Source organism: Mycolicibacterium xanthum (assembly GCF_019710635.1).
GTDB classification, from domain to species: Bacteria; Actinomycetota; Actinomycetes; order Mycobacteriales; family Mycobacteriaceae; genus Mycobacterium; species Mycobacterium xanthum.
On record NZ_JAIFZS010000008.1, the window covers coordinates 285,168 to 341,951 of the forward strand.

A 56,784-nucleotide genomic window follows, 5' to 3' on the forward strand; every position below is an offset into this window, starting at 1 on the left:
TCAGCGCATACCGCGGATTGGCGGAGATCCGCTCGCCGGTGAGGTGATCGGCGCCGGCGGTCGGCAGCATGCCGACCGAGATGATCCGCGCCCCCAGCGGCGCGATCCGGCCCGCGGATTCGGTCAGCACATCGGTGAGCACCCGCTCGCTGTCGCGCAGCACGTGACCGCTCAGCAGCGCCGGGGCCAGGTTGTACTCGATGTTGAACTGTCCGAGTTCGTGTTTCATGTCTGCCCGGTGCAGCCGGGCCAGCACCGCATCGTTGATCAGCCGGGGTCGTCCCAGTGGGTCGATGAGGTCGAGCTCGACCTCCATACCCATGGTGTCCCGGTGTCCGGTGAACGCGCCGGTGGCGAGCATCTGCCGTAGTGCCGCCACGGAACGCTCGAGCCGGTGGTGGACCTCGTCGGCGTGTCCGAGGACCAAGGCCGATTCATCTACCCGGTCACCCACAGCGCATCTCCTCACGCGATAGGTACAGGTGAAACGATATTCGGTGCGGCGCGGCGGCGCATGCCGGTGCGGTGCGTCCGTGTCCCGGATCCGTGCCGCTGCCGGACGCGTCACGGGTGGGCGGCGTGCACCTCTGGGCGGCCCTTGAATAGACAACTACCAGGGTATTTGCCCGCTCCGAAGCCTTGTGGGCGTCCGGTTTCAGAGGATCATTGTTGGTTGGGGGCCGATGAAAGAAGGTAGAAAATGGCTGAAGCTGGAATGTTCGTAGGGTGGGGCCAGCCGACCCGTGGGCGCGAAAAGCAAGCGCTCGACATCTTCAACGAGTCCATGCAGTACTGGGGAGACCTGCAACGAGACGGCGCCATCGAGGGCTTCGACGTGGCCGTCCTGACCCCGCACGGCGCCGAGCTCGGCGGCTACTGCACGTTGAAGGGGACAGAACGACAGATCGACGCGCTGCGTCGTGACGAGCAGTTCCGTCGCTGGGTCAACCGGGTGCAGCTGGTGGCCGACCAGGTGACGGTGGTGGACGCCTACGTCGACGAGGGCCTTGCTCGAGCGCTCGGCGACTACCAGCACGAGCTCGGACATCTGGGGGTCTGAACCGGCTCCCGCGGAAGGAGCGCGCCGGGCGCGCCGATGTGCCCGCAATCATTTAGCTGATGGTGCTCGTCGGCGACCAGTTTCGGTGTGACGGGCGATCTTCGGGGCGGCGATGGCCGCTCCGAAGGTCGCCTGACCCCGAACCCCTGCAGTTCAGGGCCGTCGGCCCGTTCCGTCCGCTAGGCGAGGGGCCGCTCGACCATCGGGATCACCCTGGAGTCTTCCAGCATGGCGATCCGGTGCGGCAGACCCGCCTGAAGCTCGTCGCCGGCGGACAGCGACAGGAACGCATCCAGGGATGGATACCGAACCACTTGCATGACGTCCCACCGCTCGCCGGGAGGACCGATCAGACAGGTTCCGGCGTCGGCCAGGAACACCCGCTTGGCGCCGACCCGGGCCAACAGCGGCTCCATCCCCGCGGCGTAGCGATCGAACAGTGCGCGCCCGCTGACCGGGATCTCCGGTGCAAGCTCCGGATTGGCCGAGTAGTCGGCGATCTCCCGAAGGCGATACAGGTTCAGCATGGTGAACGGGCCGGGGGGAAGTCGGCTCACCATCGCCTCGACGGATTCCTGTGTCGGAACGATGAACATGGTCGGCCTCCATCCGGTCCGGCCATCCTGTCATGTCGGCGGCGCGGCGTCGTACGACGCATTCAGTACCGGTTTCGGCGCCGAACCAGTACCGTGGTGGGGCGGATGAGTCGGCCGGGCGGCCGCGGACCACGTTCCGGCCAGATGGGGGATGACGGTCGGAGCCGGTTCGAGGAAAGTCCGGACTTCGCAGAGCAGGGTGATTGCTAACCGCAATCCGAGGCGACTCGCGGGAAAGTGCCACAGAAAACAGACCGCCACCGCTGAGCCTTCGGGCGATGGGATGGCAAGGGTGAAACGGTGCGGTAAGAGCGCACCAGCGCCCCGGGTGACCGGGGTGGCTCGGCAAACCCCACCCGAAGCAAGGCCAAGAATGCCGCGTGGGGGCGCGCGGCAGCGCAGACACCCGAGGGCTGCTCGCCCGAGTCTGCGGGTAGGCCGCTCGAGGCACCCGGCGACGGTGTGTCCAGATGGATGGTCGCCGCCTCGCCGCCGTGGTTTTGCGCGGCGTCGGGGAACAGAATCCGGCTTACAGGCCGACTCATCCGCCCCTCGGGGCGGTCCGCGGGCTCAGGACCGGCGGACCGACTTGGCCAGCTTCTTCAGCGCCGTCTCGATCTGGGCTTCGCAGCGCACCGCGAGGTCGTGCTCCTGCTGGTACAGCAGGCCGTAGGTGAAGGTGTCTTCGCCTGCAGCGTAAGCCAACTCGGCCTGCCGGCTCAGGTGTGAGCGGCTCACCACACTGTCCTGGTGGTCGCCCAGCAGCGTCTGGATCGTCTTGGCGCTGTCGGCGATCTTGGCCTCCCCGGTGGCCGCGGCGGTGTAGCGAAGCTGCTTGGCACGCTTGCGGATGCGGTGCAACGCTTCGTCGGAGTTGGCGTCGGGATCGGCGGCGGCGGCACGGGCAGCCTTGGCGGCCTTGCGGACTCGTCGGTATGCGGCATCGACCGTCAGTTCGGCGGTCTCCTGGCCGGCGGGCTGCGGTGGCGGCGCCGCCGCGGCGAGCGCTTCGAGTGCGTCCAGCAGCCGGAAGTACCGGTGCGAGCGCATCGCCGTCAGTGACCGCCGCCAGCCGGTCTCGTAGCGCTTCTGGGCGCCCTCGACCAGCCGCTCGCGCACCGGGCCGCGCACGTTGGACTCCGGCAGTGCATCCAGCGCACGCTGGTAGCGCTCGGCCAGCACCTCGGCGTCCCGGGCCAGCCCGAGGACGGCGGCGAGCTCGCGTAGCTCCTCGAGTATCTGCTCGTCGTCGGTGATCCCGAACGAGCCCTCCGAGGACTGAAGCAGGCTGCGGATCTTGCGGGTGGTGACGCGCATCTGGTGCACCGAGTCGTAGACGTCGGAGCGGACTGCGCGATCCCACTCGATCAGCTCCGCGATGTGCTCCGTCACGGCCCGGTGCAGCGGGTCGGTGGGTGCCGCGGGGACGTCCTGCTGGTCCGGGGCGCTGGAGGCGAGCACCCGCGCCAGCTTCGAGCCGTGCCCGGCCGGCAGGGCCCCCGCGTCGAACAGCCGGTTGCTCAGCCGGTCCAGCAGTGTGCCGTCGGCGCCCTCGACCAGCTCCAGTTCCCACTCCCGCCAGTGCTGTTCCTCGCCGCCGACGGCGCTGGCGGTGACCTCGTCGTCGCAGAACTCGGCGACGGCCGACCCGTCGGGGCCGTAGAGCATCTGGACGTTCCTGGTGGTGCTGATCCGGGCCACCGGAGCCAGCGGTCGGTCCCGGACGATCGCCAGCACCACGTCGAGCAGAGCGTCGGGGACCACCGGCGTGTCGGCGTCGTCCAGCGGCGCGCGCACCTCGGTGCGGGTGTCGGGTCCGGCAGGCAACTTCAGGTGCCATCCGGCGTCGGGTCCGCCGGTGCGGCGGCGCAGCGTGATCCGGTGGTGGGCCAGATCCCGACCCGGTGTGTCGAAATAGACAGCGTCGAGCGACTGTGACGGGGACCCCTCGGCGCGGGTGATGGACGCCAAACCGTCGAATGAGGGTGCGACGGTGGACTCGACCACCTCGAACTTGCGCTCGGTCTCCGTGTACCTGGAGGTTTCGGGCGTTTTGGCGGCCATGGTCACCTTTGTCTCGGCGCAGTGGGAGCAACCAAGCGTGCCACACCGAGGTGAACCGGGTGCCACTGCGGCGACGTGACCAGCGTCGACACCACGGAAGACAATCACTCGAGTTACCCGTATTCCGCCGAAAAGCTCTTAGAATCGTCTTATGAACCGGGAGATGAGGCTCGGGGACTATCTCGACCCCGAGGGCAATATCGCGATCCCCGCGGGGGTGACGCTGACGGCGTTCCTGGACCGCAACGTCGCCCAGCTCGGTGACGCCCCTGCCTACCGATATATCGACTACGAGCAGGACCGCACCGTCGAGCTGACCTGGTCGCAGCTGGGTGCCCGGTTGCGCGCCGTCGGCGCCCGGCTGCAGCAGGTCACCCGGCCCGGCGACCGGGTCGCGATCCTCACCCCGCAGGGGGTCGACTACGTGGTGGGGTTCTTCGCCGCGATCCGGGCCGGCGCCATCGCGGTGCCGCTGTTCGCCCCCGAGTTGCCCGGGCACGCCGAACGGCTGGATGCGGTCCTGGCCGACGCGCTCCCGACCGCGGTGCTCACCACGACCGCCGCCGCGCAGTCGGTCGGGGAGTTCCTGAGGACCCTGCCGCGCGATCGGCGACCCCGGATGATCGCCGTCGATGCGTTGCCCGACGCCGTCGGGTCCGGTTTCCAGCCGGCTTCGCTGGACGCCGAGGCGATCGCCTACCTGCAGTACACGTCGGGCTCCACCCGGACCCCGGCAGGCGTGGAGATCACGCACCGGTCGGCGTGCACCAACGTCGTGCAGATGATCCTGTCGGTGGGCCTGGACTGGAACATCCGCAGCGTCAGCTGGCTTCCGCTGTTCCACGACATGGGTCTGCTGATGATCATGTTCCCGGCGCTGCTCGGCGGCCACATCACGCTGATGTCGCCGGTCGCCTTCGTCCGCCGCCCGTACCGCTGGATCAAGGAGCTGGGCGCGTCGGACACGCCCACGTTCGCCGCGGCACCGAACTTCGCGTTCGAGTTGGCGGCCCAGCGCGGCTTGCCGCCCGCCGGTGAGGCGCTGGACCTCGGCAACGTCGCCGGGCTGATCAACGGATCGGAGCCGGTGAGCATCGCCTCGATCGAGAAGTTCAACGCGGCGTTCGCGCCGTACGGTCTCGACCCCGCGGCGATCAAGCCGTCCTACGGTATGGCCGAGGCGACGTTGTTCGTCTCCACCACCGAGCCGGGCGCCCGGCCGGAGGCCGTTTACCTGGATCGCGACGAACTCGGCGCGGGCCGCGCGGTCCCGGTCGGCGCCGACCATCCCCGCGCCGTGCCGCAGGTGTCCTGCGGCAGCGTCGCACGCAGCCAGTGGGTGGTCATCGTCGACGCGCGCACCGAGACCGAGCTGCCCGACGGCCGGGTGGGCGAGATCTGGCTGCACGGCGACAACATCGGGCACGGGTACTGGGGCCGGGCCGGCGAGACCGAGCTGACCTTCCAGAACAAGCTGCAGTCCCGGCTGCTGCGGCACAGCCACGCCGAGGGAGCCGCCGAGGGCGCGCACTGGCTGCGCACCGGCGACCTGGGTGTCTATCTCGACGGCCGGCTGTACATCACCGGGCGGATCAAGGACCTGGTGATCGTCGACGGACGCAACCACTACCCGCAGGACATCGAGGCCACCGTCGCCGCGGCGTCCCCCGCGGTGCGCGCCGGTTTCGTGGCCGCGTTCTCGGTGCCCGGCGCGAGCGACGGCCGCGAGCAGGTGGTGATCGTGGCCGAACGCGCCGCCGGTGCCGGGCGGGCCGATGCCGCACCGGTCCAGGAGGCCATCCGTGCTTCGGTGTCGCGGCGGCACGCCGTTCCCGTCGCCGACGTCAGGCTGGTGTCCGCGGGCGTGATTCCGCGCACCACGAGTGGCAAACTGGCCCGCCGGGCGTGCCGCGCGCACTACCTCGACGGCGCGCTCTGACGGTGGCGCCGCGGGGGTGTCCGGCCGGCGCCGATACAGTCCCGGTGTGACCGATTACCAGACCATCACCTTCACGCAGACCGGACCGATCGCCCGGATCACGCTGAACCGTCCCGAGGCCGCCAACGGCATGAGCGCGGCGCTGACCGCCGAGCTGGCCGACGCGGCGGCGCGCTGCGACACCGCCGCCACCAAGGTCGTGGTCCTCACCGGTGCGGGCCGCTTCTTCTGCGCCGGAGGGGATCTGAAGGACTTCGCGTCGGCGCCCAGCCGCGGCAGGCATCTCAAGGGGGTGGCCGACGATCTGCACCGGGCGATCTCGACGTTCGCCAGGATGAACGCGGTCGTCATCACCGCGGTCAACGGTACGGCGGCGGGCGCCGGCTTCTCGTTGGCGGTCGCCGGTGACCTGGTGCTGGCCGCCGAGTCGGCGTCGTTCACGATGGCCTACACCCGGGTCGGGCTCAGCCCGGACGGCAGCTCGTCGTATCACCTGCCCCGGCTGATCGGCATCGTGAGAACCAAGCAGCTGATGCTCACCAACCCCACGCTGACCGCATCACAGGCCGCCGACTGGGGCTTGGTCACCGAGGTCGTCGCCGACGATCAGCTGGCCGCGCGCGCCGACGAACTGGCGGCCCAGATGGCCACCACCGCAAGCGGATCCAACGGCGGGGTGAAGGCGCTGCTGCTCGGCACGTTCGGCAACGGCCTGGAAGAACAGATGGAACTCGAGGGCCGACTGATCGCCGAGCGTGCGGAATCGGCCGACGGACGTGAAGGTGTCGACGCGTTCCTGGCCAAGCGCAAGCCGGAGTTCTCCTGACGGGCGCCAGAAGATTTCCGGACGGGCGTCAGAAGGAGTGCTCCTCGGCGGGGAAGGCGCCGGTGGCGACCTCCTCGGCGTACTCGGTGGCGGCACGGCGCAGCTCGTCGCCGACGGCGCCGAAACGCTTGACGAACTTCGCCGTTTTGCCGGTGGTCATGCCGGCCATGTCCTGCCAGACCAGCACCTGCGCGTCGCAGTTGGGCCCTGCGCCGATCCCGACCGTGGGGATCGTCAGCTTGCCGGTGATCTGGGTGGCCAGTTCGGCGGGCACCATCTCCATCACGACGGCGAACGCCCCGGCCTCCTGGACCGCGATCGCGTCGTGGACGGTCTGCTCGGCGGCGTCACCACGGCCCTGGACACGGAACCCGCCCAGGCCGTTGACGCTCTGCGGGGTGAAGCCGATGTGGGCCATCACCGGAATGCCGGCCGACGTCAGCGCGGCGATCTGATCGGCCACCCGCTCGCCGCCCTCGAGCTTCACCGCGTGCGCACCGGTCTCCTTGAGGAACCGGGTCGCCGTCGCCAGTGCCTGCGCGGGGCCGCCCTCGTAGCTGCCGAACGGCAGGTCGGCGACGACCAGCGCGTGCGGAGCGCCGCGCACCACACCGCGCACCAGCGGGATCAGCTCATCGATGGTCACCGGGACGGTGGTGTCGTAGCCGTACACCACGTTGGCGGCCGAGTCGCCGACCAGCAGCACCGGGATGCGGGCCTGGTCGAACACCGCGGCCGTCGAGTAGTCGTAGGCAGTCAGCATCGCCCACTTGTGGCCTTCGGCCTTCCACTTCTGCAGGTGGTGCGTGCGAATCTTGACCTGCTTCGGCGAATCGGCGACAGCACCGTATACGGCCTGTTCAGACATCGTTGTCCCCTCATCGGGTGAGTCGTTTCGAATCCTCGTGGCCGGACGCCGGTCCCCGGGTTTCGCTGACAGCTCAAGTCTGCCACCACATCACCAGAAGTTGAACGCCACGTTAAGTGGATTTGCTCACACCCGCTCTGGAGCCGCCTACCATCGGCGGCATGCAACGGCTCAGCGGACTCGACGCCAGCTTCCTGTATCTCGAAACCGCCGCGCAGCCGATGCACGTGTGCTCGATCCTGGAACTGGACACCTCGACGATGCCGGGTGGCTACACCTTCGACCGGCTGCGTGACGGCCTGGCCGAGCGGATCAAGGCGATGCCCGAGTTCCGGGAGAAGATCGCCGACAGCCGTTTCAACCTCGATCATCCGGTGTGGATGGAGGACAAGGACTTCGACGTCGACCGCCACGTGCACCGGATCGGGCTGCCGTCGCCGGGTGGCCGCAACGAGCTCGCGGAGATCTGCGGTCACATCGCGTCGCTGCCGCTGGACCGGACCCGTCCGCTGTGGGAGATGTGGGTGATCGAGAACATCGGCGGCACCGACGCGCACGACGGCGGGCGCATCGCGCTGATGACCAAGGTGCACCACGCCGCGGTCGACGGCGTGACGGGTGCGAACCTGATGTCGAGGTTGTGCACCACCGAACCCGACGCGCCGGCGCCCGAGCCGGTCGACGGAGCCGGCGGCGGCAGCGACCTGGAGATCGCGCTCAGCGGTGCCGCCCGGTTTGCCGTACGCCCGTTGAAGCTGGTCAACGTCGTGCCCAACACGGTGTCGACGGTCATCGACACCGTCAAGCGGGCCCGCAGCGGGATGGCGATGGCAGCGCCGTTCGCCGCGCCCAAGACGGCGTTCAACGCCAATATCAGCGGCCGGCGCAACGTCGCGTTCGCCCAGCTCGACCTCGAGGACATCAAGACCGTCAAGAACCACTTCGGGGTCAAGGTCAACGACGTGGTGATGGCGCTGGTGTCGGGCGTGCTGCGCACCTACCTGCTGCATCGGGGTGAGCTTCCGGACAACAGCCTGGTCGCGATGGTCCCGGTCTCGGTGCACGGCCGCTCCGACCGGCCGGGCCGCAACCAGGTGTCGGGCATGTTCTCCCGGCTGGAGACCGGCATCGAGGATCCCGTCGAGCGGCTCAAGGCCATAGCGGAGGCGAATTCTGTTGCCAAGCAACATAGTTCGGCGATCTCGGCGACGTTGTTGCAGGATTGGACGCAGTTCGCCGCGCCCGCGGTCTTCGGGGCGGCGATGCGGGTGTACGCCAGCAGCCGGCTCAGCGGCGCCCGCCCGGTGCACAACCTGGTGATCTCCAACGTCCCCGGGCCGCAGGAGTCGCTGTACCTGCTCGGCTGCAAGGTCACCGCGATGTACCCGCTCGGGCCGATCTTCCACGGCTCGGGGCTGAACATGACGGTGATGTCGCTGGCCGGCAACCTGGACGTCGGGATCCTGTCGTGTCCGGAGCTGCTGGCCGACCTGTGGGACATGGCGGATGCCTTCGACGTGGCGCTCAAGGAGCTGCTCGACGCGACCCGGTGACGCGCCGGTGGGGGACCGCCGCAGGTGGCCTCGCCAGCGCAGATGTCGACTCATGGCAGCATGTGGAGCCATGACGTTCACGACCCGGGTCATCCGGCCCGGCCTCGCGCTGGCCGTGTCGGCGTTGCTGGTCGCCGGCTGCAGCAGCGTGGTTCAGGGCCGAGCGGTGATCGCGGTGCCCCGGCCCGGCTCGCCCATCCAGTGGGCGCCCTGCCAGATCGAGGCTGCCGGGCAGTTGCGCATTCCGCCCGGCGCCGAATGCGGGATGCTGTCGGTGCCCGTCAACTGGGACCGGGTCGACGACCCCGACGCCGACGTCGCCCAGATCGCGCTGCTGCGGTTCAAGGCCACTGGTGACAAGATCGGCTCCCTGGTCGTCAACCCGGGTGGGCCGGGTGAGTCGGGCGTCGAGGCAGCCGCGACGATGGCCGCCACACTGCCCGAGTCCATTCGTGAGCGCTTCGACCTGGTCGGCTTCGATCCCCGGGGGGTCGCGAACTCGACGCCGGCGCTGTGGTGCAACAGCGACGCCGACAACGACCGGCTGCGTGCCGACCCCACCGTGGAGTACACCCCGGAGGGAGTGGCCCATCTCGAGGGCGAGACCAAGGCGTTCGTGCAGCGGTGCGTGGACAAGATGGGCAAGGAGTTCCTGGCCAACGTCGGAACCGTCAGCGTGATCAAGGATCTGGACGCGATCCGGGCCGCGCTGGGCGACGAGAAGCTCACCTACCTGGGGTACTCGTACGGCACCCGGATCGGCGCGGGCTACGCCGAGGCCTACCCGGACCGGGTGCGCGCGATGATCCTCGACGGTGCCGTCGATCCCAACGCCGATCCGATCGAAGCCGATGTCCGCCAGGCCGCGGCCTTCCAGACCGCGTTCGACGACTATGCCGCCGACTGCGCGAAGAGCCCGGACTGCCCGCTGGGTACCGACCCGGACAAGGCGGTCGACGTGTACCGGGCGATGGTGCAGCCGCTGGCCGACAAACCCGCCCGTACCACCGATCCGCGCGGCCTGAGCTACAACGACGCGATCGTCGGCACCATCCTGCCGCTGTACTCGCCGGGCCTGTGGCGGCACCTCACCCAGGGCCTCGCCGAGCTGAACGACGGCAGGGGCGACACCATGCTCACGCTCGCCGATCTGTACATGGGGCGTGACGCGGAGGGGCATTACAACAACTCCACCGATGCCCGGGTCGCCGTCAACTGCGTCGACAAGCCCGCGATCACCGACCGGGCGACCGTCGTCGAGCAGGACCGCCGGCTCCGCGAGGCGGCGCCGTTCATGAGCTACGGCGACTTCACCGGCTTCGCGCCGATGTCGACCTGCGCGTTCTGGCCGGTGCCACCGACCAGCAAACCTCATGAGATCGAGGTGAGCGGGCTGCCGCCGATCCTGGTGGTGTCGACCACCAACGACCCGGCGACGCCGTACGAGGCCGGGGTGGACCTGGCCAGGCAGCTCGGCGGCACGCTGGTCACCTACGAGGGCACCCAGCACACCGTGGTGCTGCAGGGCGACGGCTGCATCGATGACATCGCGGCGCACTACCTCATCGACGTCGAGGTCCCGAAACCGGACATCCGGTGCTGACGATCACGGTGGTCGGGGAGTCCGACCTGCCCGATCTGGCTCCGATGCTGCGCGGCTACTGCGACTTCTACGAGGTCGACCCGTCCGACGAGAAGCTGGCCGCGATGTGCCGGGCCCTGATCGCCGACCCCCGCGAGGGCCTTCAGCTGCTCGCGCGCGACGCCGCTGGAACGCCGACGGGGTTCGCGACGATCTTCTGGACATGGCAGACCTTGTACGCCGCGCGCGTCGGCGTGCTCAACGACCTCTACGTCGCCCCGCAGGCCCGCGGCTCCGGCACCGGCCGGGCGTTGATCGCGCGGTGCCTGCAGCACTGCCACGACCACGGGGCCGAGAAGCTGGTGTGGGAGACGGCACCGGACAACGCGACGGCACAACGGCTTTACGACGGGATCGGCGCCGAGAAGTCGACCTGGTTGAGCTACGAGCTCGACGCCTGATAACGGCCCGGTCACCGTTGAGTTCCAAGGGCAGCCGAGGGTTCCGGTTGCGTGTCACCATGGCTGCCATGTCTCGATTGGCACGGCTGGTCGCGTCATGCGTGGCCGTGTCGGTGCCGTTGTGCCCGACGGCCGCCGCGGCGCCGGACACAGACGCCGGGGAAGCCCCGTACGCGACGACGCCGGTGTGGACGTCGTGCGCCGACATGCTCACCGATCCCTCGCGGATCCCGACCGCGCAGTGCGGGACCGTGTCGGTGCCCATCGACTACGCAGAACCGCAAGGCGCGCAGGCGCAATTGGCCGTGATCAGGATTCCGGCCGACGGTCCGCGGATCGGGGTGCTGCTCGTCAACCCCGGCGGTCCCGGAGCCTCGGCGGTCGACACCGTGGCCGGGATGGGGGCGGCGCTCACCGGCTCCCCGATCACGAACGGTTTCGATCTGGTCGGGATCGATCCGAGGGGAGTGGGTCACTCCACGCCGCAGCTGCGCTGCCGCACCGACGAGGAGTTCGACGCGGACCGCGCCGAGCCGATGGCCGATTACAGCCCCGCGGGTGTGGCCCACATCGACGAGATCAACCGGACCTTCGCAGCGCGGTGCCTGGACCGGATGGGTGCGGACTTCCTGGCCAACGTCGGCACGGCCGCGGCGGTGGCGGACATGGACGTGGTGCGCGCCGCCCTCGGCGAGGAGCAGATCAACTACCTCGGCTTCTCCTACGGCACGCAGCTCGGGGCTCTCTACGCCGAGCGCTATCCGGACCGGGTGCGTGCGATGGTGCTGGACGGGGCGGTGGATCCCAGCCTGGATCCGATCTCCAAGAGCCTCAACCAGATGACGAGTTTCCAGCGGGCTTTCGACAAGTACGCGGCCGACTGCGCCCAGTCCAGCGACTGTCCGCTGGGGACGGACCCGGCGCAGTTCGTCGCCCGCTACCACCAGCTGGTCGATCCGCTGGTGGGCCGGCCGGCGGCGACGTCGGACCCGCGCGGGCTGGGCTATCAGGACGCGGTGACCGGAACGGTCAGCGGGCTGTACTCGCCGCGGTACTGGGGTTATCTGACCAGCGGGTTGCTCGGGCTGCAGCGCGGCACCGACCCGAGTGATCTGCTGCTGCTGGCCGACGACTATCAGCAGCGCGACGCCGCCGGGCACTACAGCAACCGCCAGGACGCGTTCACCGCCATCCGGTGCGTCGACGCGGTCTACCCGACCGATCCCGCGGTCTGGGCCGAGGCCGACCGGCGGACCCGGGAGGTGGCGCCGTTCAGCGCCTACGGTGCGTTCACCGGGTACGCCCCGTCGGACGTGTGCGCGATGTGGCCGGTGCCGCCGACCCCGGTGGTGCACCCGGCGACCTCGCCGGGGCCGGGCAAGGTGGTGGTGGTTTCCACGACCGGTGATCCGGCGACGCCGTACGAGTCCGGCGCCGCGCTGGCCCGGCAGATGGACGCCGCACTGATCAGCTTCGACGGCACCCAGCACACCGTGGTGTTCAACGGCGACCGGTGTGTGGACACCGCCGTGGTCGACTTCCTGATCGACCGGGTGCCCCCGCCACCTGGTTTGCTCTGCTAGCAGTGCCGTAACACGGAATTAACACCCGGAACCTACGCTTCCGGGCATGGATCGGCAGAAGGAATTCGTGCTGCGCACGCTGGAGGAGCGCGACATCCGCTTCGTCCGGCTGTGGTTCACCGACGTGCTCGGATTCCTCAAGTCGGTGGCGATCGCCCCCGCCGAACTCGAGGGCGCCTTCGAGGAGGGCATCGGCTTCGACGGCTCCGCGATCGAGGGATTCGCCCGGGTGTCGGAAGCCGACATGGTGGCCCGCCCCGACCCGTCGACCTTCCAGGTGCTGCCGTGGACCAGCAGCGCCGGTGATCACCACTCCGCCCGGATGTTCTGTGACATCACGATGCCCGACGGCTCGCCGTCGTGGGCCGACTCCCGTCACGTGCTGCGACGCCAGCTGTCGAAGGCCAGCGACCTCGGTTTCTCCTGCTATGTGCATCCCGAGATCGAGTTCTTCCTGCTGCAGCCCGGTCCCGACGACGGCACCGAGCCGGTGCCTGCGGACAACGGTGGCTACTTCGACCAGGCCGTGCATGATTCGGCGCCGAATTTTCGCCGCCACGCGATCGAGGCGCTCGAACAGATAGGCATCTCGGTCGAGTTCAGTCATCACGAGGGCGCACCCGGCCAGCAGGAGATCGACCTGCGCTACGCCGACGCGCTGTCGATGGCCGACAACGTCATGACCTTTCGCTATGTCGTGAAGGAGGTCGCCCTCGGCGAGGGGGTGCGGGCCTCCTTCATGCCCAAGCCGTTCGCTCAGCACCCCGGATCGGCGATGCACACCCACCTGAGCCTGTTCGAGGGGGAGAACAACGCCTTCCACAGCGTCGAGGACCCGCAGCAGCTGTCCACGGTCGGAAAGTCTTTCATCGCAGGCATTCTCGAGCACGCCAACGAGATCAGCGCGGTCACCAACCAGTGGGTGAACTCCTACAAGCGGCTGGTGCACGGCGGCGAGGCGCCGACCGCGGCTTCCTGGGGGGCGGCCAACCGCTCGGCGCTGGTGCGGGTGCCGATGTACACCCCGCACAAGGCGTCGTCGCGGCGGATCGAGGTGCGCAGCCCCGATTCCGCCTGCAACCCCTACCTGACCTTCGCGGTGCTGCTGGCCGCGGGCCTGCGCGGCGTCGAGAAGGGCTATGAGCTCGGGCCGCAGGCCGAGGACAACCTGTGGAGCCTCACCCCCGAGGAGCGCCGCGCGCTGGGCTACCGGGAGCTGCCCGGCAGCCTGGGCGTCGCGCTGACCGAGATGGAGAACTCCGAGCTGGTCGCCGAGGCCCTCGGTGAGCACGTGTTCGACTTCTTCCTGCGCAACAAGCGCGCCGAATGGGAGAACTACCGCAGCCACGTCACGCCCTTCGAGCTGAAGACGTATCTGTCGCTGTAGGCCCCGTGTCGTGCGGGGCCTCAAGGTTCCTGCGATACCGTCATGGACGTGGCCAAACCCGCGACGCAGCGTCCGAAGCTGCCCGGCGTCGGTCGGCTGGGTCTGGTGCAGGCCACGGCGCAGGCCGATCTGGACCGGCTCGGGTGGAACACCGACGCCCACGTCGAACTTCTCTGGTCGCTGTCGCGCGCGCCCGACGCCGACGTCGCGCTGCGCGCGGTGGTCCGGCTGGCCGAGGCCCTCGGCTCCGGGTGGGAGGAACTCGACCGCGCGCTGCTGAAGGACCGCGGTCTGCGCGGCCGGCTGTTCGGGGTGCTCGGTTCCTCGCTCAGCCTCGGTGACCACCTGGTGGCCAACCCGGACGCCTGGCACCTGCTGGTGGGCGAGGTGTCGTTGCCGTCGGCCGCCGACCTGCGCGCCCTGTTCGCCGCCGACGCGGACCGGCATTCCGGTGCGCTCGCCGCGGTGCAGCCGCTTCGCGTGCTCTACCGCAACCGCGTCCTGGTCCTGGCCGCCCTGGACCTGGCCCCGGCGGTGGAGAACGAACCGGTGCTGCCGTTCACGGTCGTCGGCGAACACCTGGCCGATCTCGCCGACGCGGCGCTGGCCGCCGCGCTCAGCGTGGTCACCCGATCGGTGTGTGGCGAGAAGGGCCAGTCCGCTCCGGCGCTCTCGGTGATCGCCATGGGCAAGTGCGGGGCGCGGGAACTCAACTATGTCAGCGACGTCGACGTCATCTTCGTCACCGACGACGGTTCGCACAGCAGCCTGGCGACAGCGACCAGGATCGCCGGCGAGATGATGCAGCTCGCCTCGGACGCGTTCTTCGAGGTGGACGCCGCACTGCGGCCGGAGGGCAAACAGGGCCAGCTGGTCCGCACGCTCGACTCGCACATCGCCTACTACCAGCGCTGGGCCAAGACCTGGGAGTTCCAGGCGCTGTTGAAGGCCAGGCCGGCGGCCGGCGACATGGAACTCGGTGCCCGCTACATCGAGGCGCTCAAGCCGATGGTGTGGACCGCCTGCGAGCGCGAGGATTTCGTGCCCGACGTGCAGGCCATGCGCCGTCGCGTCGAGTCGCTGGTGCCGGCCGGGGTGCGGTCCCGCGAGCTCAAGTTGGGCACCGGCGGGCTGCGCGACGTCGAGTTCACCGTGCAGCTGCTGCAGATGGTGCATGGCCGAAACGACGAGTCGTTGCAGGTGGAGTCGACCGTCGCTGCGCTCGCCGCGCTCGGTGAGGGCGGCTACGTCGGACGTGACGACACGGCCAACATGACCGCGTCCTACGAGTTCCTGCGCCTGCTCGAGCATCGGCTGCAGCTGCAGCGGCTCAAGCGCACCCACCTGCTGCCCGAGTTCGACGACGACGAGGCGCTGCGGTGGCTGGCCCGTGCGGCCCACATCCGGCCCGACGGCACCCACGACGCGCTCGGGGTGCTGCGCGAGGAACTCAAACGGCAGAGCCACCGGGTGTCGCGGCTGCACGCCAAGCTCTTCTATCAGCCCTTGCTGGAGTCGGTCGCCCAGGCTCAGCTCGGGCCCGGCCTGAGCGCCACGGCCGCCGAACGTCAGCTGGCCGCACTGGGTTACGAGGGGCCGCAGAGCGCGCTGGCCCACCTGACCGCGCTCACCGGCGGCGGCGGCCGGCGCAACCGTGTGCAGCAGGTGTTGTTGCCGACACTGCTGGACTGGCTGTCCGACTCCCCTGATCCGGACGCCGGCCTGCTCAACTACCGCAGGCTCAGCGACTCGCTGGCCGACCAGCGCTGGTTTTTGGCCACCCTGCGCGATGAGGGTGCGGTGGCCGAACGGCTGATGCATGTGCTGGGCACCTCGGCCTACCTGCCGGACCTGTTGATGTGTGCCCCCGAGGTGATCCGGCAGTTCGCCGACGGACCGGACGGGCCCAAGCTGGTCGACGTCAACGTCGACGCCGACAACCTGTCCCGGTCGCTGGTGGCCTCCGCGGCCCGGCACAGCGACCCGGGACGGGCCATCGCCGCCGCACGTTCGCTGCGGCGCCGGGAGCTGGCTCGCATCGCGTCAGCCGACCTGCTCGGCATGCTGCCGGTGACCGAGGTGTGTCGCCAGCTCACCGCGGTGTGGGTGGCGGTGCTGCAGGCCGCGCTGGACGCGGTGACCCGGGCCAACTCCCCGGAGTCGGGTCCGCTGGCGCGCATCGCGGTGATCGGCATGGGCCGGCTCGGCGGTGGTGAACAGGGGTACGGCTCGGACGCCGACGTGATGTTCGTGTGTGAGCCGAACGAGGGCGTCGAGGAGTCCAAGGCGGTGAAGTGGGCCGTCACGATCGCCGAGCAGGTGCGCTCGCGGCTGGGCACGCCGAGCGCCGATCCGCCGCTGGAGGTCGACACCAATTTGCGACCGGAGGGGCGCAACGGTCCGCTGGTGCGCACGTTGGCCTCCTATGAGGCGTACTACGCGCAGTGGGCCCAGCCGTGGGAGATCCAGGCGCTGCTGCGTGCGCACTGGGTGGCCGGTGACCCCGACCTCGGCGAGCGGTTCCTGATGATGATCGACGACATCCGATATCCGCCTGGGGGAGTGTCGGCCGAAGCGGTGCAGGAGATCCGGCGGATCAAGGCCCGGGTGGACGCCGAGCGGCTGCCGCGCGGCGCCGATCCGAACACCCACACCAAGCTCGGCCGGGGTGGCCTGGCCGACATCGAGTGGACGGTGCAGCTGCTGCAGCTGCGCTACGCACACAGGATCCCGGCGCTGCACAACACCTCGACGCTGGAGGCGCTCAACGCGATCGGTGCGGCCGAGCTGATCGCCGAGGGTAATATCGAGCTGTTGCGGGAGGCGTGGCTGACCGCGACCCGGGCGCGCAACGCCCTGGTGCTGGTGCGGGGTAAGCCGACCGATCAGCTGCCGGGCCCGGGTCGGCTGCTCAATGCGGTGGCCACCGCCGCCGGCTGGCCGGACAACGACGGCGGCGCGTTCCTGGACAACTACCTGCGGGTAACGCGGCGCGCAAAGGCTGTGGTGCGCAAGGTTTTCGGAGGCTGAGCCGACTCATGGATGGAGAGGCTGAGCCGACTCATGGATGGAGAGGCTGAGCCGACTCATGGATGGAGAGGCTGAGCCGACCATGGATTTCTCGTTCGACACCATCAGCGCCGAGGAGTACGACCGGCAGCGGGAGAGCTACGAACCGCTTGTCGACGCGCTGCGCGGGTTGATCGATGCGGGGATTCACACCGAGGTCGACGAGGCGACGGTCGGCGAGGCGCTGGGTCACCTGGAGGCGGCCACGGCGCTGCTGCGCAGGCAGCGGCGGCAGGGGCGAGCGACGTTGCGGCACGCCGACACCGGCCGGCCAGTGGCTTGGGCCAATCCCGCTGTCGGACTTCGGAATGCGATCGCACCACCGATGGTCATCGAGCACGAGCCCGACGGCAGCTGCTGGAGCGAATTCACCCTGGGCCCGGCCTACGAGGGCCCTCCGGGGTGGGTGCACGGAGGCATCTGCGCACTGGTGCTCGACCACATCCTCGGTGAGGTGGCCAGTGACGGGCTGACCAAGCCGAAGTTCACCGGCACGATCAGCCTGCGCTATCTGCGGGGGACCCCGCAGGGACCGTTGCGGGCCGAGGCGTTCGTCGAGCGAACAGAGGGCGTCAAGACCTACGTCCGTGGCTACCTGCTCGACGCGGACGGCGTGACCGTCGAGGCCGACGGCGTGTTCATCGAACCTGCGTGGGCGCGCCAGGTGTGACCGATGGGGTGGCCCGGGGTTTGCCGATATTCAGTGCAAAGCGGCGACTGACCCTTGTCGCCGCCCGTCGACCGACCATGCGCCGGGCCCGGTGGTGGCGAGCAGCAGGAACGCGAAGCAGTACAGGATCGCGAGCTCGCCGCCGTTGGCGAAGGGCCAGAAGTTCGCGGGTTCCCCACCGACGAGCGCCCAGTGCTGCCAGATGTAGGCCACCGCCATCTGGCCGGCGCCGATGATGGCCGCGATCCGGGTGAGCAACCCCACGGTGATGAGCACGCCAACGACGACCTCGACGATCCCCGCCCACCAGAACGGCCAGGTGCCGACGGGGATCGCGTCGCCCACCGGCCAGCCGAACAGCTTCATGGTGCCGTGCAGCGTGAACAGCACACCGAACACGATGCGGAAGATGCTCAGCATCGGAGAGGAGAGGCCGGTCAAACGAGTGTCGAGTTTCTGTGACATGGCTGAGAGCCTACCCTAGCGGACCACAGTCCGGATAGCTGCCACGTATCGGTGTTCGTTCCGGGAGACGAAAGACCGGGTGGCCGTTGGGCCACCCGGTCTCCCGAAACTGTCGGCGGGGCCGACTCAGACGTCACGTCGGCGGGGCCGACTCAGACGTCGTAGTACAGCGAGAACTCGTACGGGTGCGGACGGATCTGCACGGGCATGATCTCGTTCTCCCGCTTGTAGGTGATCCACGTCTCGATGAGGTCGGACGTGAAAACGCCTCCCTCGGTGAGGTATTCGTGGTCCTCCTCGAGCTTGTCGATCACCGACGACAGCGACGTCGGCGCCTGCGGGATGTTGGCGGCCTCCTCGGGCGGCAGCTCGTAGAGGTCCTTGTCGACCGGGGCCAGCGGCTCGATCTTCTTCTTGATCCCGTCGATGCCGGCCATCAGCATCGCCGCGAACGCCAGGTACGGGTTGCCCGAGCTGTCCGGGCAGCGGAACTCGAGACGCTTGGCCTTCGGGTTGTTGCCGGTGATCGGGATACGCACGCACGCCGAGCGGTTGCGCTGGCTGTACACCAGGTTGATCGGCGCCTCGTAGCCCGGCACCAGGCGCTTGTAGGAGTTCACCGTCGGGTTGGTGAACGCCAGCAGCGAGGGCGCATGGTGCAGGATGCCGCCGATGTAGTGGCGGGCCAGATCCGACAGGCCGGCGTAGCCGGACTCGTCGTGGAACAGCGGCTTGCCGTCCTTCCACAGCGACTGGTGCGCGTGCATGCCGGAGCCGTTGTCGCCGAACAGCGGCTTGGGCATGAAGGTCACCGTCTTGCCGTTGGCCCACGCCGTGTTCTTGATGATGTACTTGAACAGCAACACATCGTCGGCCGCGTGCAGCAGGGTGTTGAACTTGTAGTTGATCTCGGCCTGCCCGGCGGTACCCACCTCGTGGTGGCCACGCTCGAGGACGAAGCCGGCGTTCTGCAGGTTCGTCGACATCTCGTCGCGCAGATCCACGTAGTGGTCGTACGGGGCCACCGGGAAGTAGCCGCCCTTGGGGCGGACCTTGTAGCCGCGGTTGGGGCTGCCGTCGGCCTCCAACGGCTCACCGGAGTTCCACCAGCCCGACTCCGAGTCGACCTCGTAGAAGGTGCCGTTCATGCGCGAGTCGAAGCTCACCGAGTCGAAGATGTAGAACTCGGCCTCGGCCCCGAAGAAGCAGGTGTCGGCGATCCCGGTGCTGGTGAGGTAGTTCTCGGCCTTGCGAGCCACGTTGCGCGGGTCGCGCGAGTAGGCCTCACGGGTGAAGGGGTCGTGCACGAAGAAGTTGAGGTTCAGCGTCTTGGCGGCCCGGAACGGGTCGATCTGCGCGGTTTCGGGATCGGGCAGCAGCATCATGTCGGACTCATGGATCGACTGGAAGCCGCGCACCGACGAACCGTCGAACGCCAAGCCGTCCTCGAACACGCTCTCGTCGAACGCCGAGGCCGGGATTGAGAAGTGCTGGACGACACCGGGCAGATCGCAGAACCGGATGTCGACGTACTCGACCTTCTCGTCCTTGATCAGCTTGATGATGTCGCCTGCGGTCTTTTCTGCCACTGATTGCTCTCCTTAGGTTTGGTAAGCCCGCCGTTGTGACGCTATGGATCCTATGTTGCAGCGGCATCATCGTGTGTTGCGCTGACGTTACGCGTGGACTCGCGGGTCGCTCGGTTCGGTCTCCTCGCAGCGAACACATATTCTGGCTGCATGGCCCGCACAACTGGCTCCGGTCTGGGTTCCTGGCTATCCGGTCCCGGGACACCGGAACCCGGCCGCCGCTATCCGGGTGAGCGACTCGGGCTGCCCGAGCACGGAGCGGGCTCGATCGCCGGTTTCGGTCGACGGGCCGGGGCGCTGCTCATCGACTGGTTCATCGCTTACGGGCTGGTCAGCCTGGTGGTCAGCGTCGGACTGATCAGCAGGCAGGACCTGCTGTACAGCCAGCTGGGGTCGACGTCCATCGCGGTGCTCTGGCTGGTGCTCGGGGTGGTCTCGGTGCGGCTGTTCGGCTTCACCCCGGGACAGCTCGCGCTGGGCCTTCGGGTGGCGTCGGTCGATCAGCGTCGGCACGTCGGCATCGGCCGCGCGGCGGTGCGTGGCCTGCTGGTGTTCCTGGTGTTGCCCGCCTTGTTCACCGACAGCGACCTGCGCGGGTATCAGGACCGGTTCACCAACACCGCCGTCGTGCGGCGCTGAACGCACTCAGTCGTCGCGCGGCGGCCGGCGGGGTCGGCGTACCGGCGGTTGCGTCTGCCATGCCGGGCCGGCCCGGAACAACTCCGGTGGGCGCCCACCTTTGCGGCCGGCCTTGGCGCGCCGGCCGGTCGGTTCGACGTAGTTCTCCGGCTCGGGGGCCGCGAATGCGGCGGGATTCTGGGGCGGGGTGGTCAGGCTGCGACGGAAATTGGCCGAGTCGATGTCGGCCCGCCACAGCTCCTGGTAGACGTTCTGAAGTTCGGACAGCGCGAAGGTGTCGCCGACGAACGCCGTTGCGAGGTCGGTCTGTTCGAGCTGATCGGCCGCCCGGTCGACGGCGTCGGAGAGGATCCGGCGATGGTCGAACGCCAGCGTCAGGCCGCGCACGGCGTCGGCGACCGGCCATAGCCGCGCCTCGCTGGCATCGGTGTCGGCGTGGATCTCGCCGACCTCCGGCGTCACCGCGAGATAGGCGACGGTCACGACGTTGGTGCGTGGATCGCGGTCCGGATCGCCATAGGCGCCGAACTGGGCCAGGTGTTTGGGGGCGACGACGCCGGTCTCCTCACGCAGCTCGCGGCGGGCGGCCTCGTCGAGTGTCTCGTCGGGGCGCTTGAAGCCGCCGGGCAGCGCCCACGCCCCGGCGTAGGGATCGGCGTCGCGGCGCACCAGTAATACATGCAGCCGACCGTCGCGCATGGTGAGGATCACGACGTCGACGGTGACGGCGAACGGGGGGAACGCCGCCTGGTCGTAGCCGTCCGGGGCGCGGTGCCCTGGCCTCGTCACACCGCCATCGTAGGCGGTATTGGTCAGTACGACAAATATCCGTGTTATAGTCGGACAGACCATTACCAGCGCGCTGAACGAGCGCGGGAAGGCGGTAGCCCCATGTCGAACCGGCCGGACCCCGATGTCAACGACCTGCTCGCGCGCATCGCGGAGCTGGAACGCCGACTCGGACAGCGTGAACCGTCGGAGGACTCCCGCGCCGATATCTGGTTTCTGCTCGACCGTTCCGGGTCGATGAGCGCGATCTCGCAATACGTCGTGCAGGGCTTCGACGAGTTCTTCGCCGAGCAGCGCAAGGTTTCCGGGGAGGCGACCGTCACGCTGGTGCAGTTCGACAGCGAGGACCCGCACGACGTGCTGATCGACGCCGCACCGCTCGATGCGGTGCTGTCGATCGCCGGCAGGTTCGAGCCGCGGGGGATGACTCCGCTGTACGACGCGATCGGGCTGATGCTCGACCGCGCCGAGGCCCGGCTGGCCGCGACGGGCGCCGATCCGGCCGACCAGCTCGTGGTGATCATGACCGACGGCCTCGAGAACGCCAGCCACCGGTGCACGGCCCGGGCGGTCTTCGAGCGCATCGCCGCTCTGCGTGCGTCAGGATGGACCTTCGCGTTCCTGGGCGCCAACCAGGACAGCTACGCCACCGGCTCGGCGATGGGCATGGCCGCGGGCAGCACCTCCAACTTCACCGCCTCGCCGGAGAGCGTGCTGGCCGCGCAGCGTGGCCTGACCAGGACCGTTCGCGAATGGCGTCACAAGCCCCGGGCTGCCCGGGTGGCCGACGCGGACGACTTCTGGGGTGGGATCAAGGAAGGCGAGGAGCCCGCCTAGCGTGGGTGCGGTGCGCTCAGCGCCGACGCACGGTGCGCTGCACGCCGCGCATCTTCGCCTGGGTGGGCAGCGGCCCCTTCGGCATCGCGGCCGGGCCGGCCTTGCTGCCCAGCGCGGCGAGCCTGGACTCCAGGGAGTCCATCTGCGCGACGCTGATGTTGGCGGGCAGCTTGGTCAGATGACGCTCGAGCTTGGAGAGCGGCACCTCACCCTCGCCGTTGCCGACGATGACGTCGTAGATCGGGATGTCGCCGACCAGTCGTGCGGTGCGTTTCTTCTCCTGGGCCAGCAGCGGCTTGACCCGACCCGCCGCTCCTTCGCCCACGAAGATCACCCCGGGGCGCCCGATCACCCGGTGCACCGCGTCGAAGTGGCCGGTGGCCGCGACACCGGGGGTGACCCGCCACTTGCCGCGCAGGTTCTCCAGCGCCCAAGCGGCCGCACCCGTCTGTCCCTCGGCCTTCCGGTAGACCGACTTCTGGGCGCGGCGGCCGAAGATGATGAACGCCACCAGCCCGCCCAGCACGATGCCCAACGGGATCATCATGTACATGGTGAACCCGCCGGCGTAGACGCCTGCGGCCACCGAAGCCCCCACGATCAGCACAAACGCGCCGATCATGTAGGGCAGCAGCCGTTTGTCTTCCTTGCGCTGGATCTGGAACGCCTGCCACAGCTGGGTGCGGCGCTGCTTGGAGGCCGCCTTACGGGCCGCTTTCGCCTCGGCCTTGGCCGCCTTGACTTCAGCGGCATTACGCGTCTTCGCCATTGGATCAGGATACGGAGTCCGGAATCGCCGCCGCGGCCGCTCCGGCCGGTCGGGAGGCGAGCGTCTGCGCATACAGCTTGCCGGCCCGGTAGGACGACCGCACCAGCGGACCGGCCAGCACACCGGCGAAGCCGAGCCCGACCGCGAACTTCTCGTGTTCGACGAACTCGTCGGGATGCACCCACCGCTCCACCGGATGGTGGCGCGCCGACGGCCGCAGGTACTGGGTGATCGTCACGATGTCACAGCCCGCGTCGTGCAGATCGCGCAGCGCGCTGCGCACCTCGTCCGGTGTCTCACCCATCCCGAGGATCAGGTTGGACTTGGTCACCAGCCCGGCTTCGCGCGCCATCGTGATGACCGCCAGGCTGCGGTCGTAGCGGAAGGCGGGACGGATCCGCTTGAAGATCCGGGGCACCGTCTCCAGGTTGTGCGCCAGCACCTCCGGCCGCGCCGCGAACACCTGCGCGAGCAGCCCGGGGTCGGCGTTGAAGTCGGGGATCAGTAACTCCACACCGGTGTTCGGGTTGAGTTCCTTGATCGCGCGCACCGTCTCGGCGTAGAGCCAGGCGCCACCGTCGGGCAGATCGTCGCGGGCCACCCCGGTCACGGTGGAGTACCGCAACCCCATCGCGGCGACGCTCTCGGCGACGCGGCGGGGCTCGTCCCGGTCCAGGTCGGCGGGCTTGCCGGTGTCGATCTGGCAGAAGTCGCAGCGCCGGGTGCACTGCTCGCCGCCGATCAGGAAAGTGGCCTCCCGGTCCTCCCAGCACTCGAAGATGTTCGGGCAACCGGCCTCCTCGCACACGGTGTGCAGGCCCTCGCGCTTCACCAGACCCTTGAGTTCGCGGTACTCCGGACCCATCTTGGCCCTGGTCCTGATCCAGGCCGGCTTGCGCTCGATCGGCGTCTGCGCATTGCGCACCTCGAGCCGGAGCAGCTTGCGGTTACCGGGATCGACACTCACTGTGTCGATGCTACTGCTTCGGGGGTCCTGGTGAGCCGCCCGTCGAGCACGGCGCACACCGCATCGGCGACCCGGTCGGTCACCTCGTCGACGCCGACCCGCCGGCCGAGTTCGGCGGTCAGTGACGTCACCCCGGCGTCGGAGATGCCGCAGGGCACGATCGAGCCGAACGCGCCGAGGTCACAGTCGCAGTTCAGCGCGAAGCCGTGCATGGTGGTCGACCGTGCGACCCGGATTCCGATCGCGGCGATCTTGCGCGCGGGTCGGGGGTCGCCGGGCGAGGGAGGTACCCACACCCCCGAGCGGCCGTCGACGCGACCGGTGCGCAGGCCCAGGCCGGCGCACACCGTGATCAACGACTCTTCCAGTCGCCGAACGAAATTCACCACGTCGATCGGTTCGGCGAGGCCGATGATCGGATACCCCACCAGCTGTCCGGGGCCGTGCCAGGTGATCTTGCCGCCGCGGTCGGTGTCGACCACCGGGGTGCCGTCGACCGGGCGCTCCTCGGGTTGGGTGCGCCGGCCCGCGGTGTACACCGGGGGATGCTGGAGCAGCAGCAGGGTGTCGGGGCCGCCGTCGGCACGAGCCTCGGCGATCTCGCGCTGCAGGTCCCAGGCCGCTCGGTAGTCCAGCGTGCCCAACCGGCGCACCAGTACCGGGGCTTCACTGGACCGGATCGATCCCACCATGACGCCGACGCTACCTCCGGGCGTGCCCACCGGCCGGGCTCAGCTGCGCTGGGGCGCGGTGGCGAACGCCAGCGCCTCCCCGATGGTGTGGTGGTGGAACTGGAAACCGGCGCGCTCCAGTGCCGCGGGAATCGCACGCTGGCCGCCGAGCAGACCTTCCTCGGCGAACTCGCCGAGCACGGCGCGCAGGGCGAAGCCGGGCACCATCAGCGGGGTCGGCCGGTTAACGCTCCGCCCGAGCGCGGCGGTGAACTCGGCATTGGTGACCGGGGCCGGTCCGGTGACGTTGACCGGCCCGGCCAGGTCATCGTGCGCGATGGCGAACAACACGGCGCGCACCTGATCCTCCAGGCTGATCCACGACAGGTACTGGCGCCCGTTTCCCAGCCGGGCCCCCAGCCCCAGCGAGAACAGCGGCCGCAGCCGACCGAGCATGCCGCCGGACGGCGCCATCACGAGTCCGGTGCGGGTCAGCACCACCCGCACGCCGTAGTGCAGCGCCACCGCGGTCGCGGCCTCCCAGTCCATCGCCAGTCGCGCCAGGAAACCGGTTCCGGGCGCCGCGGACTCGTCCACCGGGGTGGCGCCGGTGTCGCCGTAGTAGCCGACCGCGCTGGAGTTGATCAGCACTGGTACACCGGCGTCGACGACGGCACGGGAGAGCACCTCGGTCGGGCCGATACGGCTGTCGCGCAGGCTCTGTTTGAAGGCCCCCGACCAGCGTTTCTGTCCGATGTTGACCCCGCACAGGTTCACCACCGCGTCGACACCGGCCAGCGCGCCGGCGTCGAAGTCGCCGGTGTCGGGGTTCCAGAACACCTCGTCGGCGGTCGACGGCGCCCGGCGCACCAGGCGCAGCACGCGGTGGTCGGTCGCCCGCAGGGCATAGACCAGCGCCGTGCCGATCAGACCGGAGGATCCGGCGACCGCGACGACCGAGTCGGTGGACATCGGCACGGCCGTCTACAGGCCCAGGTCGGCCTCGAAGGCGCCTTCTTCCAGCCGTCGCTTGATCGTGGTGACGAAGCGACCGGCGTCGGCGCCGTCGATCAGCCGGTGGTCGTAGGTCAGCGGCAGGTAGCACACCGAGCGCACGCCGATCGACTCGTTGCCGAAGTCGTCGACGATGACCCTGGGCCGCTTGACGATCGCACCGGTACCCAGCATCGCCGCCTGCGGCGGGACCAGGATCGGGGTGTCGAACAGCGCGCCCTGGCTGCCGATGTTGGTGATCGTGAATGTGCCGCCGGCCAACTCGTCGGGCTTGAGGTCGCCGGACCGGGCCCGCGCGGCGATGTCGGAGATGGCCCGCGCCAGTCCACCCAGCGACAGGTCCCCGGCGTTCTTGATCACCGGGGAGAGCAGCCCCTGATCGGTGTCCACCGCGAAGCCGAGGTGTTCGGCGTCGTAGTAGGTGATCTCCTTGGATTCCTCGTTGTAGCTCGCGTTGACGTTCGGGTGGATCTTCAGCGCGTCGATGACCGCCTTGGCGATGAACGGCAGGTAGGTGAGGTTGACGCTCTCGCGCTCGGCGAACTTGGCCTTGGCCCTGGCCCGCAGCGACACGATCTTGGTCATGTCGACCTCGTGGGTCTGGGTCAATTGCGCTGTCGCCTGCAGGGATTCGCGCGTCTTCTTCGCGGTGATCTGCCGGATCCGGTTGGCCTTCTGGGTGGTGCCGCGCAGATGCGCCAGCGCCGCGGCCGGGGCCGGGGCGGGCGGGGCCGCCTTGACCGGAGCCGCCGGGGCGGGCTCGGGAGCCTTCGCCGCGGCCTCCTTCGCGCTGGCCGCGGCCAGCACGTCCTGCTTGCGGATCCGGCCACCGACACCGGTGCCCTTGACGGTGGACAGGTCGACACCGCTCTCGGTGGCCAGCTTGCGCACCAGCGGCGTGACGTAGGGCGCATCGCCCGAGGGCGCTTCGGCCGCGGCCGGTTTGGGCTCGGGTTTGGGCTGCGGCTTGGGTTCCGGCGCGGGCTCGGGTTTGGGTTCGGGCTTGGGTTCCGGCGCCGCCGCCTTGACGGGCTCCGGTTCGGGTTCGGGCTCGGGTTCCGGCTCCGGCGCGCCGGCGCCGGCGCCCGCCCCGCCGATCTTGGCCAGCTCGCCGCCGACCTCGACGGTGTCGTCCTCGTCGGCGGTGATCGACAGCAGCGTGCCGGCGACCGGCGAGGGGATCTCGGTGTCGACCTTGTCGGTGGACACCTCGACCAGCGGTTCGTCCACGGCCACGCTGTCGCCGACCTTCTTCAGCCACCGCGTCACCGTTCCCTCGGTGACCGACTCGCCCAGCTCGGGCATCAGCACCGGGGTGGCCGACCCCGATCCTCCGCCGGACGGCTTGGGTGCGGCTGCGGGCTCGGGTGTGGGCTCGGGTGTGGGCTCGGGTTCCGGCTCGGGCTCGGGCTCGGGCTCGGGCTCGGGCTCGGGCTCGGGCTCTGGCTCTGCCGCGGCCGGGGCCTCGGTGCCGGCGTCCTCGCCGGCATCGCCGATGACCGCAAGCTCGCCGCCGACCTCGACGGTGTCGTCCTCCTGGGCGACGATCTTCTTCAGCACGCCCGACGCGGGCGACGGGATCTCGGTGTCGACCTTGTCAGTCGATACCTCCAACAGGGGCTCATCCTCCTCGACCGTATCGCCCTCCTGTTTCAGCCAGCGGGTGACTGTCCCCTCGGTGACGCTCTCGCCGAGTGCGGGCATCTGAACGGAGATGGCCATATGTCGTGGCTCCCTTGCACGGTCGGTCGCAGGTTCTCGGATGTCGGTTCCCATCCTGTCACGTCCGCCGTCACGTTTCGCCGTGGACGCGTCTACTCGGCGCTCTGGCAGTATCGAAACGGGGCACGAGGTCAGCGGGGGCAGCAAGCCGGAAGGAGCACGCCCAGGTGGGACTGTTCGACAAGCTTCGCCGCGGGCGCGGTCGCGGTTCGGCGACCAGCGATCCCGCCGCCGACCTCCGGTACCTACAGCAGTGGGTCGCCGACCACCACGGTGTCGAGGCCTTCGTCGAGCCGAAGACGACGGTCACCGACGTCACCGTCGTTCTGGTTGCCGCCGACGGGGAGTGGACGCGCCGGCGCGCCGGGGGACAGGCCGGCGCCCGACGGCTCAGCGATCGCCTCCGCATCCCGGTCTACGACGTGCAGAAGGTGGGCTACCCGCAACGCATGCGTGACTACGACGCACGCCAACGGATTCTGCGCAAGCGCGCAGCCCGTGAGGAGCTGGGCGACCGGTAGGGTCCGCACGTGAGCACGCGCCGGTTCGTTGCCAGCAGCGACGGGGTCCGCATCGCCGTCTTCGAACAGGGCAGCCCCGAGGCGCCCACCGTGGTGCTGGTGCACGATCACCCGGACACCAACGCCGTCTGGGATCCAGTCGTCGCAGCGCTGACCGATCGGTTCCGCATCGTCGGCTACGACGGGCGCGGCGCCGGTGAATCGGACGCCCCGCGCCGGGCGTCGGCCTACCGGGCGCAGCGGCTGGCCGACGACTTCGCGGCGGTCATCGATGCGGTGTCGCCCGACCGGGCCGTGCACGTGCTGGCCCACGGCTGGGGCTCGGTTGCAGTCTGGGCCTACCTGGACCGCGCCGGCACCACCGACCGGGTGGCGTCCTTCACCTCCGTCGCCGGCCCCAGCCCCGAGCACATGCGCCGGTACCTGGCCGACGCTCTCCGTCGGCCGCTGCGCACGCGGCGTTTTCTCGGTGGACTTCAGCAGTTCCGCCGGCTGGCGGTCAGCGCACCGCAGTCGCTGTCCGCGAAGGTGTACCGCGCCAACATCGTCGGCCCGACTGCCCGGACCGAACCGCCGGTCGACGTACCGGTGCAGCTGATCGTCGGCACCGCCGACCCCTACGTCGATGCACGGTTCTACGACGCGGTGTCGGTCTGGGTGTCGCGGCTGTGGCGGCGCGACATCGGCGCCGGGCATCGGGTACCCGACTCGCACCCACAGCTGCTGGCCCGTTCGGTCGTCCAACTCGTCGAACACCTCGACGGGGCGCCCCCGGCGCGCGAGTTGCTGCGCGCCCAGGTGGGCCGTTCACGGCCGACGTTCGGCGACACCCTGGTGTCGGTGACGGGCGCGGGCAGCGGCATCGGGCGCGAGACGGCGCTTGCCTTCGCCCGAGAGGGAGCCGAGGTGGTGGTCAGCGACGTCGACGAGGCCGGCCTGGAGGAGACCGCGCGGCTGCTGTCGAGTGCCGGCGCCACCGTGCACAGCTACCCCCTCGACGTCGCCGACGCGGCGGCGGTCGAGGCGTTCGCCGACCGGGTGTGCGAGCGCCACGGCGTGCCCGACATCGTGGTGAACAACGCCGGTGTCGGGCACGCGGGGTTCTTCCTCGACACCCCGTCCGAGGAGTTCGACCGGGTGCTCGACATCAACTTCGGTGGTGTGGTCAACGGGTGCCGGTCGTTCGGCAGGCGACTGGTCGAGCGCGGCGCGGGAGGCCACATCGTCAACGTCGCGTCGATGGCGTCCTACACGCCGGTCAACGTGATGAACGCCTACTGCACCTCGAAGGCCGCCGTGTACATGTTCTCCGACTGCCTGCGAGCCGAACTGGACGCCGCCGGGGTCGGGTTGACCACGATCTGCCCCGGAGTCATCGGCACCAACATCGTCGACACCACGCGCTTCTCGCTGCCCGTTGCGCGCCGCCACGACGCCGAGTCGGTGCGTGGGCGGGCACAGAAGGGCTTCGCGCTGCGCCGCTACGGCCCCGACAAGGTGGCGGCGGCCATCGTGGACTCGGTCAAGAAGAATAAGGCGGTCCGACCCGTCACACCGGAGGCCTACCTGGTCTACGGGGTCGCGCACGCATTGCCGCAGGTGATGCGCAGCACCGCCCGCGGCGGCAACATCCTGTAGCTCGACATCATCCGGCGCGCCACGTGCGCGCCGTGTGAAGGTATTGGAACGTTCGAGCCTCAGCGTGAAGATATCTTCACATTCGATGGGGCCGCTCGCGGCGGGTGCCCGATCAGCCGCTCGCGGCTGGTGCCCGATCAGCCGCTCGCGGCTATGTCCTCCAGGACCGCGAACATCGTCCGGGTCGGCACGCCGGTGCCGCCCTTGGGCGTGTACCCCCAGGGCCCGCCGGTGTTGTAGGCCGGAGCGGCGATGTCGATGTGGGCCCACTGCACGCCGTCGGCGACGAACTCGCGCAGGTAGGTGCCCGCCACCAGCATTCCGGCGAAGCGCGACCCGCTGACGTTGGCCAGGTCGGCCACCGTGGACTTCAGGTCGTCCTTCAATTCCTCGGGTAGCGGCATCGCCCAGCCGTTCTCGCCGACCGACTGCGAGATCTCGGCCACCCTGTCGCGGAACTCGTCGCTGCCCATCACGCCCGGGGTGCGGGACCCCAGTGCGACGGTCTGCGCCCCGGTCAGCGTCGAGGTCTCGATCAGGTAGTCCGGGCCGTCCTGACACGCCCGCACGATCGCGTCGGCCAGGATCAGCCGCCCCTCGGCGTCGGTGTTGAGGACCTCGACGGTGATGCCGCCGTACTGCGTCAGCACGTCGCCCGGCCGCTGCGCGGTGGCCGACGGCATGTTCTCGGCCATCGGCACCGTCGCGATGACGTCGATCGGCAGTTTCTGCTGCGCGGCCAGCACCACGGTGGCGATGACCGCCGCGGCACCGCCCATGTCGGAGGTCATGTGGTGCATGTTGGCGGCCGGCTTGATCGAGATGCCGCCGGTGTCGAACGTGATGCCCTTGCCGACCAGCGCGACGGTCTTGCCTCCGCCGGAATCCGCTCCCCGCGTGCGCGCCTGGTTGTTGCCGCCGCGGTGCACCAGGCGGACCAGCCGCGGCGGGCGCGAGGATCCCTTGCCGACCCCGATGATGCCGCCGTAGCCCTCCTTGGCCAGGACCTTGTCGTCGAGCACCTCGACCTCCAGGCCGGCTGATTCGCCCAAAGCCTTTGCGCGCTTGGCGAACTCGGCGGGGAAGAGGTGGCTGGGCGGCGTGTTGACGAGGTCGCGGGCGGTCGCCACCGCCGTCGCGATGGCCGCCGCGCGCGCGGCGATCTCCTTGGTCGCCGCCCGGGTGTCGGGGGTCAGCGCAGTGATCTTGCGGACGCCGGTGTCCTTCGGCGCGGTCTTGTCGCTGCGGAACGCGGTGAACCGGTAGGAGCCCATCATCAGACCCTCGACGGTGGCCTCGAGGTCGATGTCGGACATGGTGGTGATCACCGTCTCCACCCCCGACAGCGACCGCGCCGCCACGCCCGCCGCGCGGCGGATGGTGTCGGCCGGCCACGTGTCGCGGTCTTTGCCCAGCCCGACCGCGAGCACACTGTCCACCGGCAGCGAGGGCGCCACCACCCGGGACAGCTGTTCGGCGCCGCCCTTGGCGCCCAGCGCCTCGAGTGCGACCTCGATCTCCCCGACGGCCTCGGCGTCCAGGTAGGGGTTGGCCACCACCTTCGCCGCCGCGTCGTCTTCGGACCCGCCGACGACCGGGACGATCAGGACGGACGATGCGACCTTGCGCTTGGGCAGCGCGCTCGCGACGGCGACGGTGGGGGACGGGTACGCGGTTGACGCGCTGACAGGGCTCACGGGGAATCACCCTAGCCACTGCCTACTAGTGTGGTTCGGCGTGAGTGACAACCTGTTGGCCGGACCCCTGGAGAACCGGCACCGGGAGCTCGGTGCGAGCTTTGCCGAGTTCGGCGGTTGGCTGATGCCGGTGTCCTACGCGGGCACGGTCGCCGAGCACACCGCGACCCGCACCGCCGTCGGCCTGTTCGACGTCAGCCACCTGGGCAAGGCGCTGGTGAAGGGGCCCGGGGCGGCGGACTTCGTCAACTCCGCGCTCACCAACGACCTGCGCCGCATCGGCCCCGGCAAGGCGCAGTACACACTGTGCTGCACCGACGAAGGCGGGGTGATCGACGACCTGATCGCCTACTACGTCTCCGACGACGAGATCTTCCTGGTTCCCAACGCCGCCAACACCGCGGCCGTCGTCTCGGCGATGCGGCAGCGGGCGCCCGACGGGCTGACGATCACCGACGAGCACCGGTCGCGGGCGGTGCTGGCGGTGCAGGGACCCAGGTCGGCCGACGTGCTCGGGACGCTGGGCCTGCCGACCGACATGGACTACATGGGCTACGCCGACGCGGTGTTCTCCGGTGTCGACGTGCGGGTGTGCCGCACCGGCTACACCGGTGAGCACGGCTACGAACTGCTGCCGGCCTGGGACGAGGCGACCGTGGTGTTCGACGCGCTGCTCGACGCGGTCCGCGCCCGCGGCGGGGAGCCCGCCGGCCTGGGCGCCCGCGACACGCTGCGGACCGAGATGGGTTATCCGCTGCACGGCCACGAACTCTCATTGGACATCTCGCCCCTGCAGGCGCGCTGCGGCTGGGCGGTGGGCTGGAAAAAGGACGCGTTCTGGGGTCGCGAGGCACTGCTGGCGGAAAAGGCCGCCGGGCCCGTGCGCACCGTGCGCGGGCTCAAGGCGGTCGGTCGCGGGGTGCTGCGGCCAGACCTCACCGTGCTCGGTGGCACCGAGGCCGGTGCCGATCCGATCGGCGTCACCACCTCGGGAACCTTCTCTCCCACACTGAAAGTCGGGATCGCGCTGGCGCTGATCGACACCGCCGCCGACGTCGCCGACGGTGCACGCGTCGCGGTCGACGTGCGCGGCAGGCTGATCGAGTGCGAGGTCGTCAAGCCGCCGTTCGTCGACACCCGCACCCGCTAGACCGGACCGGCGTCGCGGCCGGAAAAATCCCTCGCCACCCGGTACTACAATCGCTTCTATGACAGAAGGCCTCGAGTTCACCGTCGATCGCAGTGCGAATCCGGCGAGCGACGAGGTACGTGCCGGCATCCTGGCCAACCCCGGCTTCGGCAAGTTCCACACCGACCACATGGTCTCGATCGACTACGCCTCCGGTGCGGGGTGGCACAACCCGCGGGTCATCCCGTACGGCCCGATCGAGCTCGACCCGTCGGCGATCGTCCTGCACTACGCCCAGGAGGTCTTCGAGGGCCTGAAGGCCTACCGCTGGAACGACGGGTCCGTGGTGTCGTTCCGCCCGGCGGCCAACGCGGCCCGGATGCAGACCTCGGCGCGCCGGCTGGCCATCCCCGAGCTGCCCGAAGAGGTGTTCATCGAGTCGCTGCGCCAGCTGATCGCGGTCGACGAGCCCTGGGTGCCGCCCGCGGGCGGCGAGGAGTCGCTGTACCTGCGCCCGTTCATCTTCGCCACCGAGCCGGGGCTGGGCGTGCGTCCCGCCGACGAGTACCGCTACCTGGTGATCGGCTCGCCCGCGGGCGCGTACTTCCCGCGCGGGATCAAGCCCGTCAGCGTGTGGCTGTCCAACGAGTACGTGCGGGCCAGCCCCGGCGGCACCGGCGCGGCGAAGTTCGGCGGCAACTACGCCGCCTCACTGCTGGCCCAGGCCGAGGCCGCCCGGCACGGCTGCGACCAGGTGGTGTGGCTGGATGCCATCGAGCGCCGCTTCGTCGAGGAGATGGGCGGCATGAACCTGTTCTTCGTCTTCGGCAGCGGCTCCACGGCCCGCCTGGTGACCCCGGAGCTGTCCGGCTCGCTGCTGCCCGGCATCACCCGGGATTCGTTGCTGCAGTTGGCCACCGACGCCGGCTTCGCCGTCGAGGAGCGCAAGATCGACGTCGACGAGTGGCAGAAGAAGGCCGCGGCCGGCGAGATCACCGAGGTGTTCGCCTGCGGGACCGCGGCCGTGATCACCCCGGTCTCGCACGTCAAGCACAGCGAGGGTGAGTTCACCGTCGCCGACGGCGAGCCCGGTGAGATCACCATGGCGTTGCGCGACACGTTGACCGGTATCCAGCGCGGCACCTTCGCCGACACGCACGGCTGGATGGTCCCGCTGAACTGACCGGCGACGGTCCGGTCAGCGGATCGCCATCCCGGCCGCGGCCAGCGTCGTGGTCACCTCCACCGCGGCGCCCAGCACGTCGCCGGTGACACCGCCGAACCTGCGCACGCAGTGGGCGACCAGCACCACGCTGCACGCGATGGCGACGAGCACGGCCGCCGGGCCCTGCCACGGGCGCGCGCACGCGGGTGTCGCCACCGCCGCGGCCGCGGCGACCCACACCAGCACCACCCAGAGCGGTTGGGTGCCCGCCACCCGCCCGCCGAGGGTGCTCCCCGCGGCGGCGGGCACCGATCGCCGGCACGCCACGACCGCCGCGACCCGGCCGGCGACCACCGCGGCGAACACCCCGGCCGCGCCGGTCTGCGCGAACGCCAGGGCCTGCACCAGGACCGTCACCGCGACGGCGGCCGCGCCGAACGGGCCCGCCGATCCGTCCCGCATCACCGCCAGCGCCCGCTCCGGCGGGCCGTAGCAGCCCAGCGCGTCGGTGGTGTCGGACAACCCGTCGATATGCAGGCCCCGGGTGGCCAGCAGCAGCACCACGACCACCAGCGCGCCCGACAGCGCGCTGCCGTCACCGAAGGCGCGGCCGCCGACCCATAATGTGGCGGCGGCCAGGGCACCCAGAACGGCGCCCGCCACCGGCAGCGCGGTCATCACACCGCGGCCGACGGTCCCGGTGCGGGCTGCGGGGGTGGGCAGCACCGTCGCGAACGCGAACGCCCCGGCCAGGGAACGGATCACCGGTCAGTCCCCGGCGATCCCGGCCTCGCTGAAGGTGGCCATCGACGCCAGGGTCGCCACCGCTGCCCGCAGCACGGGAAGCGCCACCACGGCGCCGGAGCCCTCGCCCAGACGCATGCGCAGCTCGACGATGGGCTCCAGTTCCAGGTACCGCAGCGCACGGGTGTGCGCGGGCTCGGTCGAGCGGTGGCCGGCCTGCCACCACAGCCGGGCGCCGGGAGCCAGCCGCTCGGCCGCCAGCGCCGCCGCCGTCACGACCAGGCCGTCGAGCAGCACGGGGGTGCGCCGCACCGCCGCCTGGGCGCAGAACCCGGTCATCGCGGCGAGATCGGCGCCACCGCAGATCCTCAGCAGCGCAATGGGATCCGCGGACAGCCTGCGGGTGCGGTAGAGGGCGTCGCGAATCGCGGCGGTCTTGCGGGCCCAGCCGGCGTCGTCGATGCCGGTGCCGCGACCGACCACCTCCACCGGTTCCGCATCGGTCAGCGCGGCGACCAGCGTCGCCGCCGGTGTCGTGTTGCCGATGCCCATGTCGCCGGCGATCAGCAGGTCCGCGCCCGCGTCGACCTCCTCGTCGGCGATGCGGCGGCCCGCCTCGATGGCCTCGACCACCTCGGCGGGTGTCAGCGCGTCCTCGACGGTGATGTCCCCGCTCGACCGGCGGATCTTGTGCGCCCCGATCGCCGGCGTCAGCGGCTCGGCGCTGTCCACCGCGATGTCGGCGACCCGCACGCTCGCCCCGGCCACCTCGGCGAGCACGTTCACCGCCGCGCCGCCGGCTTCGAAGTTCGCCACCATCGCCGCGGTGACCTCGGGCGGGTACGCCGAGACCCCGGCGGCCGCCACGCCGTGGTCACCGGCGAACACCACCACCCGGACCCGGGTGAATTGCCTTGGGGGACAGGTTCCCTGGCATGCGGCGACCCATACCGACAGGTCCTCGAGGCGGCCGAGCGCGCCAGCGGGCTTGGTCAGGGTGGCCTGACGGGTGCGCGCGGCGGCCTCGGCGTCCGGATCGGGTGCGGGGATCGCGGGGAAATAGCTCACGGACGACGCGACGCGATGTCGGTGCCGCGCTCGACCTGAGGTCGTGGCGCGCGCATCCGGCGCAGCTGGGAGGCGCGGGAGGCGGCGTAGAAGCCGAGCTTCCAGCCGGTCTCGGTGTTGTTCGGGAACTTCTCGTCGGCCATCCGGTTCACCTTGCGGCCCAGAATGAAGCCGTCGATGACCATCACCAACACCAGCACCAGCATGATCGGGGACATCAGCTGCTGCACCTGGACGGACGGCACCGCCAGCATCACGAAGATCAGGCCGAGCGCCGAGGGCATGAACAGCCCGAGCAGGTTGCGCCGGGCATCGACGATGTCGCGGACGTAGCGCCGCACCGGGCCCGTGTCGCGGGGCAGCAGGTAGGCCTCGTCGCCGGCCATCATCCGCTCTCGGCGGTCGGCCATGTCGGCTCGGCGCTGCACCTTGTCGGTCTTGCGCTCGTCGCGGGACAGCTTCGGGCCGCGCAGGTCCTTGCGGCGTTTGCGGGCCTCCGCCGAGGTCATCGGCGCGGGCGCGACCGGGCCGCGCTTGCGGGTGGCCTCGCTGCGCTTGGGGGTCGGCCTGCCCTTCGGTGCCGTCGCGGTGCGCTCGTCGCCATCGGCAGCGCCGACGTCACCGTGGGAGTCGGCGGGCGCTGCGCCCCCCGCCTCCGCGGACTTGTCCTTCTTCCGGCCCAGCAGGTTCACAACTGCCAGGTTACTTCTCGGCGCTCGGGCGGGTCACCCCCCGTCCAGGTATGCGGCCGCTCGGGCGAGGCCATAGTCTGCCGTGAATGACGGCCAGTGACATCGACCCGGACCCCGCGGCCGCCCCGACGGTGCTGATCGCCCCGGACTGCTTCGGCGACAGCCTGACCGCGGTGCAGGCGGCGCAGTCGATCGCCGCCGGCTGGGCTCGGTCGCACCCCGACGACCGGCTCATCCTGGCCCCGCAGTCCGACGGTGGACCCGGTTTCGTCGAGGTGCTGGGCACCAGGCTCGGGGAGATTCGCACGATGCGGGTCAGCGGTCCGCTCGCCGACGAGGTCGACGCCGCGTGGGTCCTCGACGGCGACCCGCCGGTGACCGCCTACATCGAGTGCGCGCAGGCGTGCGGCCTCGCGCTGCTCGGCGGGCCGCCCACGGTGCGCACCGCGCTCGACGCGCACACCCGCGGTGTGGGTCAGCTGATCGGCGCGGCGTGCGAGGCCGGGGCGGGCCGCATCGTGGTCGGGCTCGGCGGCAGCGGCAGCACCGACTGCGGGCGCGGGATGATCGAGGCGCTCGGTGGCCTGTCGGCCGCGCGCGACCTGCTCGCCGGGGTGGAGCTGATCGTGGCCAGCGACGTCGAGCATCCGCTGCTCGGCCCGATGGGCGCCGCGGCGGTGTTCGGGCCGCAGAAGGGCGCCGACGCCGCGACCGTGGCCCTGCTCGAGGACCGGCTGACGGCCTGGGCGGCCGAACTGGACGCGATCGCGGGCCGAACGGTCAGCGGGGACCCCGGAGCCGGTGCCGCAGGCGGGCTCGGCGCCGCGCTGATCGCGCTCGGCGGTCACCGGGAGTCGGGGGCGGCGATCATCGCCGAACACACCGATCTCGCGGCCGACGTCGCCGCCGCCGACCTGGTGATCACCGGCGAGGGCCGGTTCGACGACCAGTCGCTGCACGGCAAGGTGGTCAGCGCGCTGGCGGCGGGCGCGCGCGCCCGGCAGATCCCGGTGCTGGTGCTGGCGGGTCAGGTGACGCTCGACGAGCAGGCACTTCAGGACGCCGGGATCGCGGCGGCGTTCTCCATCACCGACCACGCGGGATCCGTGCAGCGGGCCATCGAGGACGCCGCCAACCAACTGCGGGGCCTGGCCACCGTGGTGGCGGCCGACTGGCTGTAGATGGGGAATACGACCGGAACAAGGTACCGTTGACGAAGTGGGCCCACGTGTGTCACGGGCCGCACCCACGTACATCCACACAGGAGATTTCATGACTGTTCAGGACCAGTCGGCAGCGCAGGAGAGCCAGGCCACCGACGCCCAGCACGGTGTGATCCTGACGGATGCGGCGGCGGCCAAGGCCAAGGCGCTGCTCGACCAGGAGGGTCGTGACGACCTGGCGCTGCGCATCGCGGTGCAGCCCGGCGGCTGCGCCGGCCTGCGCTACAACCTGTTCTTCGACGACCGCACGCTCGACGGCGACCTGACCGTCGACTTCAACGGCGTCGAGCTGACCGTCGACCGGATGAGCGCCCCGTACGTGCAGGGCGCCACCATCGACTTCGTCGACACCATCGAGAAGCAGGGCTTCACGATCGACAACCCGAACGCCACCGGCTCCTGCGCCTGCGGCGATTCCTTCAACTGATCCGGCGCGGGCTGGTCAGTACTGGCCGGCCGTGCGGGGCAGATACGAGCACACCAGGATCTGGTCGTCCACCGAGAGCACCTGCGCGACGGCCTGTTCGTCGCCGTCCCGGGACTGACCCCTGGTCGATCCGCTTCCGGGCGTGACCCGCATCGTGAACAACACCTGTGCCTGCGTCGGCGACGACATCACCATCTTGTCGATCGAGGTCACCTCGGCGCTGCTGTACTGCTTGCGGAAGGCATCGCTGGACAGCCCCGCCAGCGCCAGATCCGATCGGCGCTCCTTGACCGCGTCGAACAGCCCGCACAGCGTGTGCCGGGCGACGGTCTCGTCGTCGCCGTTGGACAGCGCGTCGATGTACTCCTGAATCCCGGCCTGTGCGGACGCCTCGGTGAGCACCCCGGTCGGGGTGGGCTGGTCGCGCCCACCGGTCAACGCCACCACCGCGATCAGCCCGGCGACCAGGGCCACCCCCAGCACGGCGAGCCCTGCGACGACCCACCGGCGGCGCCGCCGCGACGGATACGGCACCGGTGGAGGCAGCATCCCCGGATACGACCCGTCGATGCCGCCGTCGGGGTAGGGCTGCGGGCCCGTCGGGTAGCCCTGCTGGGGGTAGGGCGCCGCCGGGTAGTGCTGCGGGCCGGCCGGTCCAGCGCCGTACCGGGGCGGCGGGTACGGACCAGTCATCGATGTGCTCCCGGGGAGGTCGTTCGGTTCCTGCGGCCTCTAGAGTTTGGCCAGGCAGGCTGCGGGCGGGTAGTTGTATGCAGGTTAGCGCACCCGAGCGGGGCGCCCCCGGGCCCGGACAGGGCCGACGCCGGGCCGCCGGCGGCCTCGACAGTAGGGTGACAGGTGACTTCATGAAGGGTGGGACTGCGTGACCATTGCGGTGACCGGATCGATTGCTACCGACCATCTGATGCGATTCCCGGGTCGGTTCTCCGAACAGCTGCTCGCCGACCACCTGAAGAAGGTGTCGTTGAGCTTCCTCGTCGACGATCTGGTGGTGCACCGCGGCGGCGTCGCGGGCAACATGTCCTACGCGATGGGGGTGCTCGGTGGCGGCCCGGTCCTGGTCGGCGCGGCCGGCAAGGACTTCGGCGACTACCGGCAGTGGCTCACCGCGCACGGGGTGAACTGCGACTTCGTGTTGACCTCCGAGACCGCCTACACCGCCCGCTTCGTGTGCACCACCGACGACGACATGGCCCAGATCGCCTCGTTCTACCCGGGAGCGATGTCGGAGGCCCGCAACATCAGGCTCGCCGATCTGGTATCCGGTTCCGAAGCGCCGGACCTGGTGATCATCGGCGCCAACGACCCGGACGCGATGTTCCTGCACACCGAGGAGTGCCGTGCCCTCGGCCTGGCCTTCGCCGCCGACCCGAGCCAGCAGCTGGCCCGGTTGTCCGGCGAGGAGATCCGTCGGCTCATCGACGGTGCGACCTACCTGTTCACCAACGACTACGAATGGGATCTGCTGCTGCAGAAATCCGGCTGGTCGGAGGCCGAGGTGATGAGCCAGATCCAGCTGCGGGTGACGACGCTGGGGGAGAAGGGCGTCGACCTGGTCGGACGCGACGGCACCTTCGTGCACGTCGACGTCGTGCCCGAGATCCGTAAGCAGGACCCGACCGGGATCGGCGACGCGTTCCGGGCCGGTTTCCTGACCGGTCGTGACGCGGGGCTGGGTTTGGAGCGCTCGGCGCAGCTGGCCTCGCTGGTGGCCACGCTGGTGCTGGAGGCTCCCGGCCCGCAGGAATGGTCCTGGGAGCCGTCCTCGGCGGCGCAGCGGCTGTCCGACGCCTATGGCGCGGACGCCGGCCGCGAGATCGCCGCGGCGCTGGGCGCCTGAACCGGCCGCGAGCGGTTACAGCTGAACCGGGTAGTCCGGCTTGCTGATCTGCGGTGTGACGCTGCCGTCGACGAAGATCGCGTACCACAACATGAAGATCAGCACGGTCCACAGTCGCCGGCTGTGATCGGTTGCGCCGCTTCGATGTTCGTCGAGCATCGCGCGGACCGCCGCCAGATCGACCAGTTCGCCCGCCGTCGAGGCGGCCACCATCGCGTACGCCCAGTCCAGCAGCTCGCCCGCACGCAGCCAGTGCCGGATCGGGACCGGGAAGCCCAGCTTCGGGCGGTTGAGCACGTGCGCGGGCACGATCGGCTCCAGCGCGCGGCGCAGCGCGTACTTGGTGGTCGCCCGGGTGATCTTCTGGTCGTACGGCAGCCGTGAGGCCACCGCGAAGACCTCTGGATCCAGGAACGGCACCCGCAACTCCAGGGAGTTGGCCATCGTCATCTTGTCGGCCTTGACCAGGATGTCGCCGCGCAACCAGGTGAACAGATCGATGTGCTGCATCCGCGCCACCGGGTCCCAGCCCGCCGACTGCGCGTACACCGGGGTGGTGACGTCGGTGTGCACCCAGTCGGGACGGAAGCGCGGCAGCACCGCCTGCAGTTGCGCATCGGAGAAGCTGCGGGCGTTGCCGTAGTAGCGCTCCTCCAGCGTCAACGATCCGCGGTGCAGCAGGCTCTTTCCCCGCATGCCCTCGGGCAGCGGTCCGGCCATCCGGCCCACCGACCGGCGCAGCCCGCGCGGCAGGTAGTCGAACGGCTTGAGCGACAGCGGCTCCCGGTAGATCGTGTAGCCGCCGAACAACTCGTCGGCGCCCTCGCCTGAGAGCACCACCTTGACGTGCTTGCGGGCTTCGCGCGCGATGAAGTACAGCGGCACCAGGGCCGGATCGGCGACCGGCTCGTCGAGGTACCAGACGATCTCGGGCAGCGCCTCGACGAACTCCGCCTGGCTGACCACCTTGGTGACGTGCCGGGCGCCGATCGCCTCGGCCGACGCCACCGCCACGTCGACCTCGGAGAAGCCCTCCCGCTCGAAACCGGTGGTGAACGTGATCAGCCGTGGGTTGTGGCGCATCGCCAGCGCCGCGATCGCGGTGGAGTCGATGCCGCCCGACAGGAACGCGCCGACCGTCACGTCGGCCCGCATGTGCTTGGCCACCGAGTCCTCGAGCACCGCGGTGATCTCGTCGTAGCGGCGCTGTCCGTCGGCGGCCGACCCGGACCCGAACGGCACCGCGTCGAATCGCGGCGTGAAATACCGGGTGACCCGCGGCGGCTCTCCCGGCCGGATCCGCGCGTAGCTGCCGGACTCCAGGCGCCGGATGCCCCGGTGCAGCGTCTCGGGCTCGGGCACGTACTGCAGCACCGTGTAGTGCTGCACGGCGCGGTCGTCGATGGACAGATCGATGCCCAGCCGGTCGGCGACGTCGAGCAGGCACTTCTTCTCGCTGCCCAGCACGGTGCCACCGGGCCCGGTCGCCAGGTACAGCGGCTTGATGCCGAACGGGTCGCGGGCGCAGAACAGCTCCTGTTCGACGCTGTCCCACAACGCGAACGCGAACATGCCGCGCAGCCGCTCGAGCGCCGCGCTGCCCCAGTGGTGGTAGGCGGCCAGGATCGCCTCGCCGTCGCCGTCGGTGGCGAACACCGCGCCGTGCTCGGCGCGCAGCGCTTCACGCAGTTCCAGGTAGTTGTAGATCTCGCCGTTGAACACCAGCACGTAGCGGTCCGGCGTCTCCGGCGGTCCCCACCGCAGCGGCTGGTGGCTGTGGGCGATGTCGATGATCGAGAGCCGGTTGAAGCCGAGCACCACCCTGGCCGACGCGGCGGCGTCGGCGCCTTCGGTGGTATCGGTCCACGTCCCCGGTTCGTCCGGCCCGCGGTGTCGCATCAGCGCGGTCGCGCCGAAAACCGCCTCGACGATGGTGGGGGGGACCTCAGCGGACGGATCGGTTACCAGCGCCAGCAGACCGCACACCGCGCCAGTATGCCTAATCCGGCGCCGCCGTCCAGACAGGCGCCCGCACCGGCGCGATCAACACATTGCCCGGTCGCTTCGCTCCAGTCCGACACCGTGGTCTACGCTGCGTAGTATTCAGTGCAGCCGTCTGGCCGCTCGTCGGTCGGCCGACTGCCCAACGACTTCTAGGAGGCGCCAACGTGTCCGCTCGCGGCCTGAAGTTGGTGGCATTGTCCCTGCTCCTGGGCGGGACGGCGGTCCTGCTCAGTGGCTGCAGCTGGCAGGAGGTGCTGGGCCTGGGCTGGCCGGACGGCATCACCCCGGAGGCCCACCTCAACCGCAATCTGTGGATCGGCTCCTTCATCGCCGCGATCGTCGTCGGCGCCATCGTCTACTTCCTGCTGTTCTGGACCTGCATGTTCCACCGCAAGAAGAAGGACGACGACGAGTTTCCCCGCCAGTTCGGCTACAACATGCCGCTGGAGCTGGCGCTGACCGTGACACCGTTCCTGATCATCTCGGTGCTGTTCTACTTCACCGTGGTGGTGCAGGAGAAGATGGTGCACGTCGACGACAACCCCGAGGTCGTCATCGACGTCACCGCCTTCCAGTGGAACTGGAAGTTCGGCTACCAGAAGGTGCAGTTCGCCGACGGCACGCTGAGCTATGAGGGCGCCGAACCCGACCGCAAGGAGGCCATGGCCTCCGGGCCGGAGGGTATCGCCAGCCCCGAGGCCGGCGAGGGCCACGGCAGCGAGGAGTACGGCGCGATCGCGGGCAAGAACCCCGAGGATCGCTCGTACCTGAACTTCGACAAGATCGAGACGCTCGGGTCGTCGAGCGAGATCCCGGTTCTGGTGCTGCCGGTCGGGAAGCGGGTCGAGTTCCAGCTCGCGTCCGCCGATGTGGTGCACGGCTTCTGGGTGCCGGAGTTCCTGTTCAAGCGCGACGTGCTGCCCAACCCGGCGGAGAACCACTCGAACAACGTCTTCCAGGTCAGCGAGATCAACCAGACCGGCGCGTTCGTCGGTCGCTGCACCGAGATGTGCGGCACGTACCACTCGATGATGAACTTCGAGGTGCGTGTCGTGGAATCCAACGATTTCAAGGCATACCTCGAACAGCGGATGGCGGGGAAGACCAACGCCGAGGCGCTGATCGCGATCAACCAGTCGCCGGTGGCCACCTCGACGGAACCGTTCGACTCCCGTCGGGGCGAGCTGGCCCCCGAGCTTTCCCAGGCGAGCAGGTAGGACCGCACATGCACATCGAAGCAAGGTTGTTCGAGTTCCTGACCGCGTTCTTCGCGCTGTCGTCCATCGTCTACGGCGTTCTGACCGCGATGTTCGCCCCAGGCGGCATCGAATGGGCCGGTCTCACGGCGCTGGTGCTGACGACCGGCCTGACGCTGATCACCGGCACCTTCTTCCGGTTCGTCGCACGACGTCTGGACACCCGGCCCGAGGACTACGAGGATGCCGAGATCGCCGACGGCGCGGGCGAGCTGGGCTTCTTCAGCCCGCACAGCTGGTGGCCCGTCTTCATCGCGCTGTCGGGATCGGTCACCGCGGTCGGCATGGCGTTGTGGCTGCCGTGGCTGATCATCGCCGGTGTCTGTTTCATCCTGACCACCGTGGCCGGCCTCGTCTTCGAGTATCACTCCGGTCCCGAGAAGCACTGATCCCCTCGGGGTTCCCGGTGCACCGCGGACAAGGTCACAATCAGGCATGACTTCGCGCGTCTACCCCGCCGAGCGGTTCGTCGCGGTGGTGTCGTTCGGTAGTGTTGCCGAGGCGCTGTGAGTCGCTGACGGCAACCCGGCGCCGGAGACGCAGGCGAAGAAGGATAGACGTAGATGAGCGGGCCGAATCCCCCGGAACGGGGCTCTGGCAGCTCGGATCTCCCAGGTGAGGAGCCGGGTGGCCGACCTTCCCCGGACGAACCGACCCGCGAGGCCGGCGGCGGCTCCGAGCACTTCGACACCGGACAGACCGACTACTACTCGCAGGCCTACTCGGCGCCGGAGTCCGAGCAGTTCGTCAGTGCCCCGTACGTGCCCGCCGACGCGGCCCTCTACGAGTACGACGCCTACGACCCGGCCGCCGACCCGGCCGCCGCTGCGGCACCCCCGCCGCGATGGCCGTGGGTGGTCGGCGTCGTCGCGATCATCGCGGCCGTCGCGCTGGTGGTGTCGGTCTCGGTCCTGGTGACCCGCACCGACACCGACAACCTGGCCACGCCGGAGACCACGACCAGCGCGCCGCCGCCGGTGCAGGACGAGATCATCACCACCACTCCGCCGCCGCCTCCGCCGCCCCCGACCAGCGAGGAACCGCCGCCGCCCCCGCCCGAAACCGTCACGGTGACAGAGGAGCCGCCGCCGCCGGTCACCAGCGAGGAGCCGCCTCCGCCGCCGCCGGTCACCAGCGAGGAGCCGCCTCCGCCGCCGACCACCACCACCAGGGCGGGGCCGCGGCAGGTGACCTACTCCGTCACGGGGACCAAGGCCCCCGGCGACATCATCACCGTCACCTACATCGACGCCTCCGGGCGCAGTCGCACGCAGCGCAACGTCTACATCCCGTGGTCGTTGACCGTGACCCCGATCTCGCAATCCGAGGTCGGGTCCGTGCAGGCCTCCAGCCTGTTCCTGGTGAGCAAGCTGAACTGCTCGATCACCACGAGCGACGGGACAGTGCTGTCCTCGAACACCAACAACGCTGCACAGACCAGCTGTTAGGCGATTCCCGGACCGATGACACACCTCTCCGACACCGCGAACCGGCCGGCTCAGGGTTTCGACCTGGCTCTAGACCGCGCCGATCGAATCCTGCTCGGCGGCTGTGCAGCGGTCTGGCTGGCCGCGCTGGGCGCCGGGGTCGCCGCGGTCGTCGCACTGGTCGATCTGGCGCGTGGTCACACGGAGTCCGCGGACTCCGGGACACCGTGGGTTCTCTACACCGTCATCGGGGTGTCCGCCGCGGTGATCGTCGCCGCGGTCCCGCTGCTGATGCGGGCCCGGCGGGCGTCGCAGGACGGTCGGGCCGGCTCCCCGGTGGTGCAGCAGGAGACCGACGCGCCCGGTGCCTCCGCGGAGCCGAAGCCGCCCGCCCGCGGTGCCGAGGCACCCACGGAGAAGATCCGCATCGCCCCGGCTCCCGACGCCAGCGGCCCGCTGCCGCGGATGCTGAGGTCCGCGGCCCCGGCCCCGGTCTCGCCGGCCGTCGAGCAGCTGCTGCTGCGCGGCGGGGCGTCACTGGTGTGCGCCATGGGTGTCGCCACGTTGCTGATCGGCGTCTCCACCTATCTGATGGCGGTCGGGACCGACACTGCCGCCTGGGTGCTCTATGTGCTGGCCGGGATCATCACGGTCGGCATGGCGGCCATCCCGTGGTACTTCGTGCGTGAGCTGGACGCCCACGTCGGCTCCGACGACTCGGGCGACTGACGCACCCGGGCGACCGACGCACCCGGGCGACCGACGCCGGGCCGCCGGACACCGCCGAAACCACTCGAGCCGCACCGCCGGGCTGGCGGTGCGGCTCGAATGGGTCGGTCGCGGCTCAGTGGTGGCCGTTGGGCGAGCCATTGCCCGAGCCGTTGCCCGAGCTGGTGCGCTCCTGGTGCTCGCGAAGCGCGGTCAGCGCCTTGTGCTCGGCGGCGTGTTCGGCCGCGGTGAGCGCCTCGTGCTCGGAGAGTGGGTCCCCGGTCAGGAAGCTGCCGGTGCCGGGAGATCCGCTGGAGCCCAGCTTGTTCATTCGCTTGGGCAGTGCCGCGCCCTGGTATTCCAGCGGGATCGGATGGCCGTGGTCGTCGACGGGGCCCAGCGGCTGGTGCAGCTCGATGTAGGCGCCGTGCGGCAACCGCTTGATGATGCCGGTCTCGACGCCGTGCTCGAGGACGGCCCGGTCGCTGCGCTGCAGGCCGACACACCACCGGTAGGCCACCACATAGACGATCGCGGGCAGCACCACCATGCCGACTCGGCCGATCCAGGTGGTCGCGTTCAGCGAGATGTGGAACTTCAGCGCGATGATGTCGTTCATGCACGCGAAGGTCAGCAGCAGGTAGAACGCGACCGCCGCGGAGCCGACGGCGGTGCGCACCGGCACGTCGCGCGGGCGCTGCAGCAGGTTGTGGTGTGCGTCGTCGCCGGTCACCTTCTTCTCGAAGAACGGGTAGACGATCAGCAACGTGAAGATCAGGCCCATGCCGACGGCCACCCACACGCCCTGCGGGATGGTGTGACCGAACGGGTAGAACTCCCAGGCCGGCCACAGCCGGATCAGGCCGTCGGTCCACATCATGTAGAAGTCCGGCTGGCTACCCGCCGAGACCTGAGACGGCTTGTAGGGGCCCAGGTTCCAGATCGGGTTGATCTGCAGCAGACCGCCCATCAGCCCGAGGATGCCGGTGGTGATCGCGAAGAACGCACCAGACTTCACCGCGAACACCGGCATCACCCGCACACCCACCACGTTGGTCTCGGTGCGGCCGGGGCCGGGGAACTGGGTGTGCTTCTGGAACCACACGAGCGCCATGTGCGCACCGATCAGCGCCAGGATGATGCCGGGGATCAGCAGGATGTGCATCGCATAGAGCCGCGGGATGATGATGTCGCCCGGGAAGTCACCGCCGAACAACGCCCAGTGCATCCAGGTACCGACGATCGGGATGCCCATGGTGATACCGGAGAGCGCGGCACGCAGGCCGGTGCCCGACAGCAGGTCGTCGGGCAGCGAGTAGCCGAAGAACCCTTCGAACATCGCCAGGATCAGCAGCAGGCAGCCGATGATCCAGTTGGCCTCGCGGGGCCTGCGGAACGCGCCGGTGAAGAAGATGCGGGCCAGGTGGACCATGATCGCCGCGGCGAACATCAGGGCCGCCCAGTGGTGGATCTGCCGGACGAACAGACCGCCGCGGACCTCGAAGCTGATGTCCAGCGTGGTCTCGTATGCCCGCGACATGCTGACGCCGCGCAGCGGCTGGTAGACGCCGTCGTAGGTGACGTGCGCCATCGACGGGTCGAAGAACAGCGTCAGGTACACGCCGGTGATCAGCAACAGGATGAAGCTGTACAGCGCGATCTCACCGAGCAGGAACGACCAGTGCGTCGGGAAGACCTTGTTGAGTTGCCGGCGCACCGCCGCCGACGGGTGGTAGCGGGAGTCGATCGCATCGCCCTGCTTGGCGGCGATCTCGGCGGGGGTAGGGCGAGGGCTCATGACTTGCGCTCCCAGAATGCCGGTCCGACGGGTTCGATGAAGTCGCCGTTGGCGACCAGGTAGCCGTCCTTGTCGATGGTGATCGGCAGCTGAGCCAGCGCGCGCGCCGCCGGGCCGAAGATCGGCTTGGCGAAGTGCAGCGCGTCGAACTGCGACTGGTGGCACGGGCACAGGATCCGGTAGGTCTGCTGCTCGTAGAGCGACGACGGGCAGCCCAGGTGCGAGCACACCTTGGTGTAGGCGAACAGCTCACCGAAGTTGAAGCTCTCCTGGCCCTGGCGCTTCACCACGCGGGGCATGTCGATCGGGCGAATCCGGATGAGCATCACGGGATTTCGCACGCCCATGTTGATCTCGACGATCTTGTGCTCGGACTCCACGGTGGTGCCGTCCCCGTCGGACTCGCGCCACGGGAACACCGTCTCCATGCCGCCGGCGTCGATGTCCTCCGGGCGCATCTTGATGAAGGGGGCGGCGGCGTGGCTGGCGGTCGCGCGGGCCAGATAGATCGTCTCGCCCTCGAATCGCGGCGTCCATCCCGAGGTCCACAGCACGGCCTTCTTGCCCTCGGCGGTGGGGACGACCGGCTTCCACGGGTTCTTGATCAGGCCGCCGATGAACGCAATCGCGGTGCCCAGGCCGAACGCGCCCAGGCCGATCCCCAGCGACAGGCCGATCACCTTGCGGCGCTTGATCGTCGAGTTCTCCAGCGCATCGGTCAGGTTGGCCGCGATGGTCGTGCGGTGGATCTCGGGGGAGCGGCCGTCATGGCGGTCCTGGATCGAGATCTCCTGCGGGATGAACTTCTTCTGGAAGAGCACCGCGCCGATGCCGATGGCCAGGATCGACAGGCCGAACGTCAGGCCGTACAGCGGGGTGGCCAGCGTGTAGAGCAGCTCACCCGGGGCGCCGTAGGGTACGTACTCCCACGGCCAGAACAGGAACACCAGCAGCAGCGCCAGACCGGCAACGCCGCCGATCATCAGCCACAGCGCCACCTGGCGCTCGGCCCGCTTCTCGGCCTTGGTGCCCTCGACCGGCCAGCGCGGCTCCTTGAGGATCGTTTCGACACCGTCGAGTTTGCCGCCCAGTTCGACGAGCTCCTCGCGCGACATCTCGGCGAGTTGCGCGTCACTCGGCAGGGCGGCGTCCTTGGCTGCGCCGTCACTCATGTCCGACCCGCCCTCCTTCTGTCCGTCGCTCATGCGCGGGCTCCGATCCACAACGCGGCGGCGATGACGGCGACGATCCCGACGATCCAGATGACCATGCCCTCGGAGGTGGGTCCGAATCCGCCGAGGCCGGTCCCGCCGGGTGTCGGGGTGTTCGCCGACTCCTGCACGTAGGCGACGATGTCGCGCTTCTCCTCTGGGGAGAGCTGGCGGTCGGAGAACTTCGGCATGTTCTGCGGGCCGGTCTGCATGGCGGTGTAGATCTGCGCGGGGGTGGCCTCGCCGAGATCGGGCGCGTACTTGCCTGAGGACAGTGCCCCACCCTTACCGGTGAAGTTGTGGCAGGACGCGCAGTTGAGCCGGAACAGGTCCCCGCCGCGGGCGACGTCGTTTCCGATCAGCGAGTGCTCGGCGATCTGGCCGTTCTCGTCGCGGGGGGCCATCGGTCCGCCGCCGTTGGCCTGCACCCAGGCGCCGAGCGCGTCGATCTGCTCCGCATCGAACTGCGGCGGCTTCGCCGGGGCCTGGGCGCCGAGGCTCATCGCCGGCATGCGGCCGGTGGACACCTGGAAGTACACCGCGGCGTCGCCGACACCGATCAGGCTGGGCCCGCGGTCGGCGACGCCCTGCAGGTTGACCCCGTGGCAGGACACGCAGGAGGTGTCGTAGAGCTGCTGTCCGGTGCGCAGCAGCGCCGAGGCCGACTCGTCGGCGACGGCCACCTGCGGGGACGGCGTCAGGGTGGCCGCCAGGCCACCGGTGACGGCCAGTCCGGTCAGCAGCAGCAGTGCGGCCGACAGGCGCCGGCGCAGCCGACGGCGAGACTTGCTTGGCATCGAACCCCTTCTCATCGGCGTGTCCTGAGAGGCTTTCCTGAACTTCATCGCACGAAGTAGATGACGGCGAACAGGGCGATCCACACGATGTCGACGAAGTGCCAGTAGTACGACACCACGATCGCAGCCGTGGCCTGCGCGGGGGTGAACTTACTCAGCTTGGTGCGCGTCAGCAGCAGGATGAACGCGATCAGTCCGCCGATCACGTGCAGACCGTGGAATCCGGTCGCCAGGTAGAAGACGGTGCCGTACGCGCTGCCCGGGATGGTGGTGCCTGCATGGACCAGGTGGATGTACTCGTAGCCCTGGCCCAGCACGAAGAACAGGCCCATCGCGAAGGTCAGCAGATACCAGCGGCGCAGCCCGAACACGTCGCCACGCTCGGCGGCGAAAACGCCCATCTGACACGTGAACGACGATGCGATCAGCACCAGCGTCACCGGCACGGCCAGCGCCAGATTCAACTCGGTGGGCGGCGGCGGCCACACGCCGTCTGCCTGAGCGCGCGCGGTGAAATACATCGCGAACAGTCCAGCAAAGAACATCAGCTCGCTGGAAAGCCAGACGATGGTGCCGACACTGACCATGTTCGGCCGGTTCAGCGAATGTACGCGCGACGTGATGGCAGTTCCCGAGGTCCCTACAGCGCTCGTCACAGGAGCAAGTATGACGCTTTGTAGTTGTCGAACTCCACCCGGGGATGGTTTTGGTCATAAATCGCTCGGGTGGCCGCGTTGGGAAGTTCCTCGCCGACATGGGAACATCGCCGTCGTGACTGCCTCGACATGGCCCCAGATTCTCGGAAGGTTGACCACCGGACAGGCGCTCGAGCCGGGACAGGCGTCCTGGGCAATGGACCAGATCATGACCGGCACCGCGACACCGGCTCAGATCGCCGCGTTCGGCGTGTCGATGAAGATGAAGCGGCCGACCGCGGCCGAGGTGACCGAACTGGCCGACATCATGCTCAAGCACGCGCGCCGGGTGCCGACCGACGTGATCGGCACCGACACCGTCGACGTGGTCGGCACCGGAGGCGACGGCGCCAACACGGTGAACCTGTCGACGATGGCCTCGATCGTCGTGGCCGCCGCCGGGGTCAAGGTGATCAAGCACGGCAACCGGGCCGCGTCGTCACTGTCCGGCGGCGCCGACACCCTCGAGGCCCTCGGGGTGCGGATCGACCTGGGGCCCGACCAGGTCGCGCGGTGTGTCGCCGAGGTCGGCATCGGGTTTGCGTTCGCGCCGCAATTCCATCCCTCGTACCGGCATGCCGGCGTGGTGCGCCGGGAGATCGGGGTGCCGACGGTGTTCAACCTGCTGGGTCCGTTGACGAATCCGGCCACCCCGCGGGCCGGCCTGATCGGCTGTGCATGGGCCGACCTGGCCGAGGTGATGGCGGGGGTGTTCGCCACCCGCGGGTCGAGCGTGCTGGTGGTACACGGCGACGACGGCCTCGACGAGCTGACCACGACGACCACCAGCACGATCTGGCGGGTGCAGGCCGGCACGATGGAGCGGCTGACCTTCGACCCGGCCGCGTTCGGGTTCGCCCGTGCGGAGATCTCGGAGCTGATCGGCGGCGATGCGAAGTCGAATGCGGACGAGGCCCGGGCCGTGTTCGGTGGGGCCGAGGGCCCGGTGCGCGACGCCGTGGTGCTCAACGCCGCGGGCGCCCTGGTCGCGCACGCCGGACTATCCAGCGACGCCCAGTGGGCTCCGGCCTGGGAGTCCGGCCTGGCCCGTGCCAACGAGGCGATCGACTCGGGGGCGGCCGAGCAACTGCTCGCGCGTTGGGTGCGGTTCACCCAACAGCTCTGAGTCGCCGTCCGGTGCTGCCATCTGCTCGGCGGCCAGCCGGGCCGAGCGTGCCGAGGCGGCCCACTGCGCCCATCGTCCGGCCGCGCCCAGCGGCGAGCAGTAGCCGGCGTCGGCGCGCACGATCCGCACGCCGGGCCGGGCCAGCCAGCGCGCGATGAGCGCGGTCTCCTCGACCAGCGCACCGCCCAGCGCGCCATCGGTGGGCAGCACCGTCTGCGCCGCCGCGCACAGCGCGTCCACGACCGGCATCGGTGGCACGCCGCAGCGCGCCACCCCGGCCGCGGCCAGTTGACCGTGGCGCACCACCGCCAGACACCAGCCGCCGTGGCCGTCCGGCCCGGCGACCACCAACTCGGCCAGATCGGTCAGCGCGCGCAGCCGTTGGCCGCGCCACAGCACATCGATCAGGGTGGCGGTGCGGTCGCGCAGCCGTGCGGCCGTCTCGTAGCGACGGCGCCCGGCCAGCTCGGCGATCTGCGCGAGCATGGCCGTGACCGGCCGGTCGGTGTGCCCGTCGATGAGTGCCAGTGCCGCACCGACCGCGGCGGCGTATCCGTCGGCGTCCACGCCGCGGCCGGCCGGGCACGGCGCGACCTCCCGCTCCGGGCAGGCCGGACCGTGCAGCGCGGAGCGGCCCAGCCGGTTCGTGCAGGTTCGCACGCCGGTGAACCGGGCCAGCAGTGCCGCCGTGTCCCGGGCGTCCGCGCGGGTGCGGAACGGGCCGACGGCGCTGGCGGTGCGGGGTGTGCGCACCGTGGCGAACCGGGGGAACGCCTCATCGGTCAGCGCCACCCACCACCAGCGCTGCGGGAACTTCGACCGCCGGTTGTAGGGCGGGGCGTGGGCGGCCAGCAGCCGCAGCTCGCGCACGCCGGCCTCCAGCTCGTGGGAGCACTCGACATGGTCCACCCCGGTGGCCAGCGAGGCCATCTCCTTGATGCGGGTGCGTGGATCGGCGCCGTTGAAGTACTGCGTGACCCGGCGTCGGAGGTCCTTCGCGGTGCCGACGTAGAGCACCTCGTCGGACGGGCCGCGGAACAGGTACACGCCCGGGCAGCTGGGCAGCCCCCGGGCCAGGTGGCGCTTGCGGCGCTGGGCGGGGGTGACGTCGGGCAGGTAGGCGCGCAGCTCGGTGTAGGTGTGGACGCCCTGGTTGCCGACGCGCTCCATCAGGCCGTGCAGGACGTCGACGGTGGCGCGGGCGTCGTCGAGCGCGCGGTGGTTGGGGGTGGTGGCCGCGCCGAACAGCTGCGCCAGCGCGGACAACCGCACGCTGGGCGCCTCGTCGCGGGTCAACACCCGGCGCGCCAGCCGGACGGTGCACAGCACCGGGGGCCTGGGCCAGGGCAGCTGAAGCCGGTCGGCCGCCGCGCGCAGGAACCCGATGTCGAAGCCGGCGTTGTGCGCCACCAGGACGGCGCCGCGCGCGAACTCCAGGAACGAGGGGAGTACGGCGTCGATTCGCGGGGCGTCGTAGACCATCGCCGACGTGATACCGGTCAGCGCGACGATCTGGGGCGGGATGCTGCGGCCCGGGTCGACCAGCGTGGCGAACTCGCCGAGCACCTCGCCGCCGCGCACCTTCACGGCACCGATCTCGGTGATCGCGTCGTGTTGGCCGCCGGTGGCACGGGCGCCCGTGGTCTCGAGGTCGACGACGACGAACATGGTCTCCCGCAGCGTCGGCGCGGAGAACGGGGCAGCGGACGGATCGACGTCGGCAAAGCTCAGCTGACCCATGCGCCGACCGTAGGCGGCGCCGCCGACAAGTCCGGGAGGCCCGCCGGGAACGCCGCGCCGACGGAGTTGTCGGTGTGCGCCGATACGGTGCGGGCGACTGCGATCGAGAGGACGGGTGCCATGGCACAGGATCAGCGGCCGCCGGGCCACACCGAGGCCGAGCCGGACCCGCACGTCGGGGCCGGCACGGTGAAAATCGACTGCGACGACTGCGCGGTGCGCGGCCCCGGTTGCCAGGACTGTGTCATCAGCGTCTTGCTCGGTGTGCCCGAAACTTTGCTCGTCGATGAGCGTCTGGCCCTCGAAGCGCTGGCCGAAGTGGGGTTGGCGCCAAGGTTGCGGCTGGTTCCGATCCATCGTCGCGGAGGCTCGGGGGTTGCCTGACGACACGCGGTGTTGCCAGGGTCTGCACAGCCGGTGGGGTGGCTGTTAAATTTGCGTCTTCTGTTGGACAAGGCCGATGCCGTTTCGTAACCTATCTGAGACCTAAGAGCAGTTTTGAGGCGGCTCGTTACGGCAGTTGAAGGACGCAAAATCTTGACGCTCGACCGCGCGCACCGGAGCACCCGTCGTTCTCGGCGACCCCTGATCAGTGTGTTGGCCGGGGTGGCGGTGTTGGGAGCCGCGTTCGTCGGCCAGGTCCATGCCGACCCCGCCGACGACGCGTTGGCCAAGCTGAACGAGCTGTCGCGCCAGTCGGAGCAGACCACCGAGGCGATGCATTCGGCGCAGCTGGACCTGGACAACAAGCTGGCCGTCCAGCAGGCCGCCGAGGCCAAGCACGCCGGTGACCTCGCCGCCGTGGAATCGGCCACCACGCAGCTCGCCCAGTTCCAGACCTCGGTGGACCGCCTCGCCGCCGCGCAGTACATGGGTGGCCGGACATCGGGCTTCGACGCGATCCTCACCGCGTCCTCGCCGCAGGGCCTGATCGACCAGCTGTCCGTGCAGCGGGTGATGGCCGCCGAGATGCAGGCCCAGATGGGTGCCTTCCGGGACATGAGCCGGCAGGCCGACCTCGCCGAGCAGGCCTCGGCCGCGTCGGCCGCGGAGGCCAAGACCGCCGCCGAGCAGGCCGCCGCGGTGCGGGCCGATCTGCAGTCCAAGCAGAGCCAGTTGCAGGTGCAGATCGCGATCGTCAAGGCCCAGTACGAGGCGTTGACCCCCGGCCAGCGCGAGGCGCTGGCCGCCATGCCGCCGCCGCCCCCGATCCCGGCCGCCCCCGGCGCGCCGGTGCCTCCGGGCCAGGATCCGGCCATCCTGGCCGCGCCGCCCGCCCCGCCCGTGCTGCCCGGGGTTCCCGGCGCGCAGCCGGAGCCACCCGCCCCGCCCGGAGCCATCCCGCCGGGCGACATCGCCCCGCCCGGCTCGCCCGCCTCGATGACGGTGATCCAGGCCGCGCTGAGCCGGATCGGTTCCCCGTACTCCTGGGGTGGTTCCGGTCCGAACGCCTTCGACTGCTCCGGCCTGGTGATGTGGTCCTTCCAGCAGGCGGGCATCTCGCTGCCACACTCCAGCCAGGCGCTGGCCCGCGGCGGTCAGCCGGTCTCGATGGATCAGATGCAGCCGGGCGACCTGGTCACCTATTACTCCGATGCGTCGCACGTCGGCATCTACATCGGCGACGGGATGATGGTGCACGCGTCCACATACGGCACACCGGTGCGGGTCGCCCCGGTGAACAATGCGCCGATCTACAACGTCCGTCGGTACTGAGGCCTCCCCCCGGGCATCCCGCGCCACGGACCGTCGTCGTCTGGGCGCGGTGCTCGGCGCCGAGCTGATCTGTGCGGCGTTCCTGGTGGGTGGCCCGCATGCCGCGCCGACCGGTCCGGCCGTCGCCGCACCGACCGCCTACACCGCCGCGGCACCGGCGCCGCGCGCGGTCTCGACCCCCGACGGCCGTACCGCCGAGCTGATCGATCTCGGGGCGCCCGGTGGGGCGGCGCTGCTGGACCGCATCACCGCCGAGCTGCCCGGCGCGACCCGTGCGGTCACCGGGTTCTGGGGCGTGGAGTGGCCCCGCGACATCCCGATCGTGGTGGCCGGTTCCGCCGACCAGTTCGCCGTCCTGGCCGGCGGCGGCGCGGACACCGCCGCGACGACCACCGCCGAGCGCATCGTGTTCTCGCCGGCGGCGACGGCGATGAACGACAACGACCTGCGAACGGTCCTGCGCCACGAGCTGTTCCACTATGCGGCGCGGGCCGACACCGCCGCCGACGCGCCGATGTGGCTGACCGAGGGCGTTGCCGACTTCGTCGGCAGGACGGGACCGCCCGGTGCGGGCGGTGCCGATGCGGCACTGCCGACCGACGCCGAGCTGATCTCGCCCGGGCCCGGCCGCTCGGCGGCCTACGACCGGGCCTGGTCGTTCGCCGGCTACGTCGCCGACAGTCACGGGGTGGATGCCCTGCGGGCGCTGTACGTCGCCGCCGGTGGGCCCGGGCACGCCGACGTCGAGACGGCGGTGCGCGATGCGCTCGGCGCCGGCCTGCCCGCGGTGCTGGACGGCTGGCGACACTGGCACCCGCGGTGATGCGATGAGCCGCGTCCTGCTGGTCACCAACGACTACCCGCCGCGCCGTGGCGGCATCCAGTCCTACCTGGAGGCGCTGGTCGGCCACCTCGTCGGCGCCCCCGAGACGGGCGGGCACACCCTGACCGTCTATGCCCCGAAATGGAAGGGATGCGAGGACTACGACGCGGTCGCGGCCGCCGGAGGCACAGCGGGCTATGAGATCGTCCGCCACCCGGGAACCCTGATGCTCCCGGAACCCACGGTGGCTGCCCGGATGCGCCGGCTGATCGGCGAGCGCGGGATCGACACCGTGTGGTTCGGCGCCGCCGCGCCACTGGCGCTGATGTCGCCGCTGGCCCGCTCGGCCGGGGCGCGCCGGGTGATCGCCAGCACCCACGGCCACGAGGTGGGCTGGTCGATGCTGCCACTGGCCCGAACAGCGCTGCGCCGCATCGGCGACGACACCGACGTCGTCACCTACATCAGCGCCTACACCCGGCGCCGGATCGCGTCGGCGTTCGGGCCCAACGCCGCACTGGAACATGTGCCACCCGGGGTGGACACCGACCGGTTCGCCCCCGACGAGGTCGCCCGGGCCGAGATGCGGGCCCGCTACCGGCTCGGCGGGCGGCCGGTGGTGCTCTGCCTGTCGCGGTTGGTGCCGCGTAAGGGTCAGGACATGCTGATCCGGGCCCTGCCGGCGATCCGGGAACGGGTGCCCGGCACGGCGCTCGTCATCGTCGGCGGCGGACCGTACCGCAACACGCTGCACCGCCTCGCGCACAGTTTCGGGGTGGCCGAGCACGTGGTGTTCACCGACGGGGTGCCCGGTGACGAGTTGCCGGCCCACCACGCGATGGCCGACGTGTTCGCGATGCCCTGCCGCACCCGCGGCGCGGGCCTGGATGTCGAGGGTCTGGGCATCGTCTACCTGGAGGCGTCCGCCACCGGGGTGCCCGTCGTCGCCGGCCGGTCGGGTGGGGCGCCGGAGACGGTGCGCAACGGTGAGACCGGCATCGTCGTCGACGGTTGGGACGTCGGGGCGATCGCCGCGGCGATCGGCGATCTGCTGGCCGATCCGCAGCGCGCCGCGGCGATGGGTGCCGCGGGCCGTCGCTGGACCGTCGACCACTGGCGGTGGCGTTTCCAGGCGCAGCGGCTGGCCCGGCTGTTCTAGTTCTTGGCGTAGAGCGCTTCGATGTCCTCGGCGAACTTCTCGGCCACGATCTTGCGTTTGACCTTCAGCGTCGGCGTCAGCTCACCGGTGAGAACGGTGAAATCCACCGGCAGTATCCGGAACTTGCGGATCGCCTCCGCCTTCGACACCGCCTGATTGGCCTGCTTGACGGCCAGGTCGATCTCGTTGACCAGGTCGGGGTCGTCGGTCAGATCCGCCACCGAATCGGTCGCCGCCTTGCCATGGTGCTGCTTCCACACCTCGAAGGCCTCCGGGTCGATCGCGATCAGCGCGGCGATGAACGGCTTGGCGTCACCGACGGCCATGGCCTGACTGATCAACGGGTGGGCGCGCAGCTGGTCCTCGAGCACCGCGGGGGCGACGTTCTTGCCGCCCGCGGTCACGATGATCTCCTTCTTGCGACCGACGATCGACAGGTAGCCCTCGGCGTCGATGCTGCCCAGATCGCCGGTGTGGAACCAGCCGTTGACGATGGCGTCGGCGGTGGCGGTCTCGTTGCGCCAGTAGCCGCCGAACACCACGCCACCCTGCACGAGCAGTTCACCGTCGTTCGCGACAGCCATGCTGTTGCCCGGCAACAGCTTTCCGACGGTGCCGATCTTGAGTTCGCCGATCCGGTTGGCGGTGATCGCAGCGCTGGTCTCGGTCAGGCCGTAGCCCTCGTAGATGGTCAGGCCGATGCCCCGGTAGAAATGCCCCAGCCGGGCACCGAGGGGAGCGCCGCCGGAGATGGACGCGCGGCAGTTGCCACCGGTCGCCGCGCGCAGCTTGGTGTAGACCAGTCGGTCGAACAGCGCGTGCTTGAGCCTCAGCAGTAGGTCCGGTCCACCGGTGTCCTGGGCCTTGCTCCAGTCGATCGCGGTGCGCGCGGCCATCGCGAAGATCGCGCCCTTGCCGCTGTCCTGGGCGTTCAGTTCGGCGGTGTTGTAGACCTTCTCGAACACCCTCGGGACGGAGACGATGACGGTGGGTTTGAACTGCCCGAACATCGGGACCAGGTTCTTGATGTCGCTGGTGT

51 protein-coding genes, 1 other RNA gene and 1 pseudogene (2 of these 53 running past the window's edge) are annotated in these 56,784 nt (G+C 70.0%); 29 read left to right on the forward strand and 24 right to left on the reverse strand.

The window, feature by feature from the left end; genetic code table 11:
• Positions 1-454, reverse strand: partial view of a glutamate-cysteine ligase family protein gene (locus tag JDV09_RS05705; protein WP_221368126.1) — the start only. Its footprint begins 1,022 nt before the window's first position; 454 of the gene's 1,476 nt are visible here — the first part of the coding sequence; its start codon is at positions 452-454; its stop codon lies beyond the left edge, outside the window.
• A gap of 246 nt (positions 455-700) precedes the next feature.
• On the opposite strand from JDV09_RS05705, the gene JDV09_RS05710 reads away from it, so the two are divergent.
• Positions 701-1,060, forward strand: a complete 360-nt coding sequence (locus JDV09_RS05710) for a hypothetical protein (RefSeq protein ID WP_221368127.1) — start codon at positions 701-703, stop codon at positions 1,058-1,060.
• A 179-nt stretch (positions 1,061-1,239) separates the two neighbouring features.
• On the opposite strand, the gene JDV09_RS05715 is transcribed toward JDV09_RS05710, so the two are convergent.
• Positions 1,240-1,656 (reverse strand): DUF1330 domain-containing protein, encoded by a 417-nt coding sequence (locus JDV09_RS05715; RefSeq protein WP_221368128.1) that lies wholly within the window; start codon positions 1,654-1,656, stop codon positions 1,240-1,242.
• Between the two features lie 106 nt (positions 1,657-1,762).
• Here JDV09_RS05715 and rnpB point away from each other — a divergent pair.
• Positions 1,763-2,204: RNase P RNA component class A (gene rnpB, locus JDV09_RS05720), an RNA gene on the forward strand.
• Between the two features lie 22 nt (positions 2,205-2,226).
• On the opposite strand, the gene JDV09_RS05725 is transcribed toward rnpB, so the two are convergent.
• The gene (locus tag JDV09_RS05725) at positions 2,227-3,720 is read right to left on the reverse strand and encodes a CYTH and CHAD domain-containing protein (protein WP_221368129.1); all 1,494 of its coding nucleotides are present in this window, start codon (positions 3,718-3,720) and stop codon (positions 2,227-2,229) included.
• Between the two features lie 151 nt (positions 3,721-3,871).
• Between JDV09_RS05725 and JDV09_RS05730 the strand changes: the two genes are divergently transcribed.
• A complete protein-coding gene (locus JDV09_RS05730) occupies positions 3,872-5,659 on the forward strand; it encodes a fatty acyl-AMP ligase (RefSeq protein ID WP_221368130.1) in 1,788 nt (595 codons plus the stop codon).
• A 46-nt stretch (positions 5,660-5,705) separates the two neighbouring features.
• Positions 5,706-6,485 carry an enoyl-CoA hydratase/isomerase family protein gene (locus tag JDV09_RS05735; RefSeq protein WP_221368131.1) on the forward strand — a complete coding sequence of 260 codons (780 nt, stop codon included), beginning with the start codon at positions 5,706-5,708 and terminating at the stop codon, positions 6,483-6,485.
• 28 nt (positions 6,486-6,513) lie between these two features.
• Here the strand turns inward: JDV09_RS05735 and panB are convergent, their stop codons facing one another.
• Positions 6,514-7,353 (reverse strand): 3-methyl-2-oxobutanoate hydroxymethyltransferase, encoded by an 840-nt coding sequence (gene panB / locus JDV09_RS05740; protein WP_221368132.1) that lies wholly within the window; start codon positions 7,351-7,353, stop codon positions 6,514-6,516.
• Positions 7,354-7,514: 161 nt separating this feature from the next.
• On the opposite strand from panB, the gene JDV09_RS05745 reads away from it, so the two are divergent.
• The 7 genes from JDV09_RS05745 (at position 7,515) to JDV09_RS05775 (ending at position 17,658) form a co-directional block, all read left to right on the forward strand.
• Positions 7,515-8,906: a WS/DGAT/MGAT family O-acyltransferase gene (locus JDV09_RS05745; RefSeq protein ID WP_221368133.1), complete on the forward strand. Its 1,392-nt coding sequence runs from the start codon at positions 7,515-7,517 to the stop codon at positions 8,904-8,906.
• A gap of 70 nt (positions 8,907-8,976) precedes the next feature.
• Positions 8,977-10,509, forward strand: a complete 1,533-nt coding sequence (locus tag JDV09_RS05750; RefSeq protein ID WP_221368134.1) for an alpha/beta hydrolase — start codon at positions 8,977-8,979, stop codon at positions 10,507-10,509.
• Entirely contained in the window at positions 10,503-10,949 is a 447-nt protein-coding gene (locus tag JDV09_RS05755) for a GNAT family N-acetyltransferase (RefSeq protein ID WP_308124020.1), read from the forward strand. The genes JDV09_RS05750 and JDV09_RS05755 overlap by 7 nt, the downstream gene beginning before the upstream one ends.
• Before the next feature lie 59 nt (positions 10,950-11,008).
• A complete protein-coding gene (locus tag JDV09_RS05760; RefSeq protein ID WP_221368135.1) occupies positions 11,009-12,532 on the forward strand; it encodes an alpha/beta hydrolase in 1,524 nt (507 codons plus the stop codon).
• A gap of 46 nt (positions 12,533-12,578) precedes the next feature.
• A complete protein-coding gene (locus JDV09_RS05765) occupies positions 12,579-13,919 on the forward strand; it encodes a glutamine synthetase family protein (protein ID WP_221368136.1) in 1,341 nt (446 codons plus the stop codon).
• Between the two features lie 42 nt (positions 13,920-13,961).
• Complete coding sequence (locus JDV09_RS05770) at positions 13,962-16,949, forward strand: bifunctional [glutamine synthetase] adenylyltransferase/[glutamine synthetase]-adenylyl-L-tyrosine phosphorylase (protein ID WP_221368137.1); 2,988 nt, start codon at positions 13,962-13,964, stop codon at positions 16,947-16,949.
• Positions 16,950-17,031: 82 nt separating this feature from the next.
• The gene (locus JDV09_RS05775) at positions 17,032-17,658 is read left to right on the forward strand and encodes a PaaI family thioesterase (RefSeq protein WP_221368138.1); all 627 of its coding nucleotides are present in this window, start codon (positions 17,032-17,034) and stop codon (positions 17,656-17,658) included.
• Positions 17,659-17,688: 30 nt separating this feature from the next.
• On the opposite strand, the gene JDV09_RS05780 is transcribed toward JDV09_RS05775, so the two are convergent.
• The gene (locus tag JDV09_RS05780; protein WP_221368139.1) at positions 17,689-18,123 is read right to left on the reverse strand and encodes a DoxX family protein; all 435 of its coding nucleotides are present in this window, start codon (positions 18,121-18,123) and stop codon (positions 17,689-17,691) included.
• A gap of 152 nt (positions 18,124-18,275) precedes the next feature.
• Positions 18,276-19,712 carry a type I glutamate--ammonia ligase gene (gene glnA / locus JDV09_RS05785; RefSeq protein ID WP_221368140.1) on the reverse strand — a complete coding sequence of 479 codons (1,437 nt, stop codon included), beginning with the start codon at positions 19,710-19,712 and terminating at the stop codon, positions 18,276-18,278.
• A gap of 150 nt (positions 19,713-19,862) precedes the next feature.
• On the opposite strand from glnA, the gene JDV09_RS05790 reads away from it, so the two are divergent.
• Entirely contained in the window at positions 19,863-20,351 is a 489-nt protein-coding gene (locus tag JDV09_RS05790) for an RDD family protein (protein WP_221368141.1), read from the forward strand.
• A 6-nt stretch (positions 20,352-20,357) separates the two neighbouring features.
• Here the strand turns inward: JDV09_RS05790 and JDV09_RS05795 are convergent, their stop codons facing one another.
• Positions 20,358-21,140 (reverse strand): NUDIX hydrolase, encoded by a 783-nt coding sequence (locus tag JDV09_RS05795; protein WP_308124021.1) that lies wholly within the window; start codon positions 21,138-21,140, stop codon positions 20,358-20,360.
• A 102-nt stretch (positions 21,141-21,242) separates the two neighbouring features.
• Here JDV09_RS05795 and JDV09_RS05800 point away from each other — a divergent pair, with 102 nt between their 5' ends.
• Positions 21,243-21,977 carry a vWA domain-containing protein gene (locus JDV09_RS05800; RefSeq protein WP_221368143.1) on the forward strand — a complete coding sequence of 245 codons (735 nt, stop codon included), beginning with the start codon at positions 21,243-21,245 and terminating at the stop codon, positions 21,975-21,977.
• 16 nt (positions 21,978-21,993) lie between these two features.
• Here JDV09_RS05800 and JDV09_RS05805 read toward each other — a convergent pair whose 3' ends face one another.
• From JDV09_RS05805 to sucB, 5 genes are read right to left on the reverse strand one after another with little or no spacing between them, the layout of a single operon-like run.
• On the reverse strand, positions 21,994-22,746 hold the full coding sequence (locus JDV09_RS05805; RefSeq protein WP_221368144.1) for a DUF4191 domain-containing protein: 753 nt from the start codon (positions 22,744-22,746) through the stop codon (positions 21,994-21,996).
• A gap of 4 nt (positions 22,747-22,750) precedes the next feature.
• Positions 22,751-23,713: a lipoyl synthase gene (gene lipA / locus JDV09_RS05810; RefSeq protein WP_221368145.1), complete on the reverse strand. Its 963-nt coding sequence runs from the start codon at positions 23,711-23,713 to the stop codon at positions 22,751-22,753.
• On the reverse strand, positions 23,710-24,402 hold the full coding sequence (lipB, locus tag JDV09_RS05815; RefSeq protein ID WP_308124026.1) for a lipoyl(octanoyl) transferase LipB: 693 nt from the start codon (positions 24,400-24,402) through the stop codon (positions 23,710-23,712). The genes lipA and lipB overlap by 4 nt, the downstream gene beginning before the upstream one ends.
• A gap of 42 nt (positions 24,403-24,444) precedes the next feature.
• On the reverse strand, positions 24,445-25,356 hold the full coding sequence (locus JDV09_RS05820; protein ID WP_221368147.1) for a TIGR01777 family oxidoreductase: 912 nt from the start codon (positions 25,354-25,356) through the stop codon (positions 24,445-24,447).
• Positions 25,357-25,368: 12 nt separating this feature from the next.
• The gene (gene sucB / locus JDV09_RS05825) at positions 25,369-27,120 is read right to left on the reverse strand and encodes a 2-oxoglutarate dehydrogenase, E2 component, dihydrolipoamide succinyltransferase (RefSeq protein WP_221368148.1); all 1,752 of its coding nucleotides are present in this window, start codon (positions 27,118-27,120) and stop codon (positions 25,369-25,371) included.
• 167 nt (positions 27,121-27,287) lie between these two features.
• Between sucB and JDV09_RS05830 the strand changes: the two genes are divergently transcribed.
• Positions 27,288-27,641 (forward strand): oxidoreductase, encoded by a 354-nt coding sequence (locus tag JDV09_RS05830; RefSeq protein ID WP_221368149.1) that lies wholly within the window; start codon positions 27,288-27,290, stop codon positions 27,639-27,641.
• 9 nt (positions 27,642-27,650) lie between these two features.
• Positions 27,651-29,279 (forward strand): SDR family oxidoreductase, encoded by a 1,629-nt coding sequence (locus JDV09_RS05835; protein ID WP_221368150.1) that lies wholly within the window; start codon positions 27,651-27,653, stop codon positions 29,277-29,279.
• Positions 29,280-29,416: 137 nt separating this feature from the next.
• Here the strand turns inward: JDV09_RS05835 and JDV09_RS05840 are convergent, their stop codons facing one another.
• A complete protein-coding gene (locus JDV09_RS05840) occupies positions 29,417-30,976 on the reverse strand; it encodes a leucyl aminopeptidase (protein WP_221368151.1) in 1,560 nt (519 codons plus the stop codon).
• A gap of 40 nt (positions 30,977-31,016) precedes the next feature.
• Here JDV09_RS05840 and gcvT point away from each other — a divergent pair, with 40 nt between their 5' ends.
• On the forward strand, positions 31,017-32,126 hold the full coding sequence (gcvT, locus tag JDV09_RS05845) for a glycine cleavage system aminomethyltransferase GcvT (RefSeq protein WP_221368152.1): 1,110 nt from the start codon (positions 31,017-31,019) through the stop codon (positions 32,124-32,126).
• Positions 32,127-32,184: 58 nt separating this feature from the next.
• The gene (locus JDV09_RS05850) at positions 32,185-33,288 is read left to right on the forward strand and encodes a branched-chain amino acid aminotransferase (RefSeq protein ID WP_221368153.1); all 1,104 of its coding nucleotides are present in this window, start codon (positions 32,185-32,187) and stop codon (positions 33,286-33,288) included.
• Between the two features lie 15 nt (positions 33,289-33,303).
• Here the strand turns inward: JDV09_RS05850 and JDV09_RS05855 are convergent, their stop codons facing one another.
• The 3 genes from JDV09_RS05855 to JDV09_RS05865 are packed head-to-tail and all read right to left on the reverse strand — an operon-like array spanning position 33,304 to position 35,774.
• Positions 33,304-34,035 (reverse strand): adenosylcobinamide-GDP ribazoletransferase, encoded by a 732-nt coding sequence (locus JDV09_RS05855; RefSeq protein WP_221368154.1) that lies wholly within the window; start codon positions 34,033-34,035, stop codon positions 33,304-33,306.
• A gap of 3 nt (positions 34,036-34,038) precedes the next feature.
• Complete coding sequence (cobT, locus tag JDV09_RS05860; RefSeq protein WP_221368155.1) at positions 34,039-35,082, reverse strand: nicotinate-nucleotide--dimethylbenzimidazole phosphoribosyltransferase; 1,044 nt, start codon at positions 35,080-35,082, stop codon at positions 34,039-34,041.
• Positions 35,079-35,774: a DUF3043 domain-containing protein gene (locus JDV09_RS05865; protein ID WP_221368156.1), complete on the reverse strand. Its 696-nt coding sequence runs from the start codon at positions 35,772-35,774 to the stop codon at positions 35,079-35,081. Before JDV09_RS05865 ends, cobT begins: the two co-directional genes overlap by 4 nt.
• A gap of 86 nt (positions 35,775-35,860) precedes the next feature.
• On the opposite strand from JDV09_RS05865, the gene JDV09_RS05870 reads away from it, so the two are divergent.
• Positions 35,861-36,955 carry a glycerate kinase family protein gene (locus JDV09_RS05870; RefSeq protein WP_221368157.1) on the forward strand — a complete coding sequence of 365 codons (1,095 nt, stop codon included), beginning with the start codon at positions 35,861-35,863 and terminating at the stop codon, positions 36,953-36,955.
• Positions 36,956-37,046: 91 nt separating this feature from the next.
• Positions 37,047-37,424: a HesB/IscA family protein gene (locus JDV09_RS05875; protein ID WP_221368158.1), complete on the forward strand. Its 378-nt coding sequence runs from the start codon at positions 37,047-37,049 to the stop codon at positions 37,422-37,424.
• Positions 37,425-37,439: 15 nt separating this feature from the next.
• On the opposite strand, the gene JDV09_RS05880 is transcribed toward JDV09_RS05875, so the two are convergent.
• The gene (locus JDV09_RS05880) at positions 37,440-38,117 is read right to left on the reverse strand and encodes an Rv0361 family membrane protein (RefSeq protein ID WP_221368159.1); all 678 of its coding nucleotides are present in this window, start codon (positions 38,115-38,117) and stop codon (positions 37,440-37,442) included.
• Positions 38,118-38,307: 190 nt separating this feature from the next.
• Between JDV09_RS05880 and JDV09_RS05885 the strand changes: the two genes are divergently transcribed.
• Positions 38,308-39,285, forward strand: coding sequence for a carbohydrate kinase family protein (locus JDV09_RS05885; protein WP_221368160.1), 978 nt, complete (start codon positions 38,308-38,310; stop codon positions 39,283-39,285).
• A gap of 15 nt (positions 39,286-39,300) precedes the next feature.
• Here the strand turns inward: JDV09_RS05885 and asnB are convergent, their stop codons facing one another.
• On the reverse strand, positions 39,301-41,271 hold the full coding sequence (gene asnB / locus JDV09_RS05890; protein WP_221368161.1) for an asparagine synthase (glutamine-hydrolyzing): 1,971 nt from the start codon (positions 41,269-41,271) through the stop codon (positions 39,301-39,303).
• Positions 41,272-41,453: 182 nt separating this feature from the next.
• Here asnB and ctaC point away from each other — a divergent pair, with 182 nt between their 5' ends.
• From ctaC to JDV09_RS05910, 4 genes are all read left to right on the forward strand, one after another.
• The gene (gene ctaC, locus JDV09_RS05895) at positions 41,454-42,506 is read left to right on the forward strand and encodes an aa3-type cytochrome oxidase subunit II (protein ID WP_221368162.1); all 1,053 of its coding nucleotides are present in this window, start codon (positions 41,454-41,456) and stop codon (positions 42,504-42,506) included.
• Between the two features lie 8 nt (positions 42,507-42,514).
• A complete protein-coding gene (locus tag JDV09_RS05900) occupies positions 42,515-42,934 on the forward strand; it encodes a cytochrome c oxidase subunit 4 (RefSeq protein WP_221368163.1) in 420 nt (139 codons plus the stop codon).
• Positions 42,935-43,108: 174 nt separating this feature from the next.
• Positions 43,109-43,993, forward strand: coding sequence for an MmpS family transport accessory protein (locus JDV09_RS05905; RefSeq protein WP_221368164.1), 885 nt, complete (start codon positions 43,109-43,111; stop codon positions 43,991-43,993).
• Between the two features lie 15 nt (positions 43,994-44,008).
• Positions 44,009-44,701 (forward strand): DUF2561 family protein, encoded by a 693-nt coding sequence (locus tag JDV09_RS05910; protein WP_221368165.1) that lies wholly within the window; start codon positions 44,009-44,011, stop codon positions 44,699-44,701.
• 115 nt (positions 44,702-44,816) lie between these two features.
• Here the strand turns inward: JDV09_RS05910 and qcrB are convergent, their stop codons facing one another.
• The 4 genes from qcrB to ctaE are packed head-to-tail and all read right to left on the reverse strand — an operon-like array spanning position 44,817 to position 49,142.
• On the reverse strand, positions 44,817-46,478 hold the full coding sequence (gene qcrB / locus JDV09_RS05915; RefSeq protein WP_221368166.1) for a cytochrome bc1 complex cytochrome b subunit: 1,662 nt from the start codon (positions 46,476-46,478) through the stop codon (positions 44,817-44,819).
• Positions 46,475-47,650 (reverse strand): cytochrome bc1 complex Rieske iron-sulfur subunit, encoded by a 1,176-nt coding sequence (gene qcrA / locus JDV09_RS05920; RefSeq protein WP_255604915.1) that lies wholly within the window; start codon positions 47,648-47,650, stop codon positions 46,475-46,477. Before qcrA ends, qcrB begins: the two co-directional genes overlap by 4 nt.
• Before the next feature lie 29 nt (positions 47,651-47,679).
• On the reverse strand, positions 47,680-48,486 hold the full coding sequence (gene qcrC / locus JDV09_RS05925) for a cytochrome bc1 complex diheme cytochrome c subunit (protein ID WP_255604853.1): 807 nt from the start codon (positions 48,484-48,486) through the stop codon (positions 47,680-47,682).
• A 44-nt stretch (positions 48,487-48,530) separates the two neighbouring features.
• Positions 48,531-49,142, reverse strand: coding sequence for an aa3-type cytochrome oxidase subunit III (ctaE, locus tag JDV09_RS05930; RefSeq protein ID WP_221368169.1), 612 nt, complete (start codon positions 49,140-49,142; stop codon positions 48,531-48,533).
• A gap of 106 nt (positions 49,143-49,248) precedes the next feature.
• On the opposite strand from ctaE, the gene trpD reads away from it, so the two are divergent.
• Positions 49,249-50,307, forward strand: coding sequence for an anthranilate phosphoribosyltransferase (gene trpD / locus JDV09_RS05935; protein ID WP_308124027.1), 1,059 nt, complete (start codon positions 49,249-49,251; stop codon positions 50,305-50,307).
• On the opposite strand, the pseudogene JDV09_RS05940 reads toward trpD, so the two are convergent.
• Positions 50,245-52,047, reverse strand: a pseudogene (locus tag JDV09_RS05940) (DEDD exonuclease domain-containing protein); the annotation flags it as partial. The gene trpD and the pseudogene JDV09_RS05940 sit on opposite strands and share 63 nt — an antisense overlap.
• A gap of 120 nt (positions 52,048-52,167) precedes the next feature.
• Between JDV09_RS05940 and JDV09_RS05945 the strand changes: the two are divergent.
• The 4 genes from JDV09_RS05945 (at position 52,168) to JDV09_RS05960 (ending at position 55,745) form a co-directional block, all read left to right on the forward strand.
• Positions 52,168-52,431 carry a hypothetical protein gene (locus tag JDV09_RS05945; RefSeq protein ID WP_221368240.1) on the forward strand — a complete coding sequence of 88 codons (264 nt, stop codon included), beginning with the start codon at positions 52,168-52,170 and terminating at the stop codon, positions 52,429-52,431.
• Positions 52,432-52,584: 153 nt separating this feature from the next.
• The gene (gene ripC, locus JDV09_RS05950; RefSeq protein WP_221368171.1) at positions 52,585-53,763 is read left to right on the forward strand and encodes a peptidoglycan hydrolase RipC; all 1,179 of its coding nucleotides are present in this window, start codon (positions 52,585-52,587) and stop codon (positions 53,761-53,763) included.
• Positions 53,732-54,586, forward strand: coding sequence for a peptidase (locus tag JDV09_RS05955; RefSeq protein WP_221368172.1), 855 nt, complete (start codon positions 53,732-53,734; stop codon positions 54,584-54,586). The genes ripC and JDV09_RS05955 overlap by 32 nt, the downstream gene beginning before the upstream one ends.
• 4 nt (positions 54,587-54,590) lie before the next feature.
• Positions 54,591-55,745 (forward strand): glycosyltransferase family 4 protein, encoded by a 1,155-nt coding sequence (locus JDV09_RS05960; RefSeq protein ID WP_221368173.1) that lies wholly within the window; start codon positions 54,591-54,593, stop codon positions 55,743-55,745.
• Here JDV09_RS05960 and JDV09_RS05965 read toward each other — a convergent pair.
• Positions 55,742-56,784, reverse strand: partial view of an AMP-dependent synthetase/ligase gene (locus tag JDV09_RS05965; RefSeq protein WP_221368174.1) — the 3' portion only. 760 nt of this gene lie beyond the right edge of the window; 1,043 of the gene's 1,803 nt are visible here — the last part of the coding sequence; its start codon lies off the right edge, out of view; it ends in the stop codon at positions 55,742-55,744. The two genes, JDV09_RS05960 and JDV09_RS05965, sit on opposite strands and share 4 nt — an antisense overlap.

Excerpts from the sequence above, each read along its gene's own strand:
- JDV09_RS05710 (WP_221368127.1), top strand. The coding sequence starts at position 701 with ATGGCTGAAGCTGGAATGTTCGTAGGGTGGGGCCAGCCGACCCGTGGG.
- JDV09_RS05715 (WP_221368128.1), bottom strand. The coding sequence starts at position 1,656 with ATGTTCATCGTTCCGACACAGGAATCCGTCGAGGCGATGGTGAGCCGA.
- JDV09_RS05725 (WP_221368129.1), bottom strand. The coding sequence starts at position 3,720 with ATGGCCGCCAAAACGCCCGAAACCTCCAGGTACACGGAGACCGAGCGC.
- JDV09_RS05730 (WP_221368130.1), top strand. The coding sequence starts at position 3,872 with ATGAACCGGGAGATGAGGCTCGGGGACTATCTCGACCCCGAGGGCAAT.
- panB (WP_221368132.1), bottom strand. The coding sequence starts at position 7,353 with ATGTCTGAACAGGCCGTATACGGTGCTGTCGCCGATTCGCCGAAGCAG.
- JDV09_RS05745 (WP_221368133.1), top strand. The coding sequence starts at position 7,515 with ATGCAACGGCTCAGCGGACTCGACGCCAGCTTCCTGTATCTCGAAACC.
- JDV09_RS05750 (WP_221368134.1), top strand. The coding sequence starts at position 8,977 with ATGACGTTCACGACCCGGGTCATCCGGCCCGGCCTCGCGCTGGCCGTG.
- JDV09_RS05760 (WP_221368135.1), top strand. The coding sequence starts at position 11,009 with ATGGCTGCCATGTCTCGATTGGCACGGCTGGTCGCGTCATGCGTGGCC.
- JDV09_RS05765 (WP_221368136.1), top strand. The coding sequence starts at position 12,579 with ATGGATCGGCAGAAGGAATTCGTGCTGCGCACGCTGGAGGAGCGCGAC.
- JDV09_RS05770 (WP_221368137.1), top strand. The coding sequence starts at position 13,962 with ATGGACGTGGCCAAACCCGCGACGCAGCGTCCGAAGCTGCCCGGCGTC.
- JDV09_RS05775 (WP_221368138.1), top strand. The coding sequence starts at position 17,032 with ATGGATTTCTCGTTCGACACCATCAGCGCCGAGGAGTACGACCGGCAG.
- JDV09_RS05780 (WP_221368139.1), bottom strand. The coding sequence starts at position 18,123 with ATGTCACAGAAACTCGACACTCGTTTGACCGGCCTCTCCTCTCCGATG.
- JDV09_RS05790 (WP_221368141.1), top strand. The coding sequence starts at position 19,863 with ATGGCCCGCACAACTGGCTCCGGTCTGGGTTCCTGGCTATCCGGTCCC.
- JDV09_RS05800 (WP_221368143.1), top strand. The coding sequence starts at position 21,243 with ATGTCGAACCGGCCGGACCCCGATGTCAACGACCTGCTCGCGCGCATC.
- JDV09_RS05805 (WP_221368144.1), bottom strand. The coding sequence starts at position 22,746 with ATGGCGAAGACGCGTAATGCCGCTGAAGTCAAGGCGGCCAAGGCCGAG.
- JDV09_RS05820 (WP_221368147.1), bottom strand. The coding sequence starts at position 25,356 with ATGTCCACCGACTCGGTCGTCGCGGTCGCCGGATCCTCCGGTCTGATC.
- sucB (WP_221368148.1), bottom strand. The coding sequence starts at position 27,120 with ATGGCCATCTCCGTTCAGATGCCCGCACTCGGCGAGAGCGTCACCGAG.
- JDV09_RS05850 (WP_221368153.1), top strand. The coding sequence starts at position 32,185 with ATGACAGAAGGCCTCGAGTTCACCGTCGATCGCAGTGCGAATCCGGCG.
- JDV09_RS05870 (WP_221368157.1), top strand. The coding sequence starts at position 35,861 with ATGACGGCCAGTGACATCGACCCGGACCCCGCGGCCGCCCCGACGGTG.
- JDV09_RS05875 (WP_221368158.1), top strand. The coding sequence starts at position 37,047 with ATGACTGTTCAGGACCAGTCGGCAGCGCAGGAGAGCCAGGCCACCGAC.
- JDV09_RS05880 (WP_221368159.1), bottom strand. The coding sequence starts at position 38,117 with ATGACTGGTCCGTACCCGCCGCCCCGGTACGGCGCTGGACCGGCCGGC.
- JDV09_RS05900 (WP_221368163.1), top strand. The coding sequence starts at position 42,515 with ATGCACATCGAAGCAAGGTTGTTCGAGTTCCTGACCGCGTTCTTCGCG.
- JDV09_RS05905 (WP_221368164.1), top strand. The coding sequence starts at position 43,109 with ATGAGCGGGCCGAATCCCCCGGAACGGGGCTCTGGCAGCTCGGATCTC.
- JDV09_RS05910 (WP_221368165.1), top strand. The coding sequence starts at position 44,009 with ATGACACACCTCTCCGACACCGCGAACCGGCCGGCTCAGGGTTTCGAC.
- qcrB (WP_221368166.1), bottom strand. The coding sequence starts at position 46,478 with ATGAGCCCTCGCCCTACCCCCGCCGAGATCGCCGCCAAGCAGGGCGAT.
- qcrA (WP_255604915.1), bottom strand. The coding sequence starts at position 47,650 with ATGAGTGACGGCGCAGCCAAGGACGCCGCCCTGCCGAGTGACGCGCAA.
- qcrC (WP_255604853.1), bottom strand. The coding sequence starts at position 48,486 with ATGCCAAGCAAGTCTCGCCGTCGGCTGCGCCGGCGCCTGTCGGCCGCA.
- JDV09_RS05945 (WP_221368240.1), top strand. The coding sequence starts at position 52,168 with ATGGCACAGGATCAGCGGCCGCCGGGCCACACCGAGGCCGAGCCGGAC.
- JDV09_RS05955 (WP_221368172.1), top strand. The coding sequence starts at position 53,732 with ATGCGCCGATCTACAACGTCCGTCGGTACTGAGGCCTCCCCCCGGGCA.
- JDV09_RS05960 (WP_221368173.1), top strand. The coding sequence starts at position 54,591 with ATGAGCCGCGTCCTGCTGGTCACCAACGACTACCCGCCGCGCCGTGGC.